Annotated in this window: 53 protein-coding genes and 1 riboswitch (2 of these 54 only partly in view); of the genes, 28 read left to right on the top strand and 25 right to left on the bottom strand. The window is 65.3% G+C overall.

Going from position 1 to position 56,940, the window contains the following annotated elements:
- The 7 genes from DL237_RS11970 to DL237_RS11940 all read right to left on the bottom strand — a co-directional run.
- On the bottom strand, window positions 1-335 hold the 5' end (the start) of the coding sequence (locus DL237_RS11970) for a FadR/GntR family transcriptional regulator (protein WP_119399291.1). Its footprint begins 436 nt before the window's first position; 335 of the gene's 771 nt are visible here — the first part of the coding sequence; it begins with the start codon at window positions 333-335; the stop codon falls past the left edge of the window.
- Between the two features lie 84 nt (window positions 336-419).
- On the bottom strand, window positions 420-1,028 hold the full coding sequence (gene cobO, locus DL237_RS11965) for a cob(I)yrinic acid a,c-diamide adenosyltransferase (protein WP_119399290.1): 609 nt from the start codon (window positions 1,026-1,028) through the stop codon (window positions 420-422).
- A complete protein-coding gene (locus DL237_RS11960) occupies window positions 1,025-1,510 on the bottom strand; it encodes a GNAT family N-acetyltransferase (protein ID WP_233544972.1) in 486 nt (161 codons plus the stop codon). The genes cobO and DL237_RS11960 overlap by 4 nt, the downstream gene beginning before the upstream one ends.
- On the bottom strand, window positions 1,510-5,229 hold the full coding sequence (gene cobN, locus DL237_RS11955; protein ID WP_119399289.1) for a cobaltochelatase subunit CobN: 3,720 nt from the start codon (window positions 5,227-5,229) through the stop codon (window positions 1,510-1,512). Before cobN ends, DL237_RS11960 begins: the two co-directional genes overlap by 1 nt.
- An 81-nt stretch (window positions 5,230-5,310) precedes the next feature.
- Window positions 5,311-5,787, bottom strand: coding sequence for a GNAT family N-acetyltransferase (locus DL237_RS11950; protein ID WP_119399288.1), 477 nt, complete (start codon window positions 5,785-5,787; stop codon window positions 5,311-5,313).
- On the bottom strand, window positions 5,784-6,851 hold the full coding sequence (gene cobW, locus DL237_RS11945; RefSeq protein WP_119399287.1) for a cobalamin biosynthesis protein CobW: 1,068 nt from the start codon (window positions 6,849-6,851) through the stop codon (window positions 5,784-5,786). Before cobW ends, DL237_RS11950 begins: the two co-directional genes overlap by 4 nt.
- 84 nt (window positions 6,852-6,935) lie before the next feature.
- A complete protein-coding gene (locus DL237_RS11940; protein ID WP_119399286.1) occupies window positions 6,936-7,613 on the bottom strand; it encodes an energy-coupling factor ABC transporter permease in 678 nt (225 codons plus the stop codon).
- A 38-nt stretch (window positions 7,614-7,651) separates the two neighbouring features.
- Window positions 7,652-7,873: riboswitch (cobalamin riboswitch) on the bottom strand.
- A 216-nt stretch (window positions 7,874-8,089) separates the two neighbouring features.
- Between DL237_RS11940 and smc the strand changes: the two genes are divergently transcribed.
- Window positions 8,090-11,545, top strand: a complete 3,456-nt coding sequence (gene smc / locus DL237_RS11935) for a chromosome segregation protein SMC (RefSeq protein WP_119399285.1) — start codon at window positions 8,090-8,092, stop codon at window positions 11,543-11,545.
- 196 nt (window positions 11,546-11,741) lie between these two features.
- Here the strand turns inward: smc and DL237_RS11930 are convergent, their stop codons facing one another.
- The 4 genes from DL237_RS11930 to DL237_RS11915 all read right to left on the bottom strand — a co-directional run bounded on the left by DL237_RS11930 (window position 11,742) and on the right by DL237_RS11915 (window position 15,402).
- Complete coding sequence (locus DL237_RS11930; protein WP_119399284.1) at window positions 11,742-12,917, bottom strand: lytic murein transglycosylase; 1,176 nt, start codon at window positions 12,915-12,917, stop codon at window positions 11,742-11,744.
- Between the two features lie 88 nt (window positions 12,918-13,005).
- The gene (cbiB, locus tag DL237_RS11925) at window positions 13,006-13,914 is read right to left on the bottom strand and encodes an adenosylcobinamide-phosphate synthase CbiB (RefSeq protein WP_119399283.1); all 909 of its coding nucleotides are present in this window, start codon (window positions 13,912-13,914) and stop codon (window positions 13,006-13,008) included.
- Entirely contained in the window at window positions 13,911-14,960 is a 1,050-nt protein-coding gene (locus DL237_RS11920) for a threonine-phosphate decarboxylase (RefSeq protein ID WP_119399282.1), read from the bottom strand. The genes cbiB and DL237_RS11920 overlap by 4 nt, the downstream gene beginning before the upstream one ends.
- A gap of 67 nt (window positions 14,961-15,027) precedes the next feature.
- Entirely contained in the window at window positions 15,028-15,402 is a 375-nt protein-coding gene (locus DL237_RS11915; RefSeq protein WP_119399281.1) for a DUF1636 family protein, read from the bottom strand.
- 302 nt (window positions 15,403-15,704) lie between these two features.
- Here DL237_RS11915 and DL237_RS11910 point away from each other — a divergent pair, with 302 nt between their 5' ends.
- Window positions 15,705-16,097, top strand: a complete 393-nt coding sequence (locus DL237_RS11910) for a DNA-binding transcriptional response regulator (protein ID WP_119399339.1) — start codon at window positions 15,705-15,707, stop codon at window positions 16,095-16,097.
- A 93-nt stretch (window positions 16,098-16,190) separates the two neighbouring features.
- On the opposite strand, the gene DL237_RS11905 is transcribed toward DL237_RS11910, so the two are convergent.
- Window positions 16,191-17,195: a glutathione S-transferase family protein gene (locus DL237_RS11905; RefSeq protein WP_119399338.1), complete on the bottom strand. Its 1,005-nt coding sequence runs from the start codon at window positions 17,193-17,195 to the stop codon at window positions 16,191-16,193.
- Window positions 17,196-17,557: 362 nt separating this feature from the next.
- Here DL237_RS11905 and DL237_RS11900 point away from each other — a divergent pair, with 362 nt between their 5' ends.
- From DL237_RS11900 to DL237_RS11825, 16 genes are all read left to right on the top strand, one after another.
- Window positions 17,558-17,809: a DUF6732 family protein gene (locus DL237_RS11900; RefSeq protein ID WP_233544971.1), complete on the top strand. Its 252-nt coding sequence runs from the start codon at window positions 17,558-17,560 to the stop codon at window positions 17,807-17,809.
- A 5-nt stretch (window positions 17,810-17,814) separates the two neighbouring features.
- The gene (locus tag DL237_RS11895) at window positions 17,815-18,999 is read left to right on the top strand and encodes a sirohydrochlorin chelatase (protein WP_119399280.1); all 1,185 of its coding nucleotides are present in this window, start codon (window positions 17,815-17,817) and stop codon (window positions 18,997-18,999) included.
- Window positions 19,000-19,077: 78 nt separating this feature from the next.
- Complete coding sequence (locus DL237_RS11890) at window positions 19,078-19,716, top strand: precorrin-8X methylmutase (protein WP_119399279.1); 639 nt, start codon at window positions 19,078-19,080, stop codon at window positions 19,714-19,716.
- Window positions 19,713-20,915, top strand: coding sequence for a precorrin-6y C5,15-methyltransferase (decarboxylating) subunit CbiE (cbiE, locus tag DL237_RS11885; RefSeq protein WP_119399278.1), 1,203 nt, complete (start codon window positions 19,713-19,715; stop codon window positions 20,913-20,915). Before DL237_RS11890 ends, cbiE begins: the two co-directional genes overlap by 4 nt.
- A 67-nt stretch (window positions 20,916-20,982) precedes the next feature.
- Entirely contained in the window at window positions 20,983-21,687 is a 705-nt protein-coding gene (gene cobI, locus DL237_RS11880; protein WP_119399277.1) for a precorrin-2 C(20)-methyltransferase, read from the top strand.
- A complete protein-coding gene (cobJ, locus tag DL237_RS11875; protein ID WP_119399276.1) occupies window positions 21,678-23,477 on the top strand; it encodes a precorrin-3B C(17)-methyltransferase in 1,800 nt (599 codons plus the stop codon). The genes cobI and cobJ overlap by 10 nt, the downstream gene beginning before the upstream one ends.
- Window positions 23,478-23,564: 87 nt before the next feature.
- Complete coding sequence (cobM, locus tag DL237_RS11870) at window positions 23,565-24,356, top strand: precorrin-4 C(11)-methyltransferase (protein WP_119399275.1); 792 nt, start codon at window positions 23,565-23,567, stop codon at window positions 24,354-24,356.
- 183 nt (window positions 24,357-24,539) lie between these two features.
- Window positions 24,540-24,890, top strand: a complete 351-nt coding sequence (locus tag DL237_RS11865; protein WP_119399274.1) for a hypothetical protein — start codon at window positions 24,540-24,542, stop codon at window positions 24,888-24,890.
- A 392-nt stretch (window positions 24,891-25,282) separates the two neighbouring features.
- Window positions 25,283-26,317, top strand: a complete 1,035-nt coding sequence (locus tag DL237_RS11860) for a TRAP transporter substrate-binding protein (RefSeq protein ID WP_119399273.1) — start codon at window positions 25,283-25,285, stop codon at window positions 26,315-26,317.
- A 135-nt stretch (window positions 26,318-26,452) separates the two neighbouring features.
- Window positions 26,453-27,043: a TRAP transporter small permease gene (locus tag DL237_RS11855; RefSeq protein ID WP_321186036.1), complete on the top strand. Its 591-nt coding sequence runs from the start codon at window positions 26,453-26,455 to the stop codon at window positions 27,041-27,043.
- Complete coding sequence (locus DL237_RS11850) at window positions 27,040-28,362, top strand: TRAP transporter large permease (protein ID WP_119399271.1); 1,323 nt, start codon at window positions 27,040-27,042, stop codon at window positions 28,360-28,362. The genes DL237_RS11855 and DL237_RS11850 overlap by 4 nt, the downstream gene beginning before the upstream one ends.
- Window positions 28,363-28,457: 95 nt before the next feature.
- Complete coding sequence (locus tag DL237_RS11845; RefSeq protein WP_119399270.1) at window positions 28,458-29,225, top strand: SDR family NAD(P)-dependent oxidoreductase; 768 nt, start codon at window positions 28,458-28,460, stop codon at window positions 29,223-29,225.
- A 12-nt stretch (window positions 29,226-29,237) separates the two neighbouring features.
- Window positions 29,238-30,002: a crotonase/enoyl-CoA hydratase family protein gene (locus DL237_RS11840; RefSeq protein ID WP_119399269.1), complete on the top strand. Its 765-nt coding sequence runs from the start codon at window positions 29,238-29,240 to the stop codon at window positions 30,000-30,002.
- Entirely contained in the window at window positions 30,002-30,538 is a 537-nt protein-coding gene (locus tag DL237_RS11835; RefSeq protein WP_119399268.1) for a MarR family winged helix-turn-helix transcriptional regulator, read from the top strand. Before DL237_RS11840 ends, DL237_RS11835 begins: the two co-directional genes overlap by 1 nt.
- The gene (locus DL237_RS11830; RefSeq protein WP_119399267.1) at window positions 30,522-32,312 is read left to right on the top strand and encodes a feruloyl-CoA synthase; all 1,791 of its coding nucleotides are present in this window, start codon (window positions 30,522-30,524) and stop codon (window positions 32,310-32,312) included. Before DL237_RS11835 ends, DL237_RS11830 begins: the two co-directional genes overlap by 17 nt.
- 11 nt (window positions 32,313-32,323) lie before the next feature.
- Window positions 32,324-33,196 (top strand): amidohydrolase family protein, encoded by an 873-nt coding sequence (locus DL237_RS11825; RefSeq protein ID WP_119399266.1) that lies wholly within the window; start codon window positions 32,324-32,326, stop codon window positions 33,194-33,196.
- Between the two features lie 147 nt (window positions 33,197-33,343).
- Here the strand turns inward: DL237_RS11825 and DL237_RS11820 are convergent, their stop codons facing one another.
- Window positions 33,344-34,177 (bottom strand): BKACE family enzyme, encoded by an 834-nt coding sequence (locus DL237_RS11820; protein WP_119399265.1) that lies wholly within the window; start codon window positions 34,175-34,177, stop codon window positions 33,344-33,346.
- Between the two features lie 164 nt (window positions 34,178-34,341).
- Between DL237_RS11820 and DL237_RS11815 the strand changes: the two genes are divergently transcribed.
- Together DL237_RS11815 and DL237_RS11810 are read left to right on the top strand one after the other, a co-directional pair.
- Window positions 34,342-34,986: a trimeric intracellular cation channel family protein gene (locus DL237_RS11815; protein ID WP_233544970.1), complete on the top strand. Its 645-nt coding sequence runs from the start codon at window positions 34,342-34,344 to the stop codon at window positions 34,984-34,986.
- Between the two features lie 366 nt (window positions 34,987-35,352).
- A complete protein-coding gene (locus tag DL237_RS11810) occupies window positions 35,353-35,928 on the top strand; it encodes a fasciclin domain-containing protein (RefSeq protein ID WP_119399335.1) in 576 nt (191 codons plus the stop codon).
- 148 nt (window positions 35,929-36,076) lie between these two features.
- Here DL237_RS11810 and DL237_RS11805 read toward each other — a convergent pair whose 3' ends face one another.
- A complete protein-coding gene (locus tag DL237_RS11805; RefSeq protein WP_119399264.1) occupies window positions 36,077-37,156 on the bottom strand; it encodes a Hint domain-containing protein in 1,080 nt (359 codons plus the stop codon).
- A 923-nt stretch (window positions 37,157-38,079) separates the two neighbouring features.
- A complete protein-coding gene (locus DL237_RS11800; protein WP_119399263.1) occupies window positions 38,080-39,765 on the bottom strand; it encodes an acyl-CoA dehydrogenase family protein in 1,686 nt (561 codons plus the stop codon).
- Between the two features lie 146 nt (window positions 39,766-39,911).
- On the opposite strand from DL237_RS11800, the gene DL237_RS11795 reads away from it, so the two are divergent.
- Window positions 39,912-40,685: a sulfite exporter TauE/SafE family protein gene (locus DL237_RS11795; RefSeq protein ID WP_119399334.1), complete on the top strand. Its 774-nt coding sequence runs from the start codon at window positions 39,912-39,914 to the stop codon at window positions 40,683-40,685.
- A gap of 22 nt (window positions 40,686-40,707) precedes the next feature.
- Here the strand turns inward: DL237_RS11795 and DL237_RS11790 are convergent, their stop codons facing one another.
- Window positions 40,708-41,352: a DUF3859 domain-containing protein gene (locus DL237_RS11790; RefSeq protein ID WP_158585628.1), complete on the bottom strand. Its 645-nt coding sequence runs from the start codon at window positions 41,350-41,352 to the stop codon at window positions 40,708-40,710.
- 454 nt (window positions 41,353-41,806) lie between these two features.
- Window positions 41,807-43,405, bottom strand: a complete 1,599-nt coding sequence (locus DL237_RS11785; RefSeq protein WP_119399261.1) for a phosphoenolpyruvate carboxykinase — start codon at window positions 43,403-43,405, stop codon at window positions 41,807-41,809.
- Between the two features lie 385 nt (window positions 43,406-43,790).
- On the opposite strand from DL237_RS11785, the gene DL237_RS11780 reads away from it, so the two are divergent.
- The 7 genes from DL237_RS11780 (at window position 43,791) to DL237_RS11750 (ending at window position 49,322) form a co-directional block, all read left to right on the top strand.
- Complete coding sequence (locus DL237_RS11780) at window positions 43,791-44,492, top strand: response regulator transcription factor (RefSeq protein WP_119399260.1); 702 nt, start codon at window positions 43,791-43,793, stop codon at window positions 44,490-44,492.
- 24 nt (window positions 44,493-44,516) lie between these two features.
- Window positions 44,517-46,229, top strand: coding sequence for an ATP-binding protein (locus DL237_RS11775; protein ID WP_119399259.1), 1,713 nt, complete (start codon window positions 44,517-44,519; stop codon window positions 46,227-46,229).
- 24 nt (window positions 46,230-46,253) lie between these two features.
- Window positions 46,254-46,712, top strand: coding sequence for an HPr kinase/phosphorylase (locus DL237_RS11770; RefSeq protein ID WP_233544969.1), 459 nt, complete (start codon window positions 46,254-46,256; stop codon window positions 46,710-46,712).
- 49 nt (window positions 46,713-46,761) lie between these two features.
- Window positions 46,762-47,661 (top strand): RNase adapter RapZ, encoded by a 900-nt coding sequence (rapZ, locus tag DL237_RS11765; protein ID WP_119399257.1) that lies wholly within the window; start codon window positions 46,762-46,764, stop codon window positions 47,659-47,661.
- A gap of 35 nt (window positions 47,662-47,696) precedes the next feature.
- Complete coding sequence (locus tag DL237_RS11760) at window positions 47,697-48,089, top strand: PTS sugar transporter subunit IIA (RefSeq protein WP_119399256.1); 393 nt, start codon at window positions 47,697-47,699, stop codon at window positions 48,087-48,089.
- Window positions 48,090-48,096: 7 nt separating this feature from the next.
- On the top strand, window positions 48,097-48,375 hold the full coding sequence (locus tag DL237_RS11755; RefSeq protein WP_119399255.1) for an HPr family phosphocarrier protein: 279 nt from the start codon (window positions 48,097-48,099) through the stop codon (window positions 48,373-48,375).
- A 74-nt stretch (window positions 48,376-48,449) separates the two neighbouring features.
- On the top strand, window positions 48,450-49,322 hold the full coding sequence (locus DL237_RS11750) for a lysophospholipid acyltransferase family protein (RefSeq protein WP_119399254.1): 873 nt from the start codon (window positions 48,450-48,452) through the stop codon (window positions 49,320-49,322).
- 96 nt (window positions 49,323-49,418) lie between these two features.
- Here DL237_RS11750 and DL237_RS11745 read toward each other — a convergent pair whose 3' ends face one another.
- The 8 genes from DL237_RS11745 to DL237_RS11710 all read right to left on the bottom strand — a co-directional run.
- Entirely contained in the window at window positions 49,419-50,195 is a 777-nt protein-coding gene (locus DL237_RS11745; RefSeq protein ID WP_119399253.1) for a TIGR02186 family protein, read from the bottom strand.
- Entirely contained in the window at window positions 50,195-51,109 is a 915-nt protein-coding gene (locus tag DL237_RS11740; RefSeq protein ID WP_119399252.1) for a sulfite exporter TauE/SafE family protein, read from the bottom strand. The genes DL237_RS11745 and DL237_RS11740 overlap by 1 nt, the downstream gene beginning before the upstream one ends.
- Before the next feature lie 169 nt (window positions 51,110-51,278).
- Complete coding sequence (locus DL237_RS11735; protein WP_119399251.1) at window positions 51,279-52,241, bottom strand: ABC transporter permease; 963 nt, start codon at window positions 52,239-52,241, stop codon at window positions 51,279-51,281.
- Window positions 52,242-52,244: 3 nt separating this feature from the next.
- Window positions 52,245-52,880 (bottom strand): LysE family translocator, encoded by a 636-nt coding sequence (locus DL237_RS11730; protein WP_119399250.1) that lies wholly within the window; start codon window positions 52,878-52,880, stop codon window positions 52,245-52,247.
- 1 nt (window position 52,881) lies between these two features.
- Window positions 52,882-53,979 carry an ABC transporter permease gene (locus DL237_RS11725; protein ID WP_119399249.1) on the bottom strand — a complete coding sequence of 366 codons (1,098 nt, stop codon included), beginning with the start codon at window positions 53,977-53,979 and terminating at the stop codon, window positions 52,882-52,884.
- Window positions 53,972-55,576, bottom strand: coding sequence for an ABC transporter ATP-binding protein (locus DL237_RS11720; protein ID WP_119399248.1), 1,605 nt, complete (start codon window positions 55,574-55,576; stop codon window positions 53,972-53,974). The genes DL237_RS11725 and DL237_RS11720 overlap by 8 nt, the downstream gene beginning before the upstream one ends.
- 95 nt (window positions 55,577-55,671) lie before the next feature.
- The gene (locus DL237_RS11715; RefSeq protein ID WP_119399247.1) at window positions 55,672-56,679 is read right to left on the bottom strand and encodes a BMP family lipoprotein; all 1,008 of its coding nucleotides are present in this window, start codon (window positions 56,677-56,679) and stop codon (window positions 55,672-55,674) included.
- Between the two features lie 156 nt (window positions 56,680-56,835).
- A protein-coding gene (locus DL237_RS11710; RefSeq protein WP_233544968.1) for a GNAT family N-acetyltransferase crosses the window boundary here: on the bottom strand, window positions 56,836-56,940 show its final stretch. 324 nt of this gene lie beyond the right edge of the window; only the last 105 of its 429 coding nucleotides appear in the window; the start codon falls outside the window, past its right edge — the gene reads right to left on this strand; it ends in the stop codon at window positions 56,836-56,838.

Genomic DNA, 56,940 nt, shown 5'->3' with positions numbered 1-56,940 from the left:
GCCGCCTGACCTTCCAGGTCACGGCGAAACGACAGATAGTCGAAGACTGCTTCTTCGTGGCGCTGGAATAGGGCGACCAGGGCGGGCGAAAAGGCATCGCCCAGGACATCTGCAACGTAGACACCCGATCCGGCGCGTGGTTCCAGCAGCCCGCGGTCCTGCAGCGCAGCGAGGGCATCGCGCAGAGAGGGGCGGGAGACGGCCATGCGTTCGGCCAGGTCACGCTCGGCCGGCAGGCGTTCACCGGGGCGCAGGATGCCGCGCAGGATCAGCAACTCGATCTGACGGATCACCGCGTCGGCGCGTTTTTCGGGCTGGATCGGCTGAAAGGGCATGGAACGCCGCCTGTGCTGTTTGGTCAGATTTTATGACCGGGGCGCGCCGGGGGCAAGATGGGCCGCGCAGGCGGCCCTGCCGTGTCAGTATTCGACGCCGATCTGCGCCTTGATGCCGGAGCGGAAGGGATGCTTGATCAGCTCCATTTCCGTGACCAGATCAGCGATTTCGATCAGCTCGTCCTTGGCATTGCGCCCGGTCAGGACGACATGGGTCATTTCGGGCTTTTCCGTGGTCAGAAAGGTCACGACGTCGTTGATGTCGATGTAGTCGTAGCGCAGCGCGATGTTGATTTCATCGAGGAGGACCATGTGGTTGGCGGGGTCGCGGATCAGGTCCTTGGCCTTTTCCCAGGCGGCCTGGGCCATTTCGGTGTCGCGGTCACGATCCTGGGTTTCCCAGGTAAAGCCTTCGCCCATGGTGTGAAACGCGCATGTGTCGGTGAAATGCGACAGGATCAGGTCACGTTCGCCCGTGCTCATCCCGCCCTTGATGAACTGGACGACGGCGCATTGCATGTCATGCGCGATGCACCGGAAGATCATCCCGAAGGCGGCCGAGCTTTTACCCTTGCCCTTGCCTGTGTGCACGATGACCAGGCCTTTCTGGTCGGTCTTGGTGGCCATGATCTTGTCACGGGCGACCTTTTTCTTGGCCATTTTCACCGCGTGGCGGGCACTGTCGTCGGTCATGGGAGGTCTCCTTGAGGCGTGAGGGGCTTGGCGAAGGTCAGCGAAGTGGGGCGATCATAGCCCGGATGGGCGGTACGCGCGATTTCGTGAAAGCCGAGGCGATGGAAGGTGGCGTGATTCTCGGTCAGCTCGATGCGGGTTTGCAGCTGGAGTGCCGGCAGGTGGAGCGCGCGTGCGCGGGCCTCGGCGTGGGTGATCATCCGGCGGGCGAGGCCGCGGCCGCGATGATCCGGCGCGGTCGCCAGCTTGCCGAGGTAGAGGTGATCCGGCTTCGGCGTCAGGATCATGCAGGCGAGGAGGGTGTCGCCCTCTGTCAGCGCCCAGACTTCGGCTGTCGTCGCCTCAGCGGCCAGCGTTTGCGGGGTCATGCGGTGCAGCGACGACGGCGGGTCGATCCGGGAATCCATGTAGGCGAAGGCGGTGACCAGCAGGTGGTGCAGGTCTGTGAAATCATCGACGGGGGCGAGGCGTGTCAGGGGCATCAGATCAGCGCCTCGATCCGGGCACGCGCGGAGTTCGAGCGGGGCGTCCAGAGGCCGCGCTCGATCGCCTCCTGCAGACGCTGGGCGATTTCCGCCAGGGCGGGGGCATTGTGGTCGGCGATGAACTGGCGTGTCGCGTCGTCCTCCAGAAACGCGGCTTCGAGCAGATCGAAGTGGTGGTTCTTGACGGCATTGGTCGTGGCAGCAAAGGCGAAGAGGTAATCGACGGTGGCCGCTATTTCGAAGGCGCCCTTGTAGCCGTGGCGCTTGATGCCGTCGATCCACTTGGGATTGACCACACGGGAGCGGATGACACGGGAGAGTTCCTCGTCCAGCGTGCGGATCACGGGGCGTTCGGGGCGCGAGTGGTCGTTGTGATAGAGAGGGACATCCGCGCCGCGCAGCGCGGCGACGGCGGCAGCCGCGCCGCCTTCGAACTGGTAGTAATCATCGCTGTCCAGCAGGTCGTGTTCGCGGTTGTCCTGGTTTTGCACGATGCCATCGGTCTGGGTCAGGCGGGCGCGCAGGCCGGCTGCGTCGCGGGTGCCCTCGTCGCTGGCGCCGTAGGAGTAGCTGCCCCATTCCAGATAGGCTTCGGCAAGATCTGACCGGTCATTCCAGAGGCGTTCGTCGATCATCGCTTGCAGGCCCGCGCCGTAAGCGCCGGGTTTTGATCCGTAAACGCGCGATTGCGCTTGGCCTGCGCGGGCACGCGCGGCAGCGGGGTTCATGTCGTCGGGTTCATCCAGCGCCTGAACCGCGCGGGCGGCGCTGTCGACCAGGGCGATCAGTTGCGGGAACGCGTCGCGGAAAAAGCCCGAGATGCGCAGGGTGACGTCGACGCGGGGACGGTCCAGGGTGGTCAGGGGCAGGATTTCAAAGCCGGTGACGCGCCGGTTTGCAGCGTCCCATTGCGGCTTGACCCCCATCAGGGCGAGGGCCTGGGCGATGTCGTCGCCCCCGGTGCGCATGTTGGCCGTGCCCCAGGCGGTCAGCAGCAGCGTGCGGGGCCAGTCGCCCTGATCCTGCAAGTGACGCTCGATCAGCAGGTTTGCCGATTTCCATCCAAGGGCCCATGCCGTGGGGGTCGGCACGGCGCGGCTGTCGACCGAGTAGAAATTGCGCCCCGTCGGCAGCGTGTCGAGACGGCCGCGGGTGGGCGCGCCGGAGGGCGCCGGGGCAAGGAAGTGCCCTGCAAGGGCGGTGAGGAGGCCCGCCCCTTCGTCGGGGCCGCAGGCAGAAAGCATGGGGGCGATGGTCTGGGTGATCTCGTCCAGCACCGCGCGCGAGGCGTCGCCGGGGGCCTGTGCCCTACCGTCGAGCAGGGCGGCGGCAAACAGTTCCAGCCGTTCGACGGTATCGCCGTTGCTGCGCCAGCGGTCGGTGTCGAGCTGGGCCAGTGCTTCGGGGCGGGGACCTGCCCACGGGGCGGCCATGTCGCAATCCAGCGGGTCGAAGGCCATGGCGAAATCGGCGGCGAGGGCCCGGGGCAGCGAGGCGTCCTTGCCCTTGCCCGCGCCGCGCGGGATGCGGGTGAGGGCGAGAAGCAGGTCGCGGGCCAGCCTCCCCTCGGGCGACTGGCCAAAGACGTGCAGGCCGTCGCGGATCTGCGCCTCTTTCAGCTCGCACAGCCAGGCGTCGAGCTTGGCGAGGTCGCCGTCGGCGTCGCCGGTGAAGCCTGCATCCTTGTCGACGCCGGTGACCGAGGTCAGTGACAGGATCTCTCGGGACAGGTGCGCGATGCGGCGTGGATCGACGCCTGCGGCCTCGTAGTATTCATCGACCAGCGCTTCGAGGTCACGCAGGGGGCCGTAGCTTTCGGCGCGGGTCAGGGGCGGGGTCAGGTGGTCGACGATGACGGCCTGCGTGCGGCGCTTGGCCTGCGTGCCCTCGCCCGGGTCGTTGACGATGAAGGGGTAGATATGGGGCATCGGGCCAAACACGGCCTCGGGGAAGCAGGATTCGGACAGGGCCACGGCCTTGCCGGGCAGCCATTCGAGGTTGCCGTGCTTGCCCATGTGCACCAGCGCGTGGGCGCCGAACTCGGCGCGCAGCCAGATGTAGAAGGCGAGGTAGTTGTGCGGTGGGGCGAGGTCGGGCGCGTGGTAGGTCTCGGTCGGGTCGATGTTGTAGCCGCGCGCGGGCTGGATGCCGATGACCACGTTGCCATGTTGCAGGACGGAGAGCTTGAAGCCTGCGGGGGCGCTGGTGGTCGCGGAACCGTTCGGGGTGTGTATTTCGCGCAGGAAAAAGGGATCGTCCTCAGGGGAGCCCCAGCGATCGGTGATCTTTTGGCGGATGTCGCCGGGCAAGGCATTGAAGTGGTGCAGGTAGGTGGCGAGGGCGAGGGTGACGCCGCCGGTGGTCGCGGCGCGGTCGGTCAGCCAGTTGGTGGGGCCAGCGAGGATCGCCTGCATCAGCGTGTCGCTGTCGGTGGGGATGTTTTCGACGCTGTAGCTGTTGCGCGCCAGCAGGTTGAGTGCGTGGACGGTGGCGGCGGGCGTGTCGAGGCCAACGCCATTGGCGAGGCGACCGTCCTTGTTGGGGTAGTTGGCCAGGATCAGGGCAACGCGGCGATCGGGGGCGGGGGCACGGCGCAGGCGGATCCAGTTGGCGGCAAGTCTTGCGGTGAAGGCGATGCGGTCGGGACGGGCCTGGTAGACCGCAATGGGGCATTCTGTGGCGGCGTCGAAGTGGCTTTGACCCTTGAAGCTGATCGCACGGGACAGGATGCGGCCATCGATTTCCGGCAGGGCGACGTTCATTGCGATGTCGCGGGCCGAGAGACCGGAAAGGCCGTCGACCCACGCGGCCTCGGACGAAGCGGCGAGGACGACCTGGAACACCGGTGCGTTGTTGGCCGAGGCGGCGGCGAAGGGGTTGTGGTCGCCTGTCTCGCCGTGCGGAGAGCCGGTGGCGAAGGCGGTGCAGTTCAGGATCGCCTCGGGGTGGGTCTGGGCGAACAGGTGATCGAGGGTGGCGGCCGAGACCGGATCTTTCAGCGAGGCGACGAAGACGGGGAGCGGGTTGAGGCCTTCGGCCTGAAGCGCGCGGATCAGGCCGTCGATGGGGGCAAGTCCGGCACCCTGCACCAGCGCGCGGTAGAAGACGATGGGGACTGTGGCCGCGTCCTTGGTCCAGTGGGTCTGAAGGGTGTCCAGCGTGGGTTTCGAGGTGCCGGGCCAGTAGAGACCGGCGCGCAGCAACGGCGCGGCAGGGTGGGGTTTTTCGGTATCATCGAGCAGGGCCCGGCAATAGTGCAGGAAGCCAGTGGCGTTGGCCGGGCCGCCCTCGACAAGGTAGGCCCAGAGGGCGTCGTAATCGGCGTCGGGCAGGGTGGAGAAGGCACGAAGTTCGGGGTCGGGTTTGTCATCGCCGGGCAGGGCGAGGAAGGGGACACCGGCGGCGTGCAGGCGGGCCGAGAACTGTTCGATGCCGTAACGCCAGTACCCGGTGCCGCCGAGGACGCGGGCAATGACGAGGCGGGATTTCGTGGCGCAATCGTCAAGGTGCAGGTCGACCGACATCGGGTGTGTCAGGTTGGAGAGTTGCGCGAGGCGCAGCGAGGGGGCGCCGGGCATGGCGGCCCGTGCCTGCGACAGGGCGGCAAGTTCGGTATCGGCGGCGGATATCAGCACGACATCGGCCGGGGTCTGGCCGAGGTCCACGGGTTCGACGCCGTCATCGATGCGTCCGGGGGTGGCGGCGAGAAGGTGCATGGGACCTCAGTTGTGAGCCGCCGGAGCGCTGCGCGGGCAGATGCCTCCGGCGGGGGTATTTCGGGCCAGATGAGAGAGCCGTCAGGCCTTTGCGGCGTGGTCGGCCTGCGGCAATGGTTTTTCCATGAAGACGGAGACGCCGTTGTCGGCATAGTCGCCAAAGACGCCGCAACGGGTGTAGCCGTGACGTTCGTAGAGGCGGCAGGCTGCGGCAAGCGCATCGCCGGTTTCCAGGCGCAAGAGCGACAGGCCGCGGGAGCGGGCGTGGTCTTCGAGTTGGCGCAGCAGGGCGGCGCCTATGCCGCGACCGCGGGCGGCTTCGTCCGTGTAGAAGCTTTTGACTTCGCCGTAGTCGGGTTTGATCATGAGGGCGGCACAGCCCAGCACCTCGTCGCCGATGCGGGCGACGAAGAAGTCGATATTTTCGGCCTGAAGCGCGTCATGGGTGAGGAAGTTGTTTTCCTCGGGCTTGTAGAGGCGGCGCATCAGGGCCTGCGAGGCGTCCAGCAGGCGGGTGGCCTCGGGTGTGGTCGGGGCGGAGGGTTCGACGATGATCATGCGGCCAGTGCGCTTTCGATCGCGGCACGGTCGAGGCCGGTCTGACCGATGACGACAAGGCGGGTTTCGCGCGCGCCTGTGCCGAAGGGCTGGTCGAAGTAGCTGTCGATGCGGGGGCCGACGGCCTGGATCGTCAGGCGCATGGGTTTGCCGGTGACCGCGGCGAAGCCCTTGAGGCGCAGGATGTCGTGTGCGGCGATGATGGCGGAAACCTTGGCCGAAAAGGCTTTTGGGTCGGTTATCTCGGGAAGGGTCACCACGAAGCTCTCGAATTCATCATGGTCGTGGTGGTGGTGATCATCCTGTTCGTCTTCGTGGTCATCGTCGTCATGGTGGTGGTGATGGTGCACCTCATGGCGCGCTTCCATATCTGTCTCGGCGCCGATCCCCATGCCGAGCAGGACGTCGACGGGCAGCACGCCCATGGCAGAGGAGACCAGCTGGACCGAGGGGCGCGCGCCGGTTTTCAGGGCGTCCATCGTCAGGGCGAGCTCGGTCGAGGACAGCAGGTCGGCCTTGTTGACGACGATCATGTCGGCGCAGGCGAGCTGGTCTTCGAAAAGGTCCGACAGTGGCGTTTCATGGTCGATGCTGTCGTCGGCCGCGCGTGCGGCGGAGACGGCGGCCTCGTCATGGGCAAAGCGTCCTTCTGCCACGGCGTGGCCATCGACCACGGTGACGACGCCATCGACGGTGACCTGTGTAGAGATCGCGGGCCAGTTGAAGGCGCGGATCAGCGGCTGCGGCAGGGCGAGGCCGGAGGTTTCGATGACGATGTGATCGGGTTTGTCGGGGCGGGCCAGCAGGGCTTCCATCGTCGGGATGAAGTCTTCGGCGACGGTGCAGCATATGCAGCCGTTCGACAGCTCCATGATATCCTCGTCCCGGCAGGCGCTGTCGCCGCAGCCCTTGAGGATATCGCCGTCGACGCCGAGATCGCCGAATTCGTTGATGATCAGGGCGATCCGCTTGCCTTGGGCGTGGGTCAGCATGTGGCGGATCAGGGTGGTCTTGCCGGCACCGAGGAAGCCGGTGATGACGGTTGCTGGGATTTTAGCGGGCATGGGCAGGCTCCTGCGGAATGGCTGGAATGCAGAGCGGCGCCGGAGGGAGGCCCCCCGGCGCGCGTCGATGCAAGGACGTCCGGTTCAGGCGCGGTTGAACAGACGCGGCGTGGTCAGGCCGGATTTGGACAGCCCGCGCAGCGACTTTGCGGCGGCCAGCACGGCGAGATCTGCCAGCGGCTCGATCAGGACGACCATCATGTAGGCGCCACCGAAGGTGAAGACCGAGGTGGTCGTCGCTGCGGTGAAGCCCTGACCGTAGAAGGCCCAGAACGCGACCCAGGCCACGACGCCGCCCTGGTAGGCGGTCGAGAGGGCGAGTGCGTCACGGTACTTGATATCAACATAGGGCGTGTCGCGGGAAATCAGTTTGTTCGCCAGCGCGCTGACGGCAAACAGCGGCACCAGCAAGGTGGTGACGTTGGCGCCGTATTGCGGCAGATCGAAGGGCGCGAAGAAGATGCCTTGCAGCAGCAGACCCAGGGCAAGGGCCACGGCGGCAGGGGCCGCACCCAGCAAGAGGAACAGCGTCGAGCCGAGGATGAAGTGTACCTCGGAGATGCCGACCTGGAAGTGCGGCAGCAGTTGGAAGAAGGTAAACACCGCGCCGGCACCGACACCGATGCGCGCCAGAAGCGAGCCGAGGCCCTTTTCGCGCAGGGCGCTGGCCCCCAGTTTCACGGTATAGGCGGCGGCACCTGCGGCGGTGGCGTAGGACAGGACCATTTTGGCCGGATCCAGCAAGCCTGGTTCGATATGCATTTCAGGTCTCCTTGGCCGTCACACCCGACGGCCCGATGGGGTTACGTTCCTGCACGGCCGGTCTCCTGGCTGGCGGCTCTGGCGCAGTCCTGACCTTCCCGGGCTCTCCCAGTGGCATCTCAGGCGCTGCTTGCCGCGTCACAGTCGCGGGGGCGGCTGCGGCTTCAGGGCCCCTGTGTGGGTCACCCGTTTCCGCATTCCCGTTTCACCCCCTTGGCGCTTTGCGCCGGTGCGGGGGAACCGTACAGCCCCATGAGTGCCGTGGATGTGCCGGTGCCGTCAAGCGCGATTGCACCCGTCGTTCCGGCGAATTTCGCCCGGCAGTGGCCTGAATCCGCCACTGACGTCGCAATATCTTGTGGAAAACCTCAGAACGCGTCCCATATCCTGCGGCGTTATCGTTGACAGCGATGCCCATGGCCCGCAGTCTTTTGGCAACACCCGGAATCACCCCTTCGCCCCGAAAGGCACAGGCAATGCGCTTTTCCAGACTACGGCTGACAGGCTTCAAGAGCTTCGTCGACCCGACCGACCTGATCATCAACGAGGGTCTGACCGGAGTCGTCGGCCCGAACGGGTGTGGCAAGTCGAACCTGCTTGAGGCGCTTCGCTGGGTCATGGGGGAAAACCGCCCCACCGCGATGCGGGGCGGCGGGATGGAGGATGTGATCTTTGCCGGGGCGTCGACCCGGCCGGCGCGCAACTTTGCCGAGGTCTGCCTGCATATCGACAATCATGATCGCCTGGCCCCGCCGGGGTTCAACGACGAGGATCAGGTCGAGATCGTGCGCCGCATCACCCGCGACGTCGGCAGTGCCTACAAGGCCAATGCCCGGGATGTGCGGGCGCGCGATGTGCAGATGCTGTTTGCCGATGCCTCGACCGGTGCGCATTCGCCTGCGCTTGTGCGGCAGGGGCAGATTTCAGAGCTGATCAACGCCAAGCCCAAGAGCCGCCGTCGCATCCTGGAAGAAGCCGCCGGGATTTCGGGCCTCTATCAGCGCCGCCACGAGGCTGAGCTGAAGCTGAAGGGCGCCGAGCAGAACCTGACCCGCGTCGATGACGTGATCGAGCAGTTGGGACAGCAACTGGCGGCACTGGAGCGTCAGGCGCGGCAGGCCGCCCGCTATCGCGCGATTGGCGGAGAGCTGCGCCAGGCCGAGGGGTTGCTGTTGTACCGGCGCTGGCGCGAGGCGGACGAGGCCCGCAACGTGGCCTTGGCCGATCTGCGGGAACGTGCGACGATGGCATCGCAGGCCGAGCGGGGCGCCCGCGATGCGGCACGTCTGCGGGCCGAGCTGGAAGAGGCGCTTCCGCCCCGGCGCGAGGAGGAGGCGATTGCCGCCGCAGTTCTGCAACGTCTTGTCGTTCAGCGCGATGCCTTGGCCGATCAGCAGACCCGTGCCATGCAGGCCATCGTGACACTGAAAAACCGCATCGAGCAGCTTGGCAAGGACCGCGAGCGCGAGGCTGGGCTGAACCGTGATGCGAATGAAACCATCGAACGGCTGGAGTGGGAAGCCCGCGAAATTGCCAAGGCCCACGATGGCCACGCCGATCGCCTGGCCGAGGCGGCAGAATTGTCGCAGGAGGCGGCCTTGGTCCTGACTGATCGAGAAGCGGATCTTTCCCAACTGACAGAAGATGTTGCGCGTTTGGCGGCCCGTCACCAATCGGCGCATCGCCTGCTGGAGGACAGCTGCAAGACATTGGCCCGCAGCGAGGCCGAAGCCGACAAGGCCCGGGCGGCGGTGACCGAGGCCCGCGCGATTGCCGAACGTGCCGATGAAGAGTTCGACGGCGCCGTGGAGGCCGAGGAAATCGCGCGCGCCACCGTCGAAACCGCAGAGGAGACCCTGGCCGAGGCCGAGACGGCACGGGCCGAGGCGCAGGCACAGGAATCCGACGCGCGCGCGGCGCGGTCCTCGGCCGAGGGTGAGGTCAATGCCCTGGATGCCGAGGTGCGTGGGCTGTCCAAGCTGGTGCAACGCGACGCAACCGACGGCGGGCAGGTGCTGGATGTCCTCAAGGTCACGACAGGATACGAAAAGGCCCTTGGCGCGGCGCTGGCCGACGATTTGCGCGCGCCGGTCGTGGCGGGCGATGGTCCCTCGGGATGGGTGGCACTGGCCGATTACGATGTGACACAGGCATTGCCGGATGGTGCGCGACCCCTGTCGGATTTCGTCGCGGTCCCCCCGGCCCTGCACCGCCGGATTGCCCAGGTCGGTCTGGTCGATGCGTCCCAGGCAGCGAACTTGCAACCGGGGCTGAAACCGGGGCAGCGGCTGGTAACGGTGGCCGGCGACCTGTGGCGGTGGGACGGCTTTCGCGCCTGGGCCGAAGATGCACCTTCCGCCGCCGCGTTGCGGTTGCAACAGCTGAACCGACTGGCAGAACTGCGCGCCGAGCTGGAGCAGGCCGAGGGCCGGGCCGAGGTGGCGCGCGATGCACACGAGGCGCTGAGCGAGCGGCTTGCGGCCCTGTCCACTGCGGACAAGGCGGCGCGTCAGGCCCGCGTCGATGCCGACCGGCTGCTGGCCGAGGCCGCGCGCCGGATGAGCCGCGCCGATGCCGAGCGCAACATGGCTGGCAGCAAGCTGGAGACGTTGGGCCTTGCCGTCACGCGCCACGAAGAGGATGCGATGGCCGGGCGCACCCAGCTCAAGGAAGCCGAAGCCGCCATCGCCGACCTTGCCGATCTGGACGACGCCCGCGCCGGTATCGAGCAGATCCGCATGGCGGTCGAAGCTGCGCGCATGGCCATGATGTCGCGCCGCGCCAGCCATGACGAGATCCGCCGCGAGGGCGAGGCCCGCACACGCAGATCCCAGGAAATTACCAAGGAAACAAGCGGTTGGCGCCACCGCCTTGAAAGCGCCGATCGCCGTATGGCCGAACTTGATGCCCGCCGCGACGAAGCCGAGGACCAGCTGGCCGAAGCCATGGCCGAGCCGGAAGAACTGGAAGCCAAGCGCGAAGAACTGAACGAGGCCATCGAAGACGCCGAGGGGCGCCGTGCCCGCGCGTCCGACGTGCTTGCCGAGGCCGAAGCGCAGCTGCGCGAGGCGGTGGCCAGCGAACGCGACAGCGAACGCACGGCAAGCGAGGCGCGCGAAGCGCGGGCCCGCGCCGAGGCGCGGGGCGATGCGGCCTCCGAGGCGGTGTCCTACGCCGCCGAACGGATTGCCGAGGCGCAGGAAATGACGCCGAAGCAATTGCTCGAAAACCTTGATGTCGAACCGGAAAAGATGCCCCCGTCGGACCAGATCGAAGCCGATGTGAACCGACTGAAACGCCAGCGCGAGGCATTGGGCGCGGTCAACCTGCGTGCCGAGGAAGACGCCAGCGAGGTCCGCCAAGAGCACGACACGCTGGTGTCCGAAAAGGCCGATCTAGAAGAGGCGATCCGCGCTCTGCGCAACGGTATTTCCGGGCTGAACCGCGAGGGGCGCGAACGTCTGCTGACCGCGTTTGAGCAGGTGAATAGCAACTTCTCCCTTCTTTTCAGGCACTTGTTCAACGGCGGCGAAGCCAACCTCGTCTTGGTCGAGAGCGAAGACCCGCTGGATGCCGGGCTTGAGATCATGTGTCAGCCACCGGGCAAGAAACTCTCGACGCTGAGCCTTCTGTCGGGCGGTGAGCAGACACTGACGGCCATGGCCCTGATCTTCGCCGTCTTCCTGGCCAACCCCGCACCGATCTGCGTGCTGGACGAGGTCGACGCGCCGCTGGACGATGCCAACGTCACCCGCTTCTGCGACCTTCTGGACGAGATGTGCCGCCGCACCGATACCCGGTTCCTGATCATCACTCACCACGCTGTGACCATGGCGCGGATGGACCGCCTCTTCGGTGTGACGATGCAGGAACAGGGCGTCAGCCAGCTGGTATCGGTGGATCTCAAGAAAGCCGAACAGATGGTGGCGTGACGTCGGTATTTCGCACCAGGTCCGGGCCAAGTCCCTGATTCACTGCATTTTCAACGTCGGTATCCTGTCGGTAACCTGACGGCATCCGAACGGTCTCGCAGACACCTGGCCGGCTTCGGATCCTGTCATGTTTCCCTGTTGGAACTATCCCGGGGAGGGAGGGCCGCAGGCCCGGGAGGGGCAGCGCCCCTCCGCGTCACAGCCGTTCCAGCAGCGCGCGTGTCGGCCAGGCGTCCGCGGGCAGGCCAAGTTGCTTCTGCACCGCCTGCACGGCCTCGCGGCTCTTTTCGCCCAGAATGCCGTCGACCCCACCCACGTCATACCCTCTGCGCTGCAACTCCTGCTGCAGGGCTTTCAGTTCCGGCCCGGAAAGACCGGGATCGGGATTGCCCGGCGCGAAGACCGGCGCGCCGGACAGGCGCGTGGCGAAGTAGGCGGCGGTCAGGACATAGGTGAAGCTCTGGTTCCATTCGAACAGAACCGAGAAGTTGGGGTAGGCGAGGAAGGCCGGACCATGTCGGCCCTGCGGCAGGATGACCGATGCCGGCAGGCTGGTGCTTTGCCAGCTGCCCGAACGGGGCCGAACGCCGAGCGATTGCCACCGGGCCGCGCTGAGGGTGGTGCGCAGCCCCGTCTGCGACCAGTCCATCTCTGCGGGCAGGGTGATTTCCTGCAACCAGGGTTGATTGGGGGCCCAGCCGAGACTGCGCAGCATCCGTCCGCCCGACATCAGCGCATCGGGGGCCGAGGTCTTGAGCCGGACATGCCCGTCGCCGTCGCCATCGACGCCGTTTTCCAGGATGTCCCCGGGCAGCATCTGCACCATGCCGATTTCACCGGCCCAGGCGCCGGTGGTGCTTGTGGGCGAGAAATCGCCTTGTTCGAACAGGCTGAGGGCGGCAAAGACCTGTGGGCGGAACAGCTCCGGCCGTCGGCAATCATGGGCCAGGGTGATCAGCGCGTTCAGCGTGTTGAAATCCCCCTGGTAGCCCCCGTAATCGGTTTCGAACGCCCAGAAGGCCAGCAGGATGCCGGGGGGCACGCCATAGTCGCGCTGGATGCGGGCGAAGGTATCAGCATGGCGCGCGGCATTCTTCTGACCATTGTCGATGCGGTTCTGCGAGATCAGTCGCCGGGCAAAGCTGGTAAAGTCGAGTTGAAAGACCCCCTGCTTGCGATCGGCATCGATGACGGCCTGGGTCCGGCTGGCGGCGGCGAAGAACCGCGATACCTGTGCCGGGTCATGGCCTTTGGCGATGGCCTCCCGTGCGAGGCCCTGCACGAAGCTTCCGAAGGGTCCGCCGCAGGATTGCGCCAGGGCCGGGAGGGGGGCCAGCAGGGCGAAAGAGGTCAACAGGGCGCGGAGTGTCATGCGGGGGGATCCTTGCAGCGGGGCCAATCCATGGCCGGGGCGATGCCCGAAACCTAGCAGGGCTGCGCGAAACGGCAATGACGCCCGGTCAAAGGACCCAGATCAGCAGGCAAACGCCCAGCAGGCAGGCCCATAGCTGCCAGAGGCGGGTACAGGCCGCTTCGATGTCGGCGGCGCCGGCATGGCGACGACCTGTCGGGTGGACGAAGGGATAATCGCGCATCTGTCCGTCGTAGGCGCGCGGGCCGGAGAGGGCGACATCGAGGGCACGGGCCATCGCCGCCTCTGGCCAGCCGGCATTGGGCGAGCGGTGGCGGTTCGCCTCGGCCACGATGGCACGCCATTGACCCAGGTGCCCGGACAGCGCAGCCAGGGCAAGCGCAGACAGGCGCGCCGGGATCAGGTTGAGCAGATCATCGGTGCGCGCCGCGGCCCAGCCGAAGCGTTCGTATCGGGGCGTGCGATAGCCGATCATGGAATCGGCGGTATTGATCAGCTTGTAGATCAGCAGGCCGGGAAGGCCCGCAACGAGGAACCAGAACGCGGGTGCGATCACGCCATCGGAGGCGTTTTCGGCGGCGCTTTCAATGGCGGCGCGGGCGACGGCGGGGCCATCCATCCCGGCGGTGTCGCGCCCCACGATCATGGCGACGCTGCGCCGCCCTTCGGGCAGCGAGATGCGCAGGGCGCGGGCGACGGCGGCGACGTGCTGGACCAGGCTGCGCTGGGCCAGCAGGATGGCGGCGACCAGCAGTTGCGGCAGCCAGCCGAGGGCGGCGATTGCCGTGCCGAGGAACCAGCCGATCACCACCAGCAGGGCGGTCAGGGCAAGGCCGCGCAGGCGACGCTGCGTGCCGTGGTTCATTTGCCGGTCGGCCCAGCCGATCAGCCTGCCCATCAGCACGGCGGGGTGGGGCAGGCGCGACCAGATCCAGCGGGGTTCGCCCAGCAGCGCATCGAGCAGCAGGGCGAGGGTGAGAATGGCCGCGTGGCTCATGCCAAGGCCCCCGCGACGCGGTCCCAGTGATCCGGGGCGGGCAGGCCGAGGCGGATCCAGTGCGGAGAATAGGGAAAGATGCGGCTCCAGACATGGTGCCGGGCAAGGCGGGTTTGCACGGCGGCGGCGTCGGGAACCGCATAGAGGCGGAACAGGGGCGTGCCGCCGGCCAGGGTGGCCCCGGCGCCCGTCATCAGCGTGTCGAGCCGCGCGGCATCGGCCGTGAGGCGCGCGCGGGTCGCGTCCGCCCAGGGCGTATCGCGCAGGGCCTGCGTGCCGACGTGCAGCGCGGGGCCTGAGACCGGCCAGGGGCCGAGCATGTCCGACAGCGCGCCGATGCGATCCGGCGTTCCGATGACCACGCCGAGGCGCAGACCGGCCAGACCCCAGAACTTGCCGAAGCTTTTCAGGATCAACGTGTCGTCGCACGCCGTGGTCACATGCGACCGCGCCGGGGCGATGTCGCAAAAGCTTTCGTCGATCACGGTGAGGGGGGCCGTGGCGGGCGCGTCGTGAAACGCGCCGGTGGGATTGTTGGGATGGACCAGCACGCGGGCCGCCTGGCCGGGGGCGGCGTCGGTGTCGACCTGCCATCCGAGGCGCGCAAAGGCGGCTGCGTGTTCGTTGTAGGTCGGGCCGGGGATATGGACGCGGCCCGGCGCCGCCAGTGCCGGGACATGGGCGATGGCAGAGGACGCGCCGGGCACGGCCAGGATCGCCCGTTGCGGCGGCACGCCCCAGAAGGCGCGGGCCGCGTCGCAGAGCGCATCGACGGCGCCCTGGTCAGGCAGGCGCGTCCAGGCGTGGTTTGGCAGGTCGGGCAACGGGTAGGGCACGGGATTGATGCCGGTCGACAGGTCCACCCAGTCGCCGTGGGTGCCGCCAAAGGTGCGGATCGCGGCGTCCAGATTGCCGCCGTGATCGCGCAGGGCGGTTGGATCGAGAGGGCCAGTCTTGTCGAGAGGGCCAGTCTTGTCAGCAGGGCCAGTCTTGTCAGCAGGGCCAGTCTTGTCAGCAGGGCCAGTCTTGTCGAGAGGGCCAGTCATATGGACGGGCCAGTTCTGTCGCGCAGGCCGGTTCTGCCGATGGGGGCAGGCATATCGAGGGGGCTGATCATTCGGTGCTGTCTGGCAGGGGCGGATGACGGGTGATGAAATGCCCCTTTACCCCCTGCGGCCACTGGCGATAGGGCACCTGGCCATTGGGGCTGTCGCGGTGCAGGGCGGCATAATCGGCAATCGCGGCGGCATCGTCCTCGTCGCCCTGAAACCGGCCCAGGGTATAGCAGAGCTTTCCCGCCGCCTGGATCGCGACGTTGCACCCATGCGTGCAGCCCATCAGGCAGGAGACGCGGCGTGTCGCGATACCCCGGGCCGCGGCCAGCGGTTCGATCCGCGCTGCCAGCGCTTCGCCATCCGTCCGTTCGGCGGTGGCGGCATCCCAGCCTTCGTGTTTGCAGGTGTCGCAGATCGTGATCCAGGTTGTCATCGTGTGTCCGTGCCCTTGCGTGCCAGTGTCTGCGTCGGTCGCTGTGCGCGTGTCGGGCCGAAACGACCTGCGAACGCGACGCTGTCGCCGCTTTCACCGCAATCGGCGGAAAATTGCAATTCGTTAACCTCGCGACGGGTGTGGCAATCCTTTGTTAAGGATTTGTTATCAATTGAGTCTGATAGTCATGTTAAGAAACACTAATCAAATATGTGCGTGTCCCGACAGGATCATTTTGGAAGGGTGGTGCATTGGGTGATATCAAGGACAGAACCGGGACCGTTTCGCTGGAGGGCGATCTGCTGGGCGGCGATGGTCGCACGCGCGTTCTGGTTGTGGAGAGCGAACCACGGTTGGGATGGGTGTGGAAACGCCATCTTGATCGGCAGGGATGCCATACCAGCCTGGTGCATGGGCAGGATGCCGCGATCGAGTGTCTGCGCACGGACGATTTCCAGGTGATCGTGCTGGATCTGGTGCTGACACATGGATCGGCCCTGGCCATCGCCGATTTCGCCAACTATCGCCAGCCGGATGCAAAGGTGATCTTTGTCACCAACACCTGTTTCTTTTCCGACGGGTCCATTTTCCAGCACGCCACAAATGCCTGCGCCATGATGAATTCCGGCGCGCCGCCATCCGACCTTGCCGCGATGGTGGAACATCTGGGCGGCCACCCCGGCCAGCGCTGTTAGCCGGCCACGGTTGGCAGCCACAGTTGACTGCCGTGGGGGCCAGCAAAGCGTGCCGATCCGCGCGCCCCGTGGCGCGCAGACCGGCAGACCGGGTCAGCTGCCCGACAGCGCCTTGAGCGACGGACGTTCGCGGCCATGCGGCGCCCAGAGGTCGAGGTCGGGGGTGATCGGCAGGATGCGGTAGGGATTGATCGTGTCGTGGCTGTAGTAATAGTGCCGGATGATGTGATCGAAATTCACCGTCGCGGCGACCCCGGGCCACTGATACAATTCCCGGACGTAGTCCCAGATATTCGGATAATCCACGATCCGCTTGAAGTTGCACTTGAAGTGCGTGTGATACACCTTGTCAAAGCGGATCAGCGTCGTGAACAGGCGCCAGTCGGCCTCGGTCACACGGTCCCCAGCCAGGTAGCGGTTTTCGCTCAGCATCGCCTCGACCCAGTCCAGGCTGTCGAACAGCGGGCGCACGGCGTCGTCATAGGCCTGTTGCGATGTGGCGAACCCGGCCTTGTAGACGCCGTTGTTGATGGTGTCATAGACGCGGGTGTTGATCTGCTCGATCTCGTCCCGCAGCGGTTCGGGCCAGTAGTCATCGCTGTTGCCGGTCAGCCCGTCGAAGGCCGAGTTGAACATGCGGATGATTTCCGAACTTTCGTTCGAGACGATGGTTTTGGTGCGGGTGTCCCACAGGACGGGCACCGTGACGCGCGTCGAGGCATCCGGCTGGGCCTTGGTATAGACCTCGCGCAGGTAGCGCAGGCCCATCAGGGTATCGCCGGTCGCACCGTCGAAATCGTCGCGGAATTCCCAGCCCTCGCCCAGCATTTCTGGGTGAACGACGGAGACGGTGATGTGATCCTCAAGCCCTTTCAGCGCGCGGAAGATCAGCGCCCGGTGGGCCCAGGGGCAGGCATAGGAGACATAGAGATGATAGCGCCCGCTTTCTGCCGCAAAGCCGCCCGTCCCGGAGGGTCCGGCGCTGCCATCTGGCGTGATCCAATTGCGAAACTGTGATTCAGAGCGGACGAATTTGCCGCCGTTTTCCTTGGTGTCGTACCATTTGTCCTGCCATTCGCCGTCAACCAGAAGTCCCATGTCGCGCTCCTCCGTCTTGATTTCCATTCGTGTGTGTTGACGAAGAGGTAAGGCGGAACCCGCAATGAACCAATCCCGACAGACGCGCAGCATTCGTGCAACTCCGCACATCGTCGTCGCGCGATCGGCCTGAGCGCGCGTATCGGGGCTTTGCCGGATTGCGTCATGGGGGGGCCTCGGCTATGCACGGGGGGAGACGAGCCCGACACGGGCCGGAAAGGAGTGCGCCGCATCGGCCGACCCAGTCAGGGGGCCAGTGACGTATCGTCTGAAAGCGCCGCCTGCGGTTTGACACCCGTGGCAGGGGCGCCCTTTCCTGCTGGCGTGCCGGGCAAGGCCCGATAGGAAAGGACACGTAGATCATGCTGATATTGCGCCCCTCTGCCCGACCCCTTGCCGCGGCAGCGGCCCTGGGAGCGGCCCTTGTCGCCCCGATGCCGGCTGCGGCCCACCCCGGACATCTTGCCGATGTCGCAGGTCATGGTCACTGGCTGGGGGCCGCGGCCCTGGGGGCGGCCATCGCCATCGGGCTGTGGAAGGCCTATGCGGACCGCAAGGACCGGGACGAGGACGCGGACGCTGAAACCGAAGCTGAAGAGCTTCAAGAGGCCTGATCAAGATGAAAACCGGTGTGATGATCTGCGGCCATGGCTCTCGCAGCCAGGCGGCTGTTGACGAATTCGCGGTGCTTGCGCAAAAGCTGCCCGCCCTGCTGCCATCTGACTGGATGGTCGATTACGGCTATCTGGAGTTTGCCAATCCGGTGATCCGCGACGGCCTGGACCGTCTGCGTCATGCGGGATGCGAGCGGATCCTGGCGGTGCCGGGCATGCTGTTCGCGGCGATGCACGCCAAGAACGACATTCCCACGGTTCTCAACACCTACGCGGCGAAACACGGGATCGAGATTTCCTATGGTCGCGAACTGGGGGTCGACCCCAAGATGATCGCCGCCGCCGGGGCGCGGGTGCGCGATGCCATGGCCACGGCGGATGCCGAACACGGGACGGTGCCCTACGAGGAGACCTGCCTTGTCGTCATCGGCCGCGGGGCGTCGGACCCGGACGCCAACGGCAACGTGTCCAAGATCGCGCGGATGCTGCAGGAGGGGCTGGGCTTTGGCTGGATGGAGGTCGGCTATTCCGGTGTGACCTTTCCGCTGGTCGAACCCTGCCTGACCCACGCCACGCGCCTGGGATACAAACGCATCCTGGTGTTCCCGTATTTCCTGTTCACCGGCATCCTGATCGACCGCATCTACGGCTTTACCGATCAGGTTGCGGCGCACCATCCCGACATCCAGTTCGTCAAGGCGGGGTATCTGAACGATCATGACGAGGTGCTGGCCACCTTTGCCGAACGGGTCACTGAACAGATCGGGGAAATCCCGCCGCCGAACTGCGCCACCTGCAAGTACCGCGTTCAGGTGCTGGGGTTCGAGGCCGAGGTCGGTGCAGTGCAGGAAAGCCACCATCACCATGTCGAAGGGCAGGGCGCGAATGCCCCTGGTTCGAATGTCGAGGATTGCCAGCTTTGCGCGACGTTCTGCACCGGCGAATGCCGTCTGGAGGCCGTGCATGACCACGATCACGGCCACGCGCATCATCATCACGATCATGTCCATGGTACCCATGACCATGCACACGGGCATGACCATGGCGATGAACATGGGCACAGTCACGGGCATAGTCATGGCCACGGGCACGCCCACGCGCATGATCATGACCACGACCACGCCCATCCGGTCTATCCCCATGCAAAGCACCCCAACGGCCCCGAAAGTGCGCGTAAGCACAAGGCCTGACGACGCTTTCCGATCCTGCCGCAAGGCCCCCTTTGTCGGAGCCTTGCCGAAGTCTTCGCAACACCCAAGGTCTGACCCATGCGCCCCTACCTCAAGGACCCTGCCGCCATCTACGCTGAAAGCTTTGCAACGGTCCGGCGCGAAGCCCGGCTCGATCGTTTTTCCGCCGACCTGCAACAGATGGCGGTGCGGTTGATCCACGCCTGCGGCATGGTCGAGATCGCGGACCGGCTTGCCTGTTCGCCGGGCGCGGTCGCGGCGGGGCGGGCCGCGTTGCAGGCGGGCGCGCCGATCCTGTGTGACTGCGAAATGGCCGGCGCCGGAGTGATCCGGCGATACCTGCCGCGCGACAACCAGGTGCGCGTCACGCTGAACGATGCCCGTACACCTGCGCTGGCCGCCGAGCTGGGCACAACGCGGTCGGCGGCGGCGGTCGAACTGTGGCGCGACCATCTGGCAGGCGCTGTCGTGGCCATCGGCAACGCGCCGACGGCCCTGTTTCATCTGCTGGAGATGTTGGAGGGGGGCGCCCCGAAACCCGCGGTGATCCTGGGATTTCCCGTCGGATTTGTCGGCGCGGCCGAAAGCAAGGCCGAGCTGGCGGCAAATCCGCGTGGATGTGATTTCGTTACCCTGCGGGGGCGCCGGGGCGGGTCTGCCATGGCGTCTGCGGCGGTCAATGCGCTGGCTGCCGGTTTGCCGGAGGATCAGGCATGAACGACCCCTGGCTGCACATCGTCGGCATTGGCGAGGACGGCATGGCGGGCCTGTTGCCTGCCACACGCGCCGTGGTCGAAGCGGCCGAGGTCATCATCGGGGGTGAGCGTCACCACGCCCTGTCCGACAGCATCAAGGCAGAGCGCCTGGCCTGGCCATCGCCGTTCGACGCGCTGATCGATCAGCTGCTGGCGCTGCGGGGCAGGCGTGTTGTCGTTCTGGCGACCGGCGACCCGCTTTGGTATTCCGTTGGCGCCCGGATCGGGCGGGCGGTGCCGGCCCCGGAGATCGTTTATCATCCGCAGCTTTCGGCATTTCAGCTGGCAAGCGCGCGGATGGGGTGGTCGATGGCCGATCTGGAAACGCTGACCGTACATGGCCGGCCGGTCGAGCAGATGATTGCCTTTATCCAGCCTGATGCGCGCCTGCTGATCCTGACGACCGGTGCGGACACGCCGGGCCGGATCGCGCGTTTCCTGTGCGAACGCGGTTTCGGGGCGTCGGCCATGACCGTGCTGGCCAACATGGGGGGCGCGGACGAGGCGCGCTTTGACGGTACCGCAGAGAGCTGGGATCACGTCGTGCCCGCCTTCAACACATTGGCGGTCGAGTGCATCGCGGCGCCCGGCGCGGCGCTGTTGCCGCGTGTGCCGGGGCTGCCGGACGATCTGTTTCAACATGACGGCACGATGACCAAGCGCGAGGTGCGCGCGGTAACGCTGGCCAAGCTGATGCCGATGCGCGGGGCGTTGCTGTGGGACATCGGCACGGGCTGCGGGTCGGTCGCGGTCGAGTGGATGCGCGCGGCACGGTATGCGCGCGCGATCGGAATCGAGCCGCGCGCCGACCGGCGGGTGCTGGCGGCGGCGAACGCGCTGGCGCTTGGCACGCCGCGGCTGGAGCTGGTGGACGGGGTGGTGCCTGCGGCACTGGACGGTCTGGCGCGCCCCGACGCGGTGTTCATCGGCGGCGGGTTGAGCGAGGCTGTGTTCGATGTGGCATGGGCGGCACTGAAGCCGCTGGGGCGATTGGTGGCCAATTGCGTGACGTTGGAGAGCGAGGCGGTGCTGGTTGCCCTGCACAAGCGCCACGGTGGAGAGTTGGTGAAAGTGTCGGTGAACCGCGCCGCGCCCGTCGGGACGCGCACGGGATGGCGGCCGCTGATGCCGGTGACGCAATGGTCGCTGGTCAAGCGATGACCGGGGTCGTGGCGGCAGGGAGCCCCTTTTTCGCAGGTATCGTCGGCCGGATGACGGGAGGCCGCGCGTGAGAACGGGAACGCTATACGGTGTCGGGCTGGGGCCGGGCGATCCGGAGCTGATCACTCTCAAGGCGGCGCGGCTGATCGCGGCGGCGGGGGTCGTGGCCTATCCGGCATTGGCCGGCGGGGCGAGCTTTGCCCGATCCATCGCGGCGGATCTGATCGGGCCCGCGGCGCAGGAGATCGTGATGGAGGTGCCGATGGCCCTGGAGCGGGCGCCTGCGCAGGCCGTTTATGACGCCGGTGCGGCGCGGATTGCCGGGCATTTGCAGCAGGGGCGCGACGTTGTCTGCCTCTGCGAGGGGGACCCGCTGTTCTATGGGTCGTTCATGTACCTGTTCGCGCGGCTGTCGGGGCGGTTTGCGCTGGAGGTCGTGCCTGGTGTGACATCGGTATCGGCCTGCGCCGCGCGCGCCGGGGTTGCGCTGGTGGCGCGCAACGACCGCTTTGCCGTTCTGCCGGGGCCCTTGCCCGAAGAGGAGCTGAGCGCGGGGATCGCACGCGCCGAGAGCGTCGCGATCATGAAGGTCGGGCGGCATCTGGGCAAGATAAGGCGGGTGATTGCGGCCCTGGGGCTGGAGCACCGGGCGGTCTATGTCGAGCGCGCAGGCCTGGCGGAAGAGGTGATCGTTCCGCTGGCAGAGGCGCCGGAGGTGGCGCCGTATTTTTCGATGATTCTGGTGACGAAGGGAACTGATCCGTGGCTGTAACTCCGGTGGTGATGTGCGTCTCGGGCGCGGGCGAGACCGTGGCGCGGCGGGTGGCAGAGGCGCTTGGCGTGCCGCTGCACGGGCGCGCGGGGCGTGTGCGGGGCGCGGACGCGGTCTTTGACAATGCGCTGGAATTTGCGCGCGCGATGTTTGCCGCCGGGCGGCCGGTCATCGGGGTCTGTGCAAGCGGCATCCTGATCCGGGCCGTGGCGCCAATGCTGGGGGACAAGCGCAACGAGCCGCCGGTGGTATCGGTGTCGGACGACGGAGCCGTGGTGGTGCCGCTGCTGGGCGGTCATCGCGGCGCAAACCGCCTGGCGCGCGAGATCGCCGGCGCGCTGGAGGCCGTGGCGGCGGTGACGACGGCGGGGGACGTGACGCTGGGGCTGGCCCTGGATGAGCCGCCTGCGGGATGGCGTCTTGGCACGCCGGAGTTGGCGCAGGATGCGATGGCGCGATTGCTGGGGGGCGAGGGTGCGCGGGTCGAGGGCGCGGCGGACTGGCTGGCGGGGTTGCCGGCGGGAGAGATGCGGATCGTGGCCGGGGTCGCGCCCGCCGAGGCCGGCGTGCTGACGTTTCATCCGCAGCGGTTTGCGCTTGGCGTCGGATGTTCGCGGGGCTGTCCACCGGAGGAGCTGGAGGCGCTGGTGTCGGGAATGCTGGCCGATGCCGGTGTTTCGCCGTACGCGCTGGCGGGGGTGTTCACGCTGGACGTCAAGGCGGACGAACCTGCGGTGCTGGCGCTGGCGGCCCGCTGGGATCTGCCGTTACGGGTCTTCTCGGCCGAGGAGCTGGAGGCGCAGGCGGGGCGGCTGGTAACGCCGTCTGAGGTGGTCTTTGCCGAGGTCGGCTGCCACGGCGTGTCGGAGGGCGCGGCGCTGGCGGGCGCGGGCGATGGCGCGTTGCGACGCCCCAAGCGCAAGAGTGCCATGGCGACCTGCGCGCTGGCCGAAACCGCAGAAGTCATCACGCAGCTGCGCGGGCGGCCACGCGGGCGGTTGTCCATTGTCGGCATCGGTCCGGGGCAGGCGAGCTGGCGCACACCGGAGGTGTCGCGGCTGGTGTCGGAGGCCGAGGAATTGGTGGGGTACGGGCTGTATCTCGATCTTCTGGGGTCGCTGGCCCTGGGCAAGCGGCGCAGTGATTTTCCGCTGGGCGGAGAGGAGGCGCGTTGCCGTCATGCCCTGGAGCGGGCGGGGCAGGGGCGCAACGTGGCCCTGGTGTGTTCCGGGGATGCGGGCATCTATGCCATGGGCGCGCTCGTCTTCGAGCTGATGGACCGGGGTGCGGCGGACAAGGGGGTGAGTGCGGCGGCGCGTCGGGTCGAAGTCATCTGTTCGCCCGGGGTGTCGGCGTTGCAGGGGGCGGCCGCACGGGCCGGTGCCCCCCTGGGGCATGACTTTTGCGCGATATCGCTGAGCGATCTGTTGACCCCGCGCGAGGATATCCTGCGCCGGCTGAAGGCGGCGGCGGAGGGAGATTTCGTGATCGCCTTTTATAATCCGGTGAGCCGGACACGGCGGACACTGCTGGCGGAGGCGCGGGAGATCCTGTTGCAGCATCGCCCGGCCGATACGCCGGTGATGTTGGCGAGCAATCTTGGCAGGGTGGATGAGCTGGTGCGGTACCGCAGGCTGGATGCCCTGAAGGTGGACGAGGTCGACATGCTGACGGTGGTGCTGGTCGGGTCCAGCAACTCGTCCCTGGCGATGCTGGGCGAGGGGCCAAGGATGTACACGCCGCGCGGTTACGCGCGCCGGATCGACGGGGACCTGTCGGAGACCGGGTAGGGGGCGCTGCCCCCGCCGCTGGCGCGGCCCCCCGGGGATATTTTGAAACAGGGAAACAGGCAGGGAGATCTGCCGGGACAGGACGGTATGAAGGTTTATTTCATCGGCGCAGGGCCGGGCGATCCGGAATTGCTGACGCTGAAGGCGCAGCGGCTGATCGCGGCCTGTCCGGTCTGTCTCTATGCCGGATCGCTGGTTCCTGCCGAGGTCGTGGCCGGGGCGCCGGCGGGCGCGCGGGTGCTGGATACGGCGCCGATGACCCTGGCGCAGACCCACGGCGAGATCCTGGCGGCGCGGGCGCGCGGCGAGGATGTGGCGCGGGTGCATTCCGGGGATCCGTCGCTGTACGGGGCGATTGCCGAGCAGGTGCGGCGGCTGCGCGCCGATGGGGTCGACTACGAGATCATCCCGGGGGTCCCGGCCTATGCCGCGGCGGCTGCCGCCCTGGGGCAGGAATTGACGGTGCCGGAGGTGGCGCAGAGCATCGTGCTGACACGGGTCAGCATGAAAAGCACCTCGATGCCGGAACACGAAACGCTGGAGACCTTTGCCCGCAGCCGGGCCACCCTGGCGATCCATCTGGGGGTGCGCAACCTGCGCGAGATCGAACGGCAGCTGAGCCCGTATTACGGGGCGGATTGTCCGGTGGTCGTGGCCTATCGTGTCGGCTGGCCGGACCAGATGTTCATCCGTGGCACGCTGGCGGATATTCATGCCAGGGTGCGCGCGCAGAAGATCACGCGCACCGCGCTGATCCTGGTGGGGCCGGTGCTGGGAGAGGTGCGCGATTTCCGTGACTCGGCCCTGTACGACGCGGCGATGCCACATGTCTTGCGTCCCCGGGTTCAGGGGGAGCGTGGCCAAGGCGAGGAAGATTAGGGGCGCGGGTGTTTTCACGCAAGTGTCGCGTTGATGAAACACGGCTGTCGTGCAGATATCGCAAATGCGAGGCTTAACTTGACGTAAATGTCTGGCGGTTCATCCTGTTGGGAGTGGACGATCCCGTGGGGGTGAGTCGCGCGCCTGCTGCGCTGTTCGCGCCGGGTGAATGTGGGGGACGACATGACGACCTATCTGCCAAAGGACATCACGGACGGTCTGGTTGCGGCGCGCAAGATGGCGTTGCGCAAGGCGTCGCGTCTGCGTGTCGAAGCCGATGGTAGCAGCCACAAGGTGCTGCGCCGTTGGGAGAACGGGTTTTCCGTCGATGCCGCCGATGCGCCGCACCTGCGCGGCCTGGTGGAACTGTTCGACGGTGCAACCTTTATCGCGTCCTGCCTGATCATCGCGTCCGCCGAGGAAGAGGGCGAGATGCAATATGAATTCAAGCGCTCGACCGCGGCGCGCGATCATGCGCCGCTGGATTTTCAGCAGGACGAGGATGCCCCTTTTGCCTTGTTGGGCAAGAGCTGAGGATTTCCGTCACGACTGGCTTGGCTTTGCGCCTAGGGCGGCGGCGCGCGCCGCGGTCTTTGGGCAAGGCTGGCCCATGGTATGGGGTGGCAGTGCGCCTGCGGGGTCACTGTGTCTCGTGAATTTTCACAAGGCTCTGAAATTGCTTGTCGTTATTGCTGCGGTTTCCGTTTTGGTGCGGCGCCAGATAGTTTGCTATTTGGCATAACAATATTTGACAAGATGTTTGGGCCGTTGCATCCTGCATCTGCGTGACGCCCCAGGACGGCGAAAGGCACGGTCTGTTCAGGGCAGACCTTCGGGGAGGAGCCGCACCGATATCGATTTCGGATCGCGGGCCCGAATGCCGACAAAGACCGACGGGGCAGATGTCGCATGTAGGGAGGAACCACATGACACTACTCAAGACCGCTCTCCGCGGGCTCGCCGCTAGCGCGATCCTGGCGGGCACGACCATCGCAGGCCATGCGCAGGACGTGACGCTGAAGATGCATTATTTCCTGCCCGAGCAAGCCATCGTGCCGAAAATGGCGCTGAAGGTCTGGTCGGACAAGGTCGAGGCCGACAGCGACGGCCGGATCAAGATCCAGCATTTCCCATCGATGCAGCTGGGGGGGACCCCGCCCGAACTGGCCGAACAGGTTGTCGATGGTGTCGCCGATATCATCTGGACCCTGCCGGGCTATACCCCGGGGCGTTTCCCGTCGACCGAGGTGTTCGAGCTGCCGTTCATCGCGACGGATCCCGAGGCGACATCGCAGGCATTCTATGAATACGCCGAGAAGAACATGCTGGATACCGAGCTGGCGGGCATGCATCTGCTGGCCGCCTGGGTGCATGGGCCGGGCGTGATCCATTCGAAGGAACCGATCACCAGCATCGAAGACCTGAATGGCGTCAAGCTGCGCGCGCCGACCCGCGTCACCAACGAATACTTCGGTGAGCTGGGCGCGACCCCGATCGGGATGCCGGTTCCGGCCGTGCCCGAAGCGCTGTCGAAAGGCGTCATCGACGCGACGGTTCTGCCGTGGGAGGTCACGACCTCTCTCAAGATTTCGGAGTTGGTGAACAACCACACGGAATTCCCCGATGCGACGCTGTATGTCGCGACGATGATCTTTGCGATGAACGAGGCCAAGTACGAGTCGCTGCCGGATGATCTTAAGAAGGTGATCGACGACAACTCTGGCCTGGCATTTTCGGCCTTTGCCGGCGACGTCATGGCGCAGGGTGACGAAATCGGTCGCAAGATCGCGATGGATCACGGCAACAACTTTGTCGAGCTGACCCCGGAGCAGATCGAGACGTGGAAAGCCGCCGGTGCCCCGGTCGAGGAAAACTGGATCGCCGAGATGGATGGCAAGGGCATGGATGGCGCCGCCATGGTGCAGGAAGCCCGCGATCTGATCGCCAAGTACACCAAGTAACAACCAGATCCTGCGCGATGGCATGCTCCGTTGCGCAGGGTCGGCGGTGCCGCAAGCGGTACGACGGTTTGCAGCCGGGGCGCGAAGCGCGCCGTGGCGAAGGGCTGGACGACATGCCTCTGAGGGGAGAGACAGGTGCGCATACACTCGGTTTTCATGGCGCTGGCGCGGATCATGGCCATCCTCGGGGGGCTGGTCCTGACGGTGCTGATCCTGCTGACGGTGGTGTCCGTCTTTGGCCGCACATTGAACGGCATCCTGCATTGGGAGTGGCTGGAAGCGATTGCGCCGGGCGGGACGAAGGCGCTGCTGGATTTGGGCGTCGGCCCCGTTCTAGGGGATTTCGAGCTGGTCGAGGCCGGGATCGCCTTTACCATCTTTGCCTTTCTGCCATTGACCCAGATCACGGCATCTCATGCCACGGTCGACGTTTTCACGGCGATCCTGCCGGTAACGGCGAACAGGGTTCTGATCGCCTTTTGGGAGGTGATCTTTGCCATCGCGATGGTGATCATCGCCTGGCGACTTTACGACGGGATGCTGGGCAAGATGCGCTATAACGAAACGACTTTCCTGTTGCAGTTTCCTGTCTGGTGGGCCTACGCGGCCTCGTTCGGTGCTGCTGTGGTGGCGGCGGTTGTCACGGTCTACACGGCGCTGGTGCGCCTGATCGAGCTGGTTCGCGATCGCGCCATCCTGCCGGACCACGGGGGGGCAGGACATTGACCGATTTCGAAGTTGGGCTGTATTCGTTCCCGGTTCTGCTGGTCCTTATCTTCTTGCGTATGCCGATTGGGCTGGCGATGTTCGCCGTCGGCTTTGTCGGGTTGGACATGGTGACCGGCGGGATGCTGGTGGCGCTGTCCAAGCTGAAGTCCGAGACCTATTCGACCTTTTCCAGCTATTCGCTGTCCATCGTGCCGATGTTCCTGTTGATGGGCCATTTCGCGACGCTGGGCGGGATGAGCCAGTCATTGTTCAGGGCCGCCGAGAGCTTTCTCGGGCATCGCAGGGGCGGGGTTGCCATGGCGGCCATCGGGGCCTGTGCGGGGTTTGGCGCGATTTGCGGGTCGTCCCTGGCGACGGCAGCCACGATGAGCCAGGTCGCCCTGCCGGAATTGCGCCGCTATGGCTATTCCGGCGGCTTTGCCACGGCCACGCTGGCCGCTGGCGGAACCCTGGGTATCCTGATCCCGCCGTCTGTCATCCTGGTGATCTATGCCATCCTGACCGAGCAGAACATTGCGAAGCTGTTCATGGCGGCCTTTGTGCCGGGCATTCTGGCGGCCGTCGGGTACATCATCACGATATCGATCTACGTGCGCCTGCACCCGGACAGCGCGGGCACACGAGAGCCGATGCCGATGGCCCAGCGGTTTCGGGCGCTTGTCGACGTGTGGCCTGTCATGCTGGTCTTTCTTGCCGTCGTCGGCGGCATCTACCTGGGCTTTTTCACCCCGACCGAAGGCGCGGCAGTCGGTGCGTTCGGCACCGGGTTGATTGCATGGGTCAACGGCGGACTGCGCGGCAAAGCCTGGGCGCAGAGCTTTTACGCGACGGCGAAATCCACCGCGATGATCTTTTTCATCGTGCTGGGTGCGGGGTTCTACAACGGGTTCCTGGCGCAAACGCGGGTGCCGCAGGAGCTGTCGGAATGGGTGGTCAACCAGGGCTTCGGCGCCTGGACCGTGCTGGTCATCATCCTGTTGCTGTACCTTGTGATGGGCTGCCTGATGGATTCGCTGTCGATGATCCTGCTGACGGTGCCGATCTTTTTCCCGATCATTTCGGTCCTGGATTTCGGCCTGACACCCGAAGAGCTGGCAATCTGGTTCGGCATCATCATCCTGATCGTGGTCGAAGTGGGACTGATCACGCCGCCGGTGGGGATGAACCTGTTCGTGATCAATTCGATGGACCGCGACACGCCGATCGCCAAGACCTATTCGGCCGTGATGTACTTTGTCGCCTCCGATATCGTGCGGGTCGCCCTGCTGGTGATCTTTCCGGGGATCACGCTGTTTCTGCTGCGAATTTTTAACTGAGGTGAGGACGGGGTGCGGCCGGGGCAATCTGTGCCTGGCCTGGTTATGCATTATAGCTATTCGTCTGAATGACTACTGAACGGGAGGAGGACACTATGGAAATCAAGGGGATCGGCGCCATCGTCACGGGCGCTGGAAGCGGGCTGGGGGCAGCGACGGCGCGCCATCTGGCCGGCCTGGGCGCAAAGGTCGGCGTCTTCGATTTCAATGAAGCCGGGGCGCGGAGTGTCGCGGAGGAAATCGGCGGCCTGGCCTGTCCGGTGAACGTGTCGGACGAGGCGCAGGTCGCGAGCGCCTTCGAGGATTTCATCGCCTGGAACGGGGCCGCGCCGCGCGTGCTGGTGAATTGCGCCGGGATCGGTACGGCGGGGCGCGTGGTGAACCGCGAGGGCAAGCTGTCCATCGATGCGTTCCGTCGCACGCTGGATGTGAACCTGATCGGCAGCTACATCACCCTGTCCTACGCCGCCCGCGCCATGGCCGAGCTGGAGCCTGTCGGGCCGGACAACGAACGCGGCGTGATCATCAACACCGCCTCGGTCGCCTATCAGGACGGCCAGATCGGGCAGGCGGCCTATGCGGCCTCAAAGGGCGGCATCGCCTCGCTGACGCTGCCTGTCGCACGGGAACTGGCGCGTTCCGGCATCCGGGTGATGGGGATCGCGCCGGGCATGTTCCAGACGGCCATGGTCGACGGATTGCCCGAGGAAACGCAGCGCAGCATCGCCGCGACGATTCCCTTTCCGCCTCGGTTCGGCAGCCCGTCGGATTACGCCTCGCTGGCGGAACAGATCATTCGAAACACGATGCTGAACGGCACCGTCATCCGCCTGGACGGCGCGGTGCGGTTGCCGCCGAAATAAGGAAGACCTGTCATGAGTGATGTCCTGTCCGTTGACCTTCAGGGCCCGATTGCGGTGCTGACGATGACCCGCCCAGACAAGCGCAACGCGATGAACGATACGCTGCTGGCGGCGCTGGATGCGTTCTTTTCCGCCCCGCCCGAAGGCGCCAAGGTTGTCGTGCTGGTCGGTACGGCGGGGCATTACTGTTCGGGTCTGGACCTGTCCGAACATGTGGCGCGGAACGCGGAAGGCACGTTGAAACATTCGCGCGGCTGGCATGGGGTGATGGACAAGATCCAGTTTTCCGGGCTGCCCGTGGTCTCGGCCATGTTCGGCGCGGTGATCGGGGGCGGGCTGGAGCTGGCGACCTCGACCCATGTGCGCATTGCAGAACCTTCGGTGATCTTTCAGCTGCCCGAGGGCCGGCGGGGGATCTTTGTCGGGGGCGGGGCAACGGTGCGTGTGGGCCGCATTCTGGGCGCCGACCGAATGACGGAAATGATGCTGACCGGCCGCAAGTACGGGGCCGAAGAGGGTCTGCGTCTGGGCCTGTGCCATTATGCCGTGGGCGAGGGCGAGGCGCTGGACCTTGCGATGGAACTGGCGGGCAAGATCGCGAAAAATGCCAGCCTTTCCAACTATATCATGATCAACGCCATTTCGCGTATCAACGACATGGCGCGTGGCGACGGGTTCTTTACCGAGAGCCTTTCGGCCGCGATTGCCCAGACCAGCGAGGACGCAAAGGAAGGCCTGCGTGCTTTTCTTGAGAAACGCGCACCGGAGTTCCGCTGATGCCGTTGGGCGCGTCGAAAGAGCCGGATCAGATTGCGACCCCGACGCGCGGGGATCAGCGGCTGCGTGGCTTTGTCGGCTATAGCCTCAAGCGCGCCTACCACCTGATCCAGTCCGACGCGATGCGGGTGCTGGAACCGCTGGGCCTGCGCATTTCGACCTATTCGGCGCTGGCGGTGATCTGCGACAACGCGGACCTGCGTCAGAGCCAGCTTGCCGAGATCCTGAGTATCGAGCGGTCGAACACGGTTGTGATCATCGATGCGCTGGAAAAGGCTGGCCTGATCGCGCGACACAGGGTGCCGACGGACCGGCGTTCCTATGCGCTGCGGGCGACGCCGGAGGGGCGGCGCATGAACGAAGAGGCGACGCGTGTGCTGGCGGCGCACGAAGACAGGATCCTGACACCCCTGAGCGACGACGAACGCCGGACAATGATCGCCCTGCTGCGGCGGATTGATGGTTCGGCCCCGTCGCGCCGCACGGGGTCTGAGGACGATCCGGAGGGAGGAAACCGGAATGAGAGATCTGACTAGATTTGCACCGCATTCGGTGGAGCTGGAGACGCGCGCGGATGGTGCCATCCTGATGCGGTCCAACACCCGGCTGTCGCCCTATGCCGAGACGACGGGCGCGTGGCTGGATCATTGGGCCGAGACCGCGCCGGATAGGGTTTTTATCGCGGAACGCCAAGGGGATGGTTGGCGCGAGGTGACCTATGCGCAGGCCCGCGATCAGGTGCGCGGGCTGGCAGGCTGGCTGTTGGCGCAGGGATTTCAGCGCGGTCAGATCGTCGCCTGCCTGTCGGCCAATGGCGTCGATCACGGGCTGCTGGTGCTGGCGGCGCAGTACATCGGCCTCGCCTCGACATCGGTGGCAGAGCAATACAGCCTGATCCCCGGCGCGCATGAGCGGCTGGCGCATGTCGTGGAAACCGCCAGGCCCGCGCTGATTTATGTAGATGACGCGGCACGTTACGGTGCCGCCCTGGACCTTGAGGTGGTGCAGGGCATTCCGGTGCTTGCCAGCGATGCCGGGGGGCGCGATGTGTCCGTGTTCGCCGAGGCGGCGGCGCATGGGACCGAGGGCGTCGATGCAGCGCATGATGCCGTGGGGCCGGAGACGCTGGCCAAGGTGTTGTTCACCTCCGGCTCGACCTCTCAGCCCAAGGCGGTGATGACGACGCATCGGATGATGTGCGTGAACCAGGCGCAACTGGCGGCGGCCTTTCCGTTGCTGACGCAGAAGGTGCACACGATTGTCGATTGGCTGCCGTGGAACCATGTCTTTGGCGGGTCGCATAATTTCAACATGATGCTGGCGCATGGCGGCGCGATCTACATCGACGACGGCAAGCCGACGGATACACTGTTTGCGCGCACCATCGAGAACCTGAAGCTGAAGACCGGCACGCTGAGTTTCAACGTGCCGGTGGGCTATGCCAAGCTGAATGAGGCGTTGAAGGCGGATAAGGCCTTGAGAGAGCAGTTCTTTTCCGGTCTCGACCTGATGTTTTATGCCGGTGCGTCCTTGCCGCAGGAAGTCTGGCAGGGGTTGGAGGACATGGGCGTCGAGGTGAATGGCGAGCCGCCCTATTTCATCTCGTCCTGGGGCATGACCGAAACCTCGCCCTGCACGGTGCTGGTGCATGAACGTGTGCGCCGTTCAGGCATCATCGGGGTGCCGGTGCCGGAGGTCGAGGTGAAGCTGATCCGGGAAGAAGAGAACCGCTATGAGTTGCGCGTCAAGGGACCGAACATCATGCCGGGTTACCTGGATGCCCCTGAAAAGACCGCGGAAAGTTTCGATGCCGAAGGGTATCTGATCACCGGGGACGCGGTGCGGTTTGTCGATCGGGACGATCCCGATCGCGGGTTGGCGTTCGATGGGCGGATCTCGGAAGACTTCAAGCTGACCTCGGGGACGTGGGTGCGGGTCGCGGCGATCCGTGCGGGCGTCATGACCGCGTTGGACGGTCTGGTCGGGGATGTCGTGATCACCGGCCATGACCGGAATGAATTGGGTGCCTTGCTGGTGCCGGCGGTGCTTGTGAATGGCGGCGAAGGTGAGGTGGTGCGTGATCCCGACATGTTGGCGCAAATTCGTGAACGTTTGGCTAACCTCGCGGCCACATCCACCGGCAGTTCGACCCGCGTGGGTCGGGCGCTGGTCATGGCCGAGCCACCCAGCCTGACCCAGGCCGAGATGACGGCCAAGGGAAACATCAATATTCGCAAGCTGTTGACCCGGCGTGCGGATCTGGTCGAGCGGCTGTATGCCGGGGCCGATCCGGCGGTGATCGAGGTCTGAAAGGAAGACAAATGGTTGATATCAACAAGGTTCGCGCGATCGATATTCACACCCACGCCGAGGAGCCTTGCGGCTGTCATTCGGACGACGGATATGACGATCTGCAAAGCACGATGGCGAAGTATTTCCGTGCGCCGTGGAACCACCCTCCGACAGTGCCGGAAACGGCAAAACACTATAGGGAACAGAACATTGCGGCCGTGATCTTTCCCGTCGATGCCGAGCGTGAGACGGGGTATCGGCGCTACAGGAACGAGGAAGTGGCGGAGCTGGCGGCAGAGAATGACGACGTGCTGATCCCGTTTGCCTCGATCGACCCGCACAAGGGCAAGATGGGGGTGCGCGAGGCGAAGCGGCTGATGCGCGATTTCGGTATCAAGGGGTTCAAGTTTCACCCGACGATGCAGGGATTTTATGCCAACGACAGAATGGCTTATGGCCTATACGAGGCAATCGCGGAGGAGGGGGGCATTGCCCTGTTCCACACCGGGCAGACCGGGGTCGGGTCGGGTATGCCGGGCGGCAACGGGATGCGGCTGAAATATTCCAACCCGATGTACATGGATGATGTGGCGGTGGATTTTCCGGAGATGAAGATCATCCTGGCCCACCCCAGCTTTCCCTGGCAGGAAGAGGCGCTGGCCGTGGCGCAGCACAAGCCGAATGTCTATATCGACCTCAGCGGCTGGTCGCCCAAGTACTTTCCTGAAATCCTTGTGAAATATTGCAATTCGATCCTGAAGAAGAAGGTGCTGTTCGGGTCGGACTGGCCGATGATCACGCCGGAACGCTGGTTGTCGGATTTCGAGAAGATCGCCATCAAGGACGAGCTGCGCGAGGATATCATCAAGGGCAATGCGGCGCGGTTGCTGGGGCTGAGCTGAGGTGGAAATACGTTGCCCCGGTGCGGTTCTGCACCGGGGGGCGGTGGGCGGCACCGACGTACCTGCTAAGCCGTTGATATTGCCAGATTCGAACGTCGGTATCTGGACGGTATCGAAGCGGTATCTGAACGGTGCGTACACACCGCCTTAGCCGGGCATTGGCAGGTCGAGGATGTTGCGTGCCTGCGCCCAGGTGGCGACGGGGCGTTCGGCCTGTTCGCAGAGGTCGGTGACGCGTTTCACCAGCGCGGCGTTCGAGGGCGCGAGGGTGGTGCGGTCGAGGCGGATGTTATCCTCCAGCCCGCAGCGGGCATGGCCACCGGTTTCGACGCACCATTTGTTCAGGGTCAGCTGGTGCGCGCCGATGCCCGCGGCGCAGAATTCGCTGTCGGGCAGAAGCCGGGCCATGGTTGCGCGGTAGTAGTCGAAGACATCGCGGTCGACCGGCATGGCATTCTTCACCCCCATGACGAACTGCACGTAGGGCGACTGGGTCAGCCGCCCGTCGCGGTACATCAGCGCGGCCTGGTGGATGTGCGAGAGGTCAAAGGCCTCGATCTCGGGGCGGATGGCATAGGTCTTCATCTCGGAGGCCAGCCAGTCGACCAGATCGGGCGGGTTTTCATAGACACGGGTGGGGAAGTTGTTCGACCCCACGGTGAGCGAGGCCATGTCGGGTTTCAGCGGCAGCATCCCGCCGCGCGTCGCCCCCGCCCCGGAGCGCCCGCCGGTGGAGAACTGGATGATCATGCCGGGGCAGTGTTTTTCCAGCCCTTCCTTGAGGGCGGCGAACCTGTCGGGATCGGAGGAGGGGGTTTCATCGGCGTTGCGCACATGGGCGTGGCAGATGGTGGCCCCGGCCTCGAACGCGGCCTGGGTCGATTCGACCTGTTCGGCAATGGTGATGGGGACGGCCGGGTTATCGGCCTTGCGGGGCAGCGAGCCGGTGATGGCGACGCAGATGATGCAGGGTTTTGTCATGGGTCGAGTTTGATCGCTGCGGGTGCGGTGTCAACCGGCACGTGGGCTGAAAGCGGACCGTCGGGGCGCGCCATTGTGCGGCGATGCCTGCTGCGCATCCGGTTGTCAGGGCGCGCCGCATGGTGTCTGTCTTTGGCAGGCCGGTTGGTGGGTTGGTTGGCCGGATGACAGGGAAGGATACGGCGATGCTGGGGCAATTGTCCGGGGTTGTGGGCGCGATGGATCTGCTGGGGACGTTTGTCTTTGGTCTGAGCGGGGCGATGCTGGCGGTGCGACGCGACCTGGATCTGTTCGGCATCCTGGTGCTGTCGCTGGTGGCCGCGACCGCGGGAGGTGCGGTGCGCGACGTGCTGATCGGGGCCACGCCGGCGGCCTTTCTGATCGACCAGCGGTATTTTCTGGCGGCCCTGCTGGCCGGGGTCGTGGTGTTTGCGGCACACGCCCCGATCGAGCGGATGACGCGGCCGGTCATGGTGCTGGATGCGCTGGGGCTGGGGTTGTTCGCCGTCACCGGGGCGCAGAAGGCGCTGGCCTATGATCTTGGGTCGATGGGTGCGGTCTGGATCGGGGTGCTGACGGCCTGTGGCGGCGGTGCGCTGCGCGATGTGCTGGTGGCCGAGGTGCCGCGCGTTCTGCGCGAGGAGATCTATGCGCTGGCCGCGTTGCTGGGCGCGCTGGTGGTGGTGCTGGGGCATTGGGCCGGCTGGCCGGCGGGGGCAACTGCCGTGGTGGGGGCGATGCTGGCCAGCGCCTGGCGGATCGTCGGGGTCTACCGGGGCTGGCAGGTACCGCGTGCGCGCCGGCGGTGAGGCGGCAGGAGGCGCATCCTGGGCGTTGTTTGCAGTGGCGCCGGCGCGGCACGCGGCGGCCAGGTGAGACATCACGCCTTTATCTGCGGACGGTGCAAATGGCGGAGGTGGCAGGGGGGCGCTGCCCCCCGCGCCGCGGGCGCGTCCCCCGGGGGTATTTTCGGCCAGATGAGAGAGCCCTGGGGCGTTCGTTCGAGGGGGGGCGGCAGGTGTGGGGTGACGGCGTGGTTGAGGGCGCGGGTGACGGCGCGGGTGAGGGCGCATGAGAAAACTTTCGCGGGTCGGTGAAACCTTTGGTCGGCTGGCCGCGTGGTTTTGAGCATCGCCGGGCAAAACGTCCCGGCAAAACAACCCGGAGGAATGAAGATGTTCAAACGTACCGCACTTGCCACTGTTGCCCTGGCCGGAACCGTTTCGATGGCGCTGGCCGCCTCGGACGGCATGATGGAAAATCCCACGGTGGGTGGGGCGCCGATGATGGCGGACATGACGATTGCCGAGAATGCGGGCAATGCGCCGAACCTGACGACGCTGGTGGCCGCCGTGAAAGCGGCCGGGCTGGCGGAGACCCTGATGGGGGCGGGGCCGTACACCGTATTCGCGCCGACCAACGACGCCTTCGGCAAGATCGACAAGGCGGCGCTGGACAAGTTGCTGATGCCCGAGAACCAGGCGCAGTTGCAGCAGATCCTGACCTGCCACGTGGTGGGCGCCGAGGCGTTTTCGACCGATATCGCCGGGATGATCGCGGATGATGGCGGAATGCACGTGGTGCCCACGGTCGGCGGCTGCAAGCTGGACGCCTACATGGAGGGTGGCGCGCTGAAGTTGAAGGATGAGAATGGCCGGATCGCGACCGTGACCACCGCCGATGTCGACCAGTCGAACGGTGTGGTGCATGTGATCGACCGCGTGATGCTGCCCGCAGGCCAGGCTGGCTGAGGCAGGATCTTTCATCGGTGACGGGAAGGGGGCGTGCGCGGCACGTCCCCTTTTTTGCGTTTGGGGCACGCTCTGGATGGTCGGGCTTTGGGGGTCAGACTCTGGATGGTCGGGCTGCGGAGCGCCCTCGGTGTCGGCCCTGCGGATGTCAGGCGGGTTGTGGTGTGGCGAGGCCGAGCAGGGGTTTGGCGTTTGAGGCATGGCGCGCGATCATCTGGCGGGCCTGGCGGCCCTTGACCAGGGGGCGGGCCGAGACGCGGTGCGCGGGGTGGCCGGTATGGCGGGTCAGCAGCGCCGAGACGGTGTCGCGCCCGGCGCGACCGATGTTTTCCAGTGCAAAGGGCCCGGTATAGAAGGTTTCGCTGGGGGCGCCTTCGGCGAAGATCACCTCGTGTCGGTCGAGCAGGAGGTGGAAATAGTCCAGCGGCCGGGTGCCCTGGTCGGGCAGCGTGCCGGGCAGGCAGTGGGTGATGCCGGGCAGGTCCGTCAGCAGGCGCGCGGGGATCAGCACCTCGGCCGCGCCGAACATGCGCCGTGCAATGGGCGAGCGGACCAGCATGCGGTGTTGCGGCGAGACGATCAGGGGGCGCCGGGGCAGTCCTTTGCCGAGGGCGCCGGCGTCGATGCGGATCGGGGCAAGTCGCGGGCGGGTGACCAGGGTTTGCGGGTGCAGGACCCAGCCCCCGATCCAGCGGATCGGTTGGTCGCCATGGTCCTGGGTCGTCAGAAGATCGCCGACACGCAGGGTTTCGACGCGGCGCGCGCCGGTGCTGGTCTGGATCAGGGTGCCACGGGCAAAGCAGACGGGGGTGCTGTCGGTCGGATCGGTGCCGGGCACCTGATCGGGGTTGCTGGTTTCGATCTCGGTCGGTTCGACGGCGGGGAAATTCTTTTCCAGCGTGTCGATATAGCTGTTCACGTCGGCGCCGCCGCCGACCGGGGCGGGGCTGTAGAGGGTGCCGTTGTTGGCGCTGGCGGGGGGCTGGCCATCGAACAGGAGCTGACCGCCGCCGGTATCCAGCCCCAGGCCGCCGCCACCGACGGAATCGCGAAATTCCTTGGGGCTGATCAGGCCGTCGCCGTCGGTGTCGACGATGCGCAGGTCGGCACCGTCCGAGGTATTGATGGTTTCGGCGGGGCCGTAGAGGGCAATCGTCACGAGTTGGGAATCGCTGCTGGCGATCCCGCTGGAGACGACTGTCTTGAATGCCTGAAACAGGACGGGCATGGGCACCGACGCTTTGCATTGGTTAATCCTGAGTGACACTAGCACGAAGTTCGGCAATCGGTTGAGAAAAAGCGGTGGTGCGGCCATTGGCCCGGATTGGGTCCCGGATTGATCCCCGCGCCTTGGCCGACGCATCGGCCCTTGATCGGCGGGCGCTGCTGGCACGACGAGGGGAGGAGACAGGTGCAAAGAGGGCTTTTCGGGCTGAGGTCGGCGTTCGGGCTGGCGCGTAGGTTTCGGTGTGGCCAGCTCATTGCGCGAGTCACCGGGGCCAGTCACCGGGGCCAGTCAGCAGGAGCAGTCACAGGGGCCAGCTATCGGGGCCGACCTGTCCGAAGGGGCTGGCGGTGCGCCGGGTGTCTGCCACGTGTCTGCCACAGGTGGGCGGGCGATCCGGCGGGGTGATCGGGGCGGCTGGCTGGGCCGAAAGAACGGGATCGCTCTTTCGGCCACCGGGGACGCCTGCGCCGTTTCCGGCAAGGGTGTGGCGCTGTCGTGTCGCGACCATTCCCGCAGGGAAGGACGGGAGGGGACAGATCGCGGAGTGACACGCAGGGGGAAGGGAGGACCGCTGCGGGGGAGAGTCGCCACACCTGATCGTGACGCCGAGGCAGATTGAATGTCAATCCGACACACACGTAAGAGGCGAGTTGTGTGCGTGGCAGTCTGCGGGTGATCAAGCCGGCGGCATGGGGCAGCATTATTGCCCCTTTGTGCGCCGTTTACGGAGCGATCAATGCGGTGTCCGCAGGGTAGATACGCCTTCTGCAGGGTGGAGAGCGCCAGGATGGCGCAGAGAGGGCGTCGACGCGGGTGATCTGGCGCCATGCCTGCGGCAGGGCGGGTGGCGCCCTTAGCGGCGAGGCGGCGCGACCGGGTGCGGTCCGGGGGGCAGTGACGACGCCAAGGGAGCCGCCGCTGCGTCAGTCGAGCAGGCGGCGGGCGATGACCTGGGCCTGGATTTCCGCCGCCCCTTCGAAGATCGACAGGATCCGCGCGTCGCAGAGCAGGCGTGAGACGGTGTATTCAAGCGCAAAGCCGTTGCCGCCATGAATTTGCAGCGCGTTGTCGGCGCAGGACCAGGCGACGCGGGCGCCGAGCAGTTTGGCCATGCCAGCCTCAAGATCGCAGCGGCGGTCGTGATCTTTCTGGCAGGCCGCGAAATAGGTCAGTTGGCGGGCGACCATGATCTCGACCGCCATCATCGCCAACTTGCCGGAAACGCGCGGGAAATTGACCAGCGAGCCGCCAAAGGCCTTGCGGTCGAGGGCATATTGCAGGCCGGTGTCCAGCGCGGCCTGGGCGACACCGATGGCGCGGGCGGCGGTCTGGATGCGCGCGCTTTCAAACGTCTGCATGAGCTGCTTGAAGCCCTTGCCCTCGGTCCCGCCGAGGAGGTTTTCGCCCTTGATCGCGAAATTGTCGAAGGCGAGTTCGTATTCCTTCATGCCGCGATAGCCGAGCACCTCGATCTCTCCTCCGGTCATTCCGGGCGTCGGGAAGGGGTCGGTGTCGGTGCCCGGCGTCTTTTCCGCCAGGAACATCGACAATCCGCGGTGATCGGTGCTGTCGGGGTCGGTGCGGGCCAGCACGGTCATGACATGGGTGCGGGCCGCGTGCGTGATCCAGGTCTTGTTGCCGGTCAGGGCGTAATCGTCGCCGTTGCGGGTGGCGCGGGTGCGCAGCGCGGCCAGGTCGGAGCCGGTGTTCGGCTCGGTGAAGACCGCGGTGGGCAGGATCTCACCGGAGGCGAGTTTCGGCAGCCAGTGATCCTTTTGCGCGTCGGTACCGCCGCACAGGATCAGTTCGGCTGCGATTTCGGAACGGGTGCCGAGCGAGCCGACGCCGATGTAACCGCGCGACAGTTCCTCGGAAACCACGACCATGGCGGCCTTGGAAAAGCCGAAGCCGCCGTATTCCTCGGGGATGGTCAGGCCGAAGACGCCCATTTCGGCCAGTTCGCCGATCACCGACATGGGGATCAGTTCGTCGCGGAGGTGCCAGCCGTGGGCGTGGGGTTCGACCTTGTCCACAGCGTAGCGGCGAAACTGGTCGCGGATCATCTCAAGCTCGGCGTCCAGCCCGGTGGTGCCATAGGTGACGGTGCCCTGCTGCTGGACGATCAGGTCGGTCAGCCGGGTGCGGGCGGCCTGGGTATTGCCGTGATCACACAGGGTTTGCACCGAGGCGTCGTTCATCATCGACAGGGCGTCGCGGGTCAGGCCGAGATCCTGCGGGCGTACCAGTTCGGTCTGCGACATCTGGATGCCGCCGGTCATCTGCGACAGGTATTCGCCAAAGGCGATCTGGTGCAGCAGCGCGTCCAGGTCGGTGAACCTGCCCTGGGAAGACAGGGTTTCGGCCCATTTCTGCATCTGGCGCAGGGCCTCGACATAGATGGCGAGCCAGGCGAGGCCGTGCGTCGCGGTCTGGTGCGCCTCGACCGAGCGGGCCGACACGCGGCCATCAACCTCGACCAGCGAGCGGATCGTCTGGCGGGCGGTTTCGAGCAGGAATTCGGCCGGGGCCAGTGCCTCGGCTGTCAGGGTCAGCAGATCGGGCAGGATCGCGCTGTCTGTCGTCTGGGCATGGGGGCCGTCGTGTGGCATGGGACTCTCCTCTCTCGCTTGGAAGGGGCATAGCCACTTTGCAGGTGCAGCGCAATATAAATGCGAAAATGCGATCCTATCTGAAGCAAAGTTACGTGGTGGATTTTGGGCTGGTGTCACGACGCGCCGGTGATACTTGTCGGCGCATGGATCTGTTATTGCCCGACTCCCTGACGATGCTCGCCCTGCTCGGGTGCTTTGCCGTAGCACTGCTGGCAGGGGTGGTGAAAGGCATGGTGGGGTTCGCGATGCCGATGATCATGGTGTCCGGGCTGGGCAGCATCGTCGGGCCGGACTGGGCGTTGGCGGGTCTGATCCTGCCGACGCTGTGCACCAACGGCTGGCAGGCGATGCGTGCCGGGTGGCGTGGCGTCTGGGATGCGGTGGTGCGGTTCAGGGTGTTCCTGGCGGTGGCCTTCGTGATGCTGATCCTGTCGGCGCAACTGGTCAGCGTGCTGCCGCCCCATGTCATGCAGGTGCTGATCGGGCTGCCCATCGTGGCCTTCGCGCTGAGCCAGCTGCTGGGCTATCCGCTGCGGCTGGGCAGCCCGCCGCCGCGCCGGGTCGAAGTGGGCGTGGCGCTGCTGGCAGGCGGGATCGGTGGCTTTTCCGGCGTCTGGGGGCCACCGACGGTGGCCTACCTGACGGCGCTGGAGACCCCGAAGCGCGAACAGATCCAGTTGCAGGGCGTGATCTATGGCCTCGGGTCGGTCGCGCTGTTGGGGGCGCATGTCGGCTCGGGCGTCCTGCGCGCCCAGACGCTGCCGTTTTCGCTGTCGCTGGTGCCTGTGGCGCTGGTCGGTATGTGGATCGGGTTTCGCGTGCACGACCGGATCGACCAGGTGATGTTCCGGCGCGCGACGCTGGTGGTGCTGCTGGTCGCCGGGGGCAACCTGCTGCGGCAGGGGCTGGGGTTTTAGGGCCTTACGACAGGGTGGGGCCTTAGGAGAGGAAGGTGCCGCCAAAGCAGAGGTCGATCGCCTCGGGGGCTTCGGACATCGGCACCACATTGAACGTCTGGCGCATCAGCACCTCGTCGCCGCGATGGACCTCGAACGACCAGAGGCCCGGCTGCATTTCGCGTTCATATTCAAACTGGAAACTGCGCACGCCCCAGTCGCCGCGCAGGTTCGGGTCCCAGATTTCCTGGGTGATGTCCAACGCGCCATAGGGGGGATGCTGGACGACCATGCGATAGTTTCTGGTATCGCTGCCCGGTGTCAGGCGGATGCGCACGCCAAAGGAAATGCCCAGGTGCGCGGGAACGGTCCGGCTGTGCAGGGCGACACGCTGATCGCCGGCCATCAGAAGGATATAGCCGCTTTCGGTTTCCGGGGCAGGTTCGGTGCCGACGTGATCGGACGGGCAATAGATCCCCGCCTCGGCCATCTCGACCGGAGCGCGAACGAAGTCCTGGCCGGTGGCGGTCGAGGATCTGGTTTCGGCCAGCTTCTCTCCCAGCAGGCGGTTGCCGATCTGTTCGTTCCGCGTGCCCCGGTCGGTCGCGAGACCGTGCGAGGGCGCAAGCGTGACCGATGCAACCATGGCCAGCAGGACTGCAAGTCTTACCGCAACGACAGGTGTCATTTTTGTCTCTCTCCCCTTCCCGCTGACCGTTGGGCGGCGCAAAGCGCCTGTCGTGCCCATGTCGCCACATCCCGACGCGCACGGTCTGACGGGGGCCACGGTAACGCGTGGCTCTCTCTCTCCGCCCTTGTCATGGGCGGAACTTACCCACACGTCAAGCGATACTGCCGGCAGAGGCCGCCAGATGGGCCCTTTCGGTCCGCCTGAGGGCAAGAATTTCAGTAAAATCTTAATAAATGGCGGGTGAGAGGCCTCGGGTGGCTGTCCCGAGGTGGCTGACCCGCAGTAACGGTTGCGAGGCGATGGCCGAGCCTTGGCGGCCGCAAGGGACGCGCGCAGGTTGGCTTGCGGGGCAGGGCAGAGCCGTGCGTCGCGGCGTATCCGGGCCTTGGATGGCAAAACGCCCCGCCGGGAAGGGCGGGGCGTTTCAATGCCGTGACGCGGGTTGGCAGCCTTAGCCGATGGCGGCGGCTTTCACGTCTTCGTCGATGTAGGGCAGGTATTGTTCGAAGTTCTCGGAGAACATGCCGACCAGTTTCGCCGCCTGCTTGTCGTAGGCTGCGCCGTCTGCCCAGGTGCGGCGCGGGTCGAGCAGCACGTCGGAGACGCCCGGCACGGCGACGGGCACTTCGAATCCGAAGTTGGGGTCCTTGCGGAACTCGGCCTCGTTCAGCGATCCGTCGAGCGCGGCGGTCAGCAGGGCGCGGGTGGCACGGATCGGCATCCGCTTGCCGGTGCCGAAGGCGCCGCCGGTCCAGCCGGTGTTGACCAGCCAGCAGGTTGCGCCGTGCTTGGCGATCTTGGCTTGCAGCAGCTTGCCATAGGCCTCGGGGCGGCGGGGCATGAAGGGCGCGCCGAAGCAGGTCGAGAACGTCGGCTCGGGCTCGACCACGCCGCGTTCGGTGCCGGGCGTCTTGGAGGTAAAGCCGGACAGGAAGTGGTACATCGCCTGCGCCGGGGTCAGCCGCGAGATCGGCGGCAGGACGCCATAGGCGTCACAGGTCAGCAGGATGATGTTCTTGGGGTGGCCGCCAAGCGCTGTTTCAGACGCGTTGGAGATATAGTCCAGCGGGTAGGCGCAGCGCATGTTCTGGGTGAGCGAGCTGTCTTCGAAGTCGAGTTCGAAGGTTTCCGCGTCGTAGACCATGTTTTCGATGACGGTGCCGAACATCGAGCAGGTCGCATAGATTTCCGGCTCGGCCTCGGGGCTGAGGTTGATCGTCTTGGCGTAGCAGCCGCCCTCGAAGTTGAAGGTGCCGCGGTCGGACCAGCCGTGTTCGTCATCGCCGATCAGGACCCGCGCCGGATCTGCCGACAGTGTCGTCTTGCCGGTGCCCGACAGGCCGAAGAAGATGGCGGTGTCGACCGGGTTGCCCTTGGCGTGGTTGGCCGAGCAGTGCATCGGCATCACGCCTTTTTCGGGCAACAGGTAGTTGAGCAGCGTGAACACGGATTTCTTGTTCTCACCCGCGTATTCGGTGCCGCCGATCAGGATCATCTTTTTCGCGAAGTTCATCGCGATGACGGTATCGCTGCGGCAGTCGTGCCGGGCCGGATCGGCCTTGAAGCTGGGGCAGTTGATGACGGTGAAGTCGGACACGAAATCGTCCAGCGCATCAAGGTCGGGGCGCCGCAGCATGTGACGGATGAACAGCCCGTGCCAGGCCAGTTCGGTCACCATGCGGACATTGATTGCATAGGCCGGGTCGGCGCCGCCGATCAGGTCCTGAACAAAATAGTCCTTGCCCTTCATATGGTCGATCATGTCCGCGTAGAGAGCATCGAACCCTTCGGGCGACATGGCCGCGTTGTTGTCCCACCAGATATTATCGACGACGTCCGGCGTCTTGACGACATGTTTGTCCTTGGGGGAACGGCCCGTGTATTTGCCGGTCTCGACCAGGAATGTGCCGCCATTGCCCAGCTTGCCTTCGCCGCGTTTCAGGGCGGCTTCGATCAGCGCGGGTTCTTTCAGGTTGTAATAGACATTGCCCAGGCCTTCGAGACCTTGATCTTCGAGCCGGAAGTGCGGGTTTACCCGTCCTAATGCCATTTTAAAACTCCTGTAGCGCCGCTCCGTTGCGGCGATCCTCCTTTTCCGGGCGACGCGGTGGGGGCCCGGAACCGAGGCGAAACGTCTCGATAAAGGGGTCCTTAGCACGCTTGTTCCGATTGTGAACAGGTCGCTGGGGAAGGTTAGCGCAACCAATTTCGGTTTAGCGCAACCACTTGCGGATTGTTGCACATCGCGGAGCTGCGCGGATGTGGGCAGCAGAGGGATACGCGCGATATCCCGCGAATTCAGGCGATCATAAGACATTTTCGCCACAAAGTCTTCATGCGCCGGGTCGATTCGTGTTTGGCGTTGCTTGTAAAGGTTCTAAGGGTGAAGACTGACCTGAAAATCAAGGCACCAGCGCAGGAGGGGGACTGGCCCGATGTCGAAAATCGCCCTTGTCGACGATGACAGGAATATCCTGACGTCCGTGGCGATCACGCTGGAGGCCGAGGGATTCGAGGTCGAGACCTATAGTGATGGGCAGGCTGCGCTGGAGGCCTTCGACAGGCGGTTGCCGGACATGGCTGTCCTGGACATCAAGATGCCGCGCATGGACGGCATGGACCTGTTGCAGCGCCTGCGCCAGAAAACCCAGATGCCGGTGATTTTCCTCACCTCCAAGGATGACGAGATCGACGAGGTGCTGGGGCTGCGCCTTGGGGCCGACGATTATGTCAAGAAGCCGTTCAGCCAGCGCCTTCTGGTGGCCCGCATCCGCGCCTTGCTGCGGCGTCAGCAGGCCGTGGCGGGCGAGATGATTCCCGAAACCGAAGAGACCCGCGTGATCGAGCGTGGCGATCTGCGCATGGACCCGCTGCGCCATTCGGTGATCTGGAAAGGCAAGAGCGTGACCCTGACGGTGACCGAGTTCCTGCTGCTGAAGGCGCTGGCCCAGCACCCGGGTTTCGTCAAGAGCCGCGATCAGCTGATGGATGTGGCCTATGACGAACAGGTCTATGTCGATGACCGCACCATCGACAGCCATATCAAGCGGTTACGCAAGAAGATGCGGAGCGCGGACGAGGATTTCAGCGCCATCGAGACGCTGTATGGAATCGGTTACAGGTACAACGAAGACTGAGGCGTAGAGCGCAGGGACGGGCAGATGGATCGCGCGGTGCGGCCCTGTCCCGGCCCCAGCCAGCGCCCATGGAAGATCACCGAAAGGACCATCGTGCGCGATGAGCACAGCACAGGCGCAGAGGCGGAGCGGGGAGAGGCCCGCACCGTGCCGGACGGCCCGGTGACGGCCCGGTCGCGTGGCCTGTCGCCGCTGACGCGCAAGATCGTCGTGTTCAACCTGATCGCCTTGAACCTGCTGGTCGCCGGGGTGCTGTATCTGCATTCGGGGGAGGAGAGCCCGCTGCAACAGTTTCGGCAGCGGCGGGAGGTTGAGGCCGAGTTGATGGCGGGTCGCCTTGCGGTGCCGCCGGTGGCGCCCGTGCTGACGCGGTCGGTCGTGGCGGCGCGGCTTCAGGGCCTCGGGTTGGGGGCAGGGGCGCGCCTGCTGGTGCTGGCCCCCGATGGCGCGCTGTTGGGGCAGGCGGAGGGGCCGACGCGCGCCGCCGGCACCGCGCAGCCCACGCCGATGCTGGATGTGCTGGGCGCATCGTGGCGTGGTTTTTCCGGCCTGTTCCTGCCCGACCCGCCACCGGCAGAGCTGATCGCACCCGAAGCCAGAGCGCGGGCCATGCTGGGCGATCTGCACCCTGAAGAGCCGTTGAGCGCATCGGCGCAGGCCGAATCCGGGCGGTACCTGGCCACCCTGGCGGCCATCGTGCCGCAAGGGGCAGATGCCGGACCGGGCGGGATGTTGGGCGCGGTGGCGCTGATCACGCCGCTGGGCCAGGTCGAGGCCGCGACACGCGCCGCACAGGAACGGGCCTTGCGGATCTTTGCCATCGCGACACTGGTGTCCAGCGTGATGAGCCTGCTTCTGGCCTCGACCATCGCGCGGCCGCTGTCGGATCTTACGGTGGCGGCAGAGGCAGGCGGCGCGGGCGATTTGCAGCGGCGCGCCCCGGCGCGGGTCAGCATCCCCGACATGACGGCCCGGTCTGACGAGATCGGGAGGTTGTCCGGCGCGCTGCGCGGCATGGTCGCGGCGCTGTATGACCGGATCGATTCGAATGAACAATTCGCCGCCGACGTTGCCCATGAAATCAAGAACCCGCTGGCCAGCCTGCGCGCGGCGGTGGGGACGCTGCGCATGGCACGGCGCGAAGATCACCGCGCAACATTGCTGGACGTGATCGAACATGACGTGCGGCGGCTGGACCGGCTGGTCAGCGACATCTCGGATGCGTCGCGGCTGGACAGCGAGCTTGTGCGCGAAGAGGAACAGGCCTTTGATCTGTTGGCACTGCTGCGCAGCTTGACCGCCTATCTTGGCGGACAGGCGGGGCAGCGGGGCATTGATTTCATCACCGACCTTCCCGACGGCGAAATTGTTCTGCGCGGGCTGGAGCCGCGGCTGGCGCAGGTCTTTGTCAACCTGATCAGCAACGCGGTTTCGTTCTGCAAGGAGGGGGACGCGATCCGCGTCTGGGTGCGGCGACGTGCCAACCGGGTGCTGGTCGTGGTCGAGGATACCGGACCCGGCATTCCAGACGAGGCGCTGCAAAAGATCTTTGCGCGGTTTTATTCGCATCGCCCGGAGGCCGAGTTCGGCAATCATTCGGGCCTCGGTCTGGCGATCAGCAAGCAGATCGTCGAGGCGCATGGCGGCGTGATCTGGGCCGAGAACATTCGCACGACCGGCACCGCCCCGGCGGCGACGCCTTTGGGCGCGCGGTTCGTCGTCGGGCTGCCGGTCTAGAGGATGGAGAAGGAGACGACACCCGTGCACGGCACCATCACCCCCCAGGACGCCGCCGGGGCGCAGGGCCCGGTGATCGTTCACGCCAGCTGTGCCGCGGTGGCGGGGCGGGGCGTGCTGGTGCTGGGGCCGTCGGGCGCGGGCAAGTCGTCGCTGGTTCTGGAAATGCTGTCGCGCGGGGCGGGGCTGGTCGCTGATGACCGCGTAATTCTGTCCCGCGAAACCGACGCCCTGATCGCCGCGTCGCCGCCGCCGCTGGAAGGGCTGATCGAGGCACGCGGCATCGGCATTTTGAAGGCGCGGTATGGCGGGCCAACCAAGGTTTCGATGGTCGTCGACCTGGGAAAAGACGAATTGGAACGACTTCCGCCGCAGCGCAGCACTATTTTGCTGGGGGTTTCTTTACCTCTACTTCACAATACTGGTACTGCAGCTTTTGCTGCGGCGATTCTGCAATATCTGCGGGAGGGACGCAGCGCATGAACACTCATTGCGCGAGCCTCGCGCCCTTAACCCTAACCTGACGGCCCCTATGCCCAACGGATCTGAAACAGCCAGCCTGACCCCGCGCCTTGTCCTTGTGACAGGGCCGTCCGGCGCAGGCCGGTCGACGGCCATCCGCGCGCTTGAGGACCTGGGGTTCGAAGCGATCGACAATCTGCCGCTGTCGCTGCTGCCGCGCCTGCTGGACGGGCCACCGCTGCGCCGTCCTCTTGCCCTTGGCGTCGATGTCCGCAACCGGGATTTCTCCTCCGCGGCCCTGCTGGAGACGCTTGAGCGGCTGGGCGCGATCGACGGGCTGGCGTTGGACGTGTTGTACCTGGATTGCCGTGCGGACGTGCTGTCACGACGCTATTCGGAAACCCGGCGCCGGCATCCGCTGGCGCCTGCCGAGACGCCCGAGGACGGCATCGCGCGGGAATTCGATCTGCTGGGTGCGGTGCGGGAGCGCGCGGATGTGCTGGTCGATACATCCGAGATGACGGTGCATGATCTGCGCGCCGAGATGGACCGGCTGTTCGCCCCGGTCAGCGGGCATGGCCTGGCGGTGTCGCTGCATTCGTTCAGCTACAAGCGGGGGCTGCCGCGCGGGCTGGACATGGTGTTCGACGTGCGCTTTCTGCGCAACCCCTACTGGGAGCCGAGCCTGCGGGCGCTGACCGGCCTGGACTGCGCGGTACAAGACCATGTTGCGGGTGATCCGCGCTTTGCGCCGTTCCTGGGCAAGGTCACGGATCTGACGCTGATGCTGCTGCCGTCCTACCTGGACGAGGGCAAGTCGCACCTGGCGATCGGGTTCGGCTGTACGGGCGGTCAGCACCGTTCCGTCACTTTGGCCGAAAGGCTGGGACGAGCCCTTGCGGAAGAGGGCTGGCAAGTGTCAATTAGGCACCGGGAACAGGAACGGCGCAAAGCCGGGGGTGGTGGATGATGAGCCTCGCCCGGCCAGCGGAAGGAAGACCGGCATTGATCGGAATAGTGATCGTCGCACATGGCGGATTGGCCCGCGAATACAAGGCGGCTGTCGAGCACGTCGTGGGCTCTCAGCCGGGTGTGCAGGCCATATCGATTGACACGAACGACGACCGCGCCGGCAAGGAGCGCGAGATCTGCGCCGCCGCCGACGAGGTCGACCAGGGGCAGGGCGTCGTTGTCGTGACGGACATGTTCGGCGGATCGCCCAGCAACCTGTCGCTGCTGGCCTGTCGCCCCGACGATCGGCGGATTTTGTACGGCGTGAACCTTCCGGCCTTGATCAAGCTGGCCAAGTCGCGCCATAAGTCCCTTCCGGAGGCTGTCAGGGATGCCACCGAAGCGGGGCGCAAGTACATCGACAGCCGCAATCTGAGCGGAGGCTGACACGGCCATGAGCGAGACAGTCTCGAAAAGTCTGAAGATCATCAACCAGAAGGGCCTGCACGCGCGGGCCTCGGCCAAATTCGTCGAAGTGGTCGAAGGGTTCGATGCGCGCGCCGAGGTCAGCCGGGATGGCATGTCGACCGGCGGTGACAGCATCATGGGGCTTTTGATGTTGGCAGCCGGGAACGGAAGCACTATTGAGGTCGAAACCTCGGGCCCGGATGCGGTTGCGCTGGCTGACGCGCTGCAAACGCTTGTTGCCAATCGCTTCGGAGAAGAGATGTAATGTGACGCTATCGTGCGACGGAACCCCAAAGTCCCGTCGTATGACAACAGGCGGGAAATACGGGTGACGTTCCATTGGTGGACAGTACGCATAACCACGGCAAGGCGACCACGGGCGAACCGGTCAGCTACACCCATTACGACCGCCGGTCGCTGACCTATTCCACGAGTTTCGACGATCCGTTCCAACGCAACCTGATCCGCACCATCGAATGGATGTCGGGCAAGGTGACGATCCTGCGCCTGATCCGCAAATTCGAGAAGCAGGGCGCGCCGCAGGGTCAGGCGTTCTGGAAGGCCTGTCTGGATGTCATGGGCATTCCGGTCACGACGCCGCAGGAGCAGCTGGAAAAGATCCCCCAAGAGGGGCCGGTCGTGGTGGTCGCGAACCATCCGCATGGCATGGTCGACGGCATGGTGATGGCCGAGCTGATCGGACGCCGGCGCCTGGATTACAAGATCCTGACCCGGTCGATCCTGACCGGTATCGACGAGGTCGCCTCCAGCTACATGATTCCGGTGCCGTTTCCGCACGACGGTGATGCGCAGCGAAAAAGTGTCGAGATGCGTGCAAAGGCGATGTCGCACCTGAAGGATGGTGGTCTGGTTGCCCTGTTCCCGTCCGGCGTGGTGGCGGCATCTAAAACCATGTTCGGCCCGGCGATAGAGGCGGAATGGAACGTGTTCACGGCACAGATGATCCGCCGCTCAGGGGCACGGGTCGTGCCGATCCATTTCACCGGGGCAAATTCGCGCTGGTACCAGATGGCGAACCGGGTGTCGGCCACGCTGCGTCAGGGCCTGTTGCTGCACGAGATCGTGCATTCCCTGAATGCGCCGCAGGCCCCCGTGGTCGGGGATCCGCTGACCGACGCGCAGATGGAGCGCCTGAAGAGCGATCCGCGCGGGTTCATGGCCTGGCTGCGCGAGCATACCGTCAACCTGTGACCGGTTCCGGTCGACGTGGCAGTCCGGCGGCGCATTCGGCGTGTCTTGGCCAGGGGCATTGCCGCCCCGTGACCCAACGGCCGCCAGCCCGCCCGATTACTGGTTGCGGATCAGGCGGAACACTTCGGATGCCGCCCAACCTGAGATCACGGCGATGAAAATGGCCAGCAGTGCATAGGCCAGCGCCTGTTCGTGGGCCAGCGCATAGAGCCATTGTTCCAGCCCGACCTTGCCGACACGCAGCGCGGTTTCATAGCTGGTGATCACCCTGCCTTCGCGCAGCAGGTAGACATCGACGCGATAGACACCCTCGGTCAGGTTCGAGGGCAGGGCGACGCGGGTATTGAACAGGGTCTGTTCATCCAGTCGCACGGCCTTTTCCTGCATCAGGTAGGTGCCTTGCTGTTCGCGCAACCGGATCAGGGCGTTGACGAAGTTGTCTTCGTCCAGCACGTCGTCGCCAGAGGTGATCGAGCGGATGGCACGCGGGATCGAGATACGATGCCGCAGGTCCTCGGTCTGGGTCAGGATCTGACTGAGCGGTTGCGTGGTCGACACGGCATAGAAGCTGGGGGCCTGGCGGATCGTCACCTGATCGGTGTTCACCCAGATTCCGGCGCGCCGTTCCTTGCGCATGACCTTGAGCGGTTCGTTGGGGCCGGCGACGGTGACGATGACGTCGAGCGCAGGCAGGATCGGCACCGCGTCGCGTTTGACCGCCCCGAAGATCAGGATTTCCGAGCCGTCGAAATTGGCATTGATGGCAACGCGGTTCTGGCTGAGGCCGAGAACCACCTCCTCGTCCTGCGCGGTGGCTAGGGTGGCGGGCAGCAGGGCAAGGACCAGCGCGGCGAGGAGGGCACGGGCGCGCATCAGTTCAGATCCGCGATGGAGTAGATGTCGTTCGGTGGCGCAACCAGGTCGAAGGCGAGCTTGCCACAGACCGCCAGGACCAGCAGCGCCAGCAGGATGCGCAGTTGTTCGGCCTTCATCCGGGCCCCGATGCGCGTGCCGAACTGTGCACCGATGACGCCACCGATCAGCAGGAACAGCGCCAGCGCGATATCCACGGTGTGAAAGGTGACAGCATGCAGAAATGTGGTGAAGGCGGCGACGAAGATGATCTGGAACAGTGACGTGCCAATGACGACCTTGGTGGGCATGTGAAGGATGTAGATCATCGCGGGCACCATGATAAAGCCGCCGCCGACGCCCATCACCGCCGACAGGATGCCGACGCTGAACCCGACCAGGATGGGGGGGATGATCGAGATATAGAGGCCCGAGGTGCGAAAGCGCATTTTCAGCGGCCAGGTTTGCACCCAACCGCGTTGCTTGCGGCGGGGTTTGCCCACCGTCACCTTGCCTGCGCGGCGAATGGCATTGAGGCTTTCGACGAACATCAGCATCCCGATGGCACCGAGGAAGACCACGTAGCAGAGGTTCACCAGCAGATCGACCTGCCCCAGCTGCTTGAGCCAGTTGAACAGCGCGACGCCGACCGCAGCGCCGCACAGCCCGCCCAGCTGCAATATTCCGCCCATGCGCAGATCAACCGTCTTGCGCTTGAGATGCGCGAACAGGCCGGAAACGGAGGAGGCGACGATCTGATTGGCCGATGTGGCCACGGCCACTGCTGGCGGAATGCCGACAAAGAACAACAGCGGTGTGATCAGAAATCCACCCCCGACACCGAACATGCCCGACAGGACTCCGACGATGCCCCCCAGCCCGAGCAAGAGGAAGGCGTTGACCGATATTTCTGCGATCGGAAGGTACACTTGCATGGTCAGTCCTAGCGGGAGTGGCGGATTGCGGTACCGCCAGCCTAACGCTCTTTTGCTTGCGCGGCATTAATTGCATTCGCAAACACATCAAACGCAAATCGGCCCGAGGGGCAAGCACCTCGGGCCGATTTGGGGCGTCTCTGCATCGGGCTGCCGCCACGGGTGGCGGTCAGCGTTCCTTGACGTAGGGATCGCCGCCCGCGCGCGGCGGGTTCGCGGCGCCGACAAAGCCGGCCAGGATCACGATCGTCAGGATGTAGGGCAGGGCGTTCATGAACTGCACGGGGATGACGACACCGCCGAGGTCTATGTTCTGATACCGCAGCGCCACGGCTTGCAGCAGGCCGAACAGCATCGTCGCTGACAGGGCATACCAGGGCCGCCATTTTGCAAAGATCAGCGCGGCCAGCGCGATATAGCCCCGGCCCGCCGTCATCTCCTTGACGAAGCCCGCCTGAAGTGCGGTGGCAAGGTAGCTGCCGGCAAGCCCGCAGAGCACACCCGCGATGACGATGGCGGAAAACCGCAGTCGCACGACCGAGATGCCGGCGGTATCGACCGCGGCGGGGTTTTCACCGACGGCGCGCAGGCGCAGACCGAAGCGCGTGCGATACAGCACCCACCATGTCAGCGGCACGCAGAGGAAGGCGACGTAGACCAGGATCGAATGGCCAGAAATCAGATCATAGTAGATCGGGCCGATCACGGGGACCGAGCGCAGGGCATCGGCGAACGGCAAGGTCAGGGCGGGAAAGCGCACATCCCCCAGCGACGGTGTCCGCCCGCCCTGGCCGAACCAGTCCTGTGCGATCAGAACCGTCAGCCCCGAGGCAAGAAAGTTCAGCGCCACGCCCGAGATAAGCTGATTGCCGCGAAAGGTGATCGAGGCAATGCCGTGGATCATCGACAGCACCATCGACGCCGCGATCCCCGCCAACAGACCGATCCAGACCAAGCCGGTGGTATAGGCAATCGACGCCGAGAAAAAGGCGGCAACCAGGGCCTTGCCCTCAAGCCCGATGTCAACGATGCCGGCGCGTTCGGAAAACAGCCCCGCCAAGCACATCAGCAGCAGCGGCGTGCCGAGGCGGACAGTGGAATCGAGGACTTGGAGAAGGGTATTGAGGTCCATTTGTCAGCTCTCCGAAACGGCGATTTTCCAGGCGGCGAAGCAGAAGAAGGCGCCGAGGGCCCCTTCGATCCAGCGACGTCCGCGGGCGTAGGCCGCGCGCACCGGCGCGGCCGAGAGCACCAGCGCCCAGGCGGCGTGGCAGGTGAAGGATATGACGAAAGAGCACGCAATGAAGGCCGCAACGACCAACGGTCCGCCGCCCTGCGTCGCCCCGACCGACGCGATGGCCAGCCAGAAGGCGATGGCTTTTGGGTTGGTGACCTGCATCAGGTATCCGGCGGCGAACAGGCGGTGCGCGCTGGCGGGTTCAAGGGGGGCCGCTTCGATCCGGGGCGGGTGGATGGCCTTGCGCAGTGCGCCGTAAGCCATCCAGAGCAGATAGGCCGCCCCGATCAGGCGCAACAGCTCCATCGCCCAGGCGATCTGCGACAGCAGCAGGCCGACGCCCAGCAGGGTTAGCACGTTGATGGTTGAGGAGCCGAGGGCGATACCGCTGGTCGCGATCAGCGCCGCCCCCCGCCCGCGCGAGGCTGAAACGCCGAGCAGGAAGGCCACCGCCGGGCCGGGCGACACCGCCGCGAAGGTCAGGATCGAAAAGGCGGCGACAAAGCGCGGCAGGTAGAAGGCGAAATCGTCCATCTCAGCCCTCCTTGCGACGGCGCAGGCCGGCGAACAGGCTTTCGAGCGGCCAGCGCACCATGTTGTCGAGCGCACCGGTGAACAGGATCACCAGCGCCTGGATGACGATGATCAGCTCACGCGGAATCGACGTCCACATCGCCAGTTCCGCGCCACCCTGGTAGAGGAAACCGAACAGCAGCGATGCCAGCAGCACGCCGAAGGGGTGGTTGCGTCCCATCAGGGCGACGGCGATGCCGATAAAGCCCGCGCCTTCGGCAGAATTCAGGATCAGGCGCTCGGCGGCGCCTTGGGTCGCATTGACGCCCATCATGCCCGACAGCGCCCCGGAGATCAGCATGGCGATGATGATGATGCGCGAGGGCGAGATCCCGGCATATTTCGCGCCGCTTTCCGAAAAGCCCTGGCTGCGGATTTCGTAACCCAGCTTGGACCGCCAGATCAGCAGCCAGACGAACACACAGGCGATCAGCGCGATGAAGAACGAGATGTTTGCGGGCGAGCCGCGGAACAGCGTGCTGCCCTCGGACGAGAACATTGACTGGAAGGTCGGCAAGTGCGTGGCGGCGGCGAAGCTGGCCGAGGCGGGCTCCATCGCGCCGACGGGGCGCAGCACGTTCACCAGAAGGTAATTCAGCAGGGCGGCGGCGATGAAGTTGAACATGATCGTGGTGATCACGATATGGCTGCCCCGTTTGGCCTGAAGGTAGGCCGGGATCAGCGCCCAGAGTGCGCCAAAGGCCGCGGCGCCAACGGCGGAGCCGAGCAGGGCCAGCGACCAATGCGGCCAGGGGATATAGAGGCAGACCAATGCCACGCCGAGACTGCCGAGCGCGGCCTGACCTTCGCCACCGATGTTGAACAGCTTGGCATGAAAGGCGACGGAGACGGCGAGGCCGGTAAAGATGAAGTTGGTCGCGTAATAGAGCGTGTATCCCCAGCCGGAGGAGCGCATCAGCGCCCCGTCGACCATCAGGTAAAACGCTTCGGCCGGGCTTTCCCCGATGGCGAGGATCGCCAGGGCAGAAAGGATCGCCGCCAGTACCAGCGAAATCAGCGGGATCAGGACCACATCGGCCCAGGCGGGCATCCTATCCATGTGTCGGGGTCTCTCCATGTTCGAGGGCGGTGAGGTTGTCTTCGACCGCCTTCCAGTCATCTGTGCCCGGCTCGCCCGAGATCCCGGCCATCAGCAGGCCAAGTTCGCGTTCGTCGGTGGTGGCGGGTTCGCGCAGGCCCATGATCTTGCCGTCAAACATCACCGCAATGCGGTCGGACAGGGACATGATCTCGTCCAGCTCGACCGAGACAAGCAGGATCGCCTTGCCCTGGTCGCGCAGGCGCACGATTTCCTGGTGGATGAATTCGATGGCGCCGATGTCGACGCCACGCGTCGGCTGGCCGACCAGCAACAGGTCGGGGTTCCGCTCGATCTCGCGTGCGAGAACGACTTTCTGCTGGTTGCCGCCGGAAAAGCTCTTGGCTTTCAGGTTCGGGTCGGGCGGGCGCACGTCGAAACGCTCCATCTTGCCCGCCGCCTCGTTCTGGATCGCGGCGTTGTTCATCAGCGGGCCAGATTGCCACTGGGGGTCGAGGTGATAGCCGAAAACGGTGTTTTCCCAGGCCGTGAACTCCATGATCAGGCCTTCACGCTGGCGATCCTCGGGCACATGCGCGATACCGCTGGCGCGCCGCGATTGACCATCTGCGGCCTTGCCCGACAGCGGCAGCGGCTTGCCGTTCATGGTGATCGAACCGGTGGCGTTCATGATGCCGCCAAGGACATTCATCACTTCGGACTGGCCGTTGCCTGCGACGCCGGCAATGCCGAGGATCTCGCCCGCGCGGATATCGAAGGACACACCCTTGACCCGCTCGACCCCCTTGTCGTCGGTGACGCGCAGGTCCTTGACCGACAGGACCGTCTCGCCCGGTTTCGCGGGCACCTTGTCGACGCGCAGCAGCACCTTGCGCCCCACCATCAGTTCCGCCAGATGCTCGGGCGAGGTTTCGGCGGTCTTGACGGTCGCCGTCATCTCTCCGCGCCGCATCACGGAAACGGTGTCGGTGATCTCCATGATCTCGCGCAGCTTGTGGGTGATCAGGATGATCGTCTTGCCCTCTTTGCGCAGGTTGTCGAGGATGCGGAACAGGTGGTCGGCCTCGGCCGGGGTCAGCACGCCGGTCGGTTCATCCAGAATCAGGATGTCCGCCTCGCGGTACAGCGCCTTGAGAATCTCGACCCGCTGCTGGTGGCCAACGGAGAGATGTTCGATCAGGGCGTCGGGATCGACCGAGAGTTCGTATTCATCGGCAAGTTTCTTGAGGCTCTTGCGGGCCTTGGAAATGGAGGGGCGCAGAAAGGCACCGTCTTCGGCACCGAGAATGACGTTTTCCACGACCGAGAAATTCTCGACCAGCTTGAAGTGCTGGAAGACCATGCCGATGCCGGCGGCAATCGCGTCCTGGCTGTCGTTGATGGTGGTCTTCTTGCCGTTGATCCAGACCTCGCCTGCGTCGGCCTTGTAAAAACCGTAGAGGATGGACATCAGGGTGGATTTTCCGGCGCCGTTTTCACCGATGATGCCATGGATCGTGCCGGGCATCACGCGGATGGAAATGTCCTTGTTCGCCTGCACCGGGCCAAAGGCCTTGGAAATCCCCTTGAGTTCGATGGCGGGGGCGGAATCTGTCATGTGGGGCGTCCCGAAGTGCGAATGGAAACAGGGACCGCGACCGGCGCGACCCCTGTGAAAAGAGGCGGGGCCACGCAGGCCCCGCTTGGGTCAGATCAGAAGCTGAGTGCCGGGCAGGTATCGTCCGCGGTGTAGTCGTGCACCAGGATTTCGCCCGAGATGATCTTGGCCTTCGCGTCTTCGACGGCGCTCTTCATCTCATCCGTGATCAGGTCCGCGTTGTATTCGTCCATCGCGTAGCCGACACCGTCCTGGGCCAGGCCCAGAACCTTGACGCCGGTTTCCAGGTCTTCGCCCGCGGTCATCGCGTCGGCAACCGCCACGTCGACGCGTTTCAGCATCGAGGTCAGCATGTTGCCGGGGTGCAGGTAGTTCTGGTTGGAATCGACGCCGATGCCGAACACGTCGTTGTCGGCCGCGGTTTGCAGAACGCCGAGGCCGGTTGCGCCAGCGGCGGCAAAGATCACGTCAGAGCCCTGGTCGACCTGGGCTTTGGTCAGCTCGGACCCTTTGACCGGATCGTTCCATGCGGTCGGATCGGTGCCGGTCATGTTCGAGATCACGTTGATGTCGGGGTTCACGGCCTTGGCACCCTGGGCATAGCCGCAGGCGAATTTGCGGATCAGCGGGATGTCCATGCCGCCGACGAAGGACACGGTGCCGGTCTTGCTTTCCATCGCGGCGAGCATACCGACGAGGTAGGAGCCTTCGCCTTCGGAGAAGAGAACCGAAAGGACGTTGGGATGTTCGGCCGGATCGACGTAGCCGTCGATGGTGACGAAGTTGATATCGGGGTAGTCGGCCGCGATGTTCGCGATCGGGGTCGAGAAGGAGAAGCCGGTGGTGATGACCGGGTTGAAGCCTTTCTCGGCAAAGCCGCGCAGCGCCTGTTCACGCTGGGCTTCGGAGGTGATTTCGATGTCCTTGAACGAGCCGCCGGTTTCTTCGGCCCATTTGGTCGCGCCGTTGAACGCCGCTTCGTTGAAGGATTTGTCGAACTTGCCGCCGAGATCGTAGATCAGTGCGGGGTCTGCGACGGCAGAGGTTGCCGCCAGCGCGAGGCCGGTTGCAGCCGCGCTCATAAATTTGGTCATCAGGGTCATGCGGGGTCTCCCAGTTGCTTGGCCGTTCGTTGATTTGTCCGGCGGCCATTGGCATTGCAGATCGGAATGATCAGACCGAGTTAGGACAGAGGGTCAGACGCCGGTCAATAGCATTCTCTGACCGTTTGGTAGAGAAAACACCGTGGTTTCGCAGCGTCATGCGATCACTTTGCCCATGATTTCAGCGTCTTTCAAGGTGCCTTCCGGGCTGCGGTAGTACCGAGGGCGCCGACCTTTCACGACAAAACCTGCCGCGTGATA

It is taken from the genome of Pseudooceanicola sediminis, from assembly GCF_003575965.1.
Lineage (GTDB): Bacteria > Pseudomonadota > Alphaproteobacteria > Rhodobacterales > Rhodobacteraceae > Pseudooceanicola > Pseudooceanicola sediminis.
Note: the sequence above shows the minus strand (reverse complement) of the source record. Positions and strands in the feature narration are given on the sequence as shown.

Bases quoted from the DNA above. Each gene is read 5' to 3' on its own strand.
- cobO (WP_119399290.1), bottom strand. From the start codon at position 1,028: ATGACCGACGACAGTGCCCGCCACGCGGTGAAAATGGCCAAGAAAAAG.
- DL237_RS11960 (WP_233544972.1), bottom strand. From the start codon at position 1,510: ATGCCCCTGACACGCCTCGCCCCCGTCGATGATTTCACAGACCTGCAC.
- cobN (WP_119399289.1), bottom strand. From the start codon at position 5,229: ATGCACCTTCTCGCCGCCACCCCCGGACGCATCGATGACGGCGTCGAA.
- DL237_RS11950 (WP_119399288.1), bottom strand. From the start codon at position 5,787: ATGATCATCGTCGAACCCTCCGCCCCGACCACACCCGAGGCCACCCGC.
- cobW (WP_119399287.1), bottom strand. From the start codon at position 6,851: ATGCCCGCTAAAATCCCAGCAACCGTCATCACCGGCTTCCTCGGTGCC.
- DL237_RS11940 (WP_119399286.1), bottom strand. From the start codon at position 7,613: ATGCATATCGAACCAGGCTTGCTGGATCCGGCCAAAATGGTCCTGTCC.
- smc (WP_119399285.1), top strand. From the start codon at position 8,090: ATGCGCTTTTCCAGACTACGGCTGACAGGCTTCAAGAGCTTCGTCGAC.
- DL237_RS11930 (WP_119399284.1), bottom strand. From the start codon at position 12,917: ATGACACTCCGCGCCCTGTTGACCTCTTTCGCCCTGCTGGCCCCCCTC.
- cbiB (WP_119399283.1), bottom strand. From the start codon at position 13,914: ATGAGCCACGCGGCCATTCTCACCCTCGCCCTGCTGCTCGATGCGCTG.
- DL237_RS11920 (WP_119399282.1), bottom strand. From the start codon at position 14,960: ATGACTGGCCCTCTCGACAAGACTGGCCCTGCTGACAAGACTGGCCCT.
- DL237_RS11915 (WP_119399281.1), bottom strand. From the start codon at position 15,402: ATGACAACCTGGATCACGATCTGCGACACCTGCAAACACGAAGGCTGG.
- DL237_RS11905 (WP_119399338.1), bottom strand. From the start codon at position 17,195: ATGGGACTTCTGGTTGACGGCGAATGGCAGGACAAATGGTACGACACC.
- DL237_RS11900 (WP_233544971.1), top strand. From the start codon at position 17,558: ATGCTGATATTGCGCCCCTCTGCCCGACCCCTTGCCGCGGCAGCGGCC.
- DL237_RS11895 (WP_119399280.1), top strand. From the start codon at position 17,815: ATGAAAACCGGTGTGATGATCTGCGGCCATGGCTCTCGCAGCCAGGCG.
- DL237_RS11890 (WP_119399279.1), top strand. From the start codon at position 19,078: ATGCGCCCCTACCTCAAGGACCCTGCCGCCATCTACGCTGAAAGCTTT.
- cbiE (WP_119399278.1), top strand. From the start codon at position 19,713: ATGAACGACCCCTGGCTGCACATCGTCGGCATTGGCGAGGACGGCATG.
- cobM (WP_119399275.1), top strand. From the start codon at position 23,565: ATGAAGGTTTATTTCATCGGCGCAGGGCCGGGCGATCCGGAATTGCTG.
- DL237_RS11865 (WP_119399274.1), top strand. From the start codon at position 24,540: ATGACGACCTATCTGCCAAAGGACATCACGGACGGTCTGGTTGCGGCG.
- DL237_RS11860 (WP_119399273.1), top strand. From the start codon at position 25,283: ATGACACTACTCAAGACCGCTCTCCGCGGGCTCGCCGCTAGCGCGATC.
- DL237_RS11845 (WP_119399270.1), top strand. From the start codon at position 28,458: ATGGAAATCAAGGGGATCGGCGCCATCGTCACGGGCGCTGGAAGCGGG.
- DL237_RS11840 (WP_119399269.1), top strand. From the start codon at position 29,238: ATGAGTGATGTCCTGTCCGTTGACCTTCAGGGCCCGATTGCGGTGCTG.
- DL237_RS11835 (WP_119399268.1), top strand. From the start codon at position 30,002: ATGCCGTTGGGCGCGTCGAAAGAGCCGGATCAGATTGCGACCCCGACG.
- DL237_RS11830 (WP_119399267.1), top strand. From the start codon at position 30,522: ATGAGAGATCTGACTAGATTTGCACCGCATTCGGTGGAGCTGGAGACG.
- DL237_RS11825 (WP_119399266.1), top strand. From the start codon at position 32,324: ATGGTTGATATCAACAAGGTTCGCGCGATCGATATTCACACCCACGCC.
- DL237_RS11820 (WP_119399265.1), bottom strand. From the start codon at position 34,177: ATGACAAAACCCTGCATCATCTGCGTCGCCATCACCGGCTCGCTGCCC.
- DL237_RS11815 (WP_233544970.1), top strand. From the start codon at position 34,342: ATGACAGGGAAGGATACGGCGATGCTGGGGCAATTGTCCGGGGTTGTG.
- DL237_RS11810 (WP_119399335.1), top strand. From the start codon at position 35,353: ATGTTCAAACGTACCGCACTTGCCACTGTTGCCCTGGCCGGAACCGTT.
- DL237_RS11805 (WP_119399264.1), bottom strand. From the start codon at position 37,156: ATGCCCGTCCTGTTTCAGGCATTCAAGACAGTCGTCTCCAGCGGGATC.
- DL237_RS11800 (WP_119399263.1), bottom strand. From the start codon at position 39,765: ATGCCACACGACGGCCCCCATGCCCAGACGACAGACAGCGCGATCCTG.
- DL237_RS11795 (WP_119399334.1), top strand. From the start codon at position 39,912: ATGGATCTGTTATTGCCCGACTCCCTGACGATGCTCGCCCTGCTCGGG.
- DL237_RS11790 (WP_158585628.1), bottom strand. From the start codon at position 41,352: ATGACACCTGTCGTTGCGGTAAGACTTGCAGTCCTGCTGGCCATGGTT.
- DL237_RS11785 (WP_119399261.1), bottom strand. From the start codon at position 43,405: ATGGCATTAGGACGGGTAAACCCGCACTTCCGGCTCGAAGATCAAGGT.
- DL237_RS11780 (WP_119399260.1), top strand. From the start codon at position 43,791: ATGTCGAAAATCGCCCTTGTCGACGATGACAGGAATATCCTGACGTCC.
- DL237_RS11775 (WP_119399259.1), top strand. From the start codon at position 44,517: ATGGATCGCGCGGTGCGGCCCTGTCCCGGCCCCAGCCAGCGCCCATGG.
- rapZ (WP_119399257.1), top strand. From the start codon at position 46,762: ATGCCCAACGGATCTGAAACAGCCAGCCTGACCCCGCGCCTTGTCCTT.
- DL237_RS11755 (WP_119399255.1), top strand. From the start codon at position 48,097: ATGAGCGAGACAGTCTCGAAAAGTCTGAAGATCATCAACCAGAAGGGC.
- DL237_RS11745 (WP_119399253.1), bottom strand. From the start codon at position 50,195: ATGCGCGCCCGTGCCCTCCTCGCCGCGCTGGTCCTTGCCCTGCTGCCC.
- DL237_RS11740 (WP_119399252.1), bottom strand. From the start codon at position 51,109: ATGCAAGTGTACCTTCCGATCGCAGAAATATCGGTCAACGCCTTCCTC.
- DL237_RS11735 (WP_119399251.1), bottom strand. From the start codon at position 52,241: ATGGACCTCAATACCCTTCTCCAAGTCCTCGATTCCACTGTCCGCCTC.
- DL237_RS11730 (WP_119399250.1), bottom strand. From the start codon at position 52,880: ATGGACGATTTCGCCTTCTACCTGCCGCGCTTTGTCGCCGCCTTTTCG.
- DL237_RS11725 (WP_119399249.1), bottom strand. From the start codon at position 53,979: ATGGATAGGATGCCCGCCTGGGCCGATGTGGTCCTGATCCCGCTGATT.
- DL237_RS11720 (WP_119399248.1), bottom strand. From the start codon at position 55,576: ATGACAGATTCCGCCCCCGCCATCGAACTCAAGGGGATTTCCAAGGCC.
- DL237_RS11715 (WP_119399247.1), bottom strand. From the start codon at position 56,679: ATGACCCTGATGACCAAATTTATGAGCGCGGCTGCAACCGGCCTCGCG.